The sequence below is a fragment of the Cryobacterium melibiosiphilum genome, assembly GCF_003602235.1.
Taxonomy (GTDB): domain Bacteria; phylum Actinomycetota; class Actinomycetes; order Actinomycetales; family Microbacteriaceae; genus Cryobacterium; species Cryobacterium melibiosiphilum.
The window spans coordinates 112,072-169,228 of sequence record NZ_QZVS01000097.1 but is presented as its reverse complement, the minus strand read 5'-3'; the positions used below and the strand labels follow the sequence as shown (position 1 = coordinate 169,228).

Genomic DNA, 57,157 nt, shown 5'->3' with positions numbered 1-57,157 from the left:
GGGTGGCCGGTGATCGCGGTCTTGAACTTGCGGGGCAGGTTGGCGAACTCGTCGGTGCCGAGAAACTTCTCGGCCAGTTCGGCGATGGCGGCGGTGGGGTCGATGAGCTCGTCGGCGGCGATGCCGGCGACGGGTGAGCCCAGGAACACGCGGGGCACATCGCCGCAGGCCTGGGTGGTTTCGAGCCCGACGGCCTCGAGGCGGCGCCAGATCTCGGGCATGTCCTCGATCTGGATCCAGTGCAGCTGCACGTTCTGGCGGTCGGTGATGTCGGCGGTGTCGCGGCCGAAGTCGCGGGAGACCTCACCGATCACGCGAGCCTGTTCGGTGCTGAGCTGGCCGCCGTCGATGCGCACGCGCAGCATGAAGTAGCGGTCTTCGAGCTCTTCGGGCTCAAGCGTCGCGGTCTTGCCGCCGTCGATGCCGGGCTTGCGCTGCGTGTAGAGGCCCCACCAGCGGAACCGGCCGTGCAGGTCGGTGCCGTCAATGGAGTCAAAACCCTGTTTGGAGTAGATCTCTTCGATGCGGCCGCGCACCGCGAGGCCGTTGTCGACCTGCTTCCAGACCTCGTTGCCGTTGAGCGGTTCGGGTCCGTCGATCTTCCACTGCCCGTTGGGGCGGGTCGAGGGCCGCGGTGGTCGGGCTGCCGGCAGCTTCGGTGCCGGCGCCTGTGCCGGTGTGGCCTCGGTCTGATTCGACGACACGATCTACTCCTCGGGTTGAGATGGGGATGGGGCGGGTGGGACAGGGGATGTGCGGGTCGAGGTCACCCGGGAGGGGTGACCGGTGGCCCTAAGTTATCGCGCGGGCCGGGCCGGCACGGCGGGCGCGGTCACGCGCGGTCATCTGCTGTCACACGGCGTCGCGCGCCGCGCAGCGGGTGGCTTTTGCGCCGGGGGAGCCGTAGCATGCGGCGCGCCGGATGCGGGTGCGCCGCCGCTCGGTAGCGGTCCAGCACCACGTCCACGAGTTCCTGCGGTGCGGGCGCGTCGGCCCGCAGCAGCGGAGCGGTCACGAGGTCAGCTCCGGCGGCCTCGGCGAGGCCCTGAAAGTAGCCGGGCGCCAGCAGATAGCTGGCAAGCACGACCCGATGTCGGGGATGCTCGGCGCGCGCTGTCGCGATGGCTGCGGTGAGGCGGGGCTCGGCCGCTGAGAGAAATCCGATGGCCACCGGGCGACCCAGCGCCCGCGACAGCCGGTCGGCGACCACCCGGCAGTCGGCGACGGCGCGGGCGTCGCTTGATCCGGCAGCCCCGAGCACGAGCGTGTCTTCGGCGAGCAGCCCGGCCTCGGCGAGGCGGCGCTGCAGCAGGCGCACGATGCGGTCGTCGGGTCCGAGCGCTGCGCCGAGCTGAACGGCTCGGTCGGTCGCGGCGAGCACGGCCTCGGTCAGGTCGACGTGCACGTGATAGCCGGCCGAGAGCAACAGGGGCACGATGATGGCGGGGGCCGCCGGGGGCAGCGTCGCGAGGGTGGCCGGGGTGTCGGGCTGCTGCACGTCGACGAATCCGAGGGTGACGTTCAGGTGCGGGGCGGCGGCCGCGACGGCTCGCATGAGTGTTGCCACGGCGGCCTGCCCGGCGGGCGCGTTGGTGCCGTGGGCGATGCCCACGAGAGAGGAGGGTGCGGCCGCCCCGTCGCGCGTCACGCCCTCAGTCTGCATTCCCCCAGTCTGCGGGGCGCCGCACCCGTTCCGCGCCGTATTGCGCCAGGTTTCAGATTTCAGATGTCGGGTTGAAGGCCCGACACGGTCGTCAGACCAGCGGCACGTTGCTGCGCATGAGCCCGTCGGGGTCGACGGTGCGCTTGATCTCGGCGAGGCGGGTGATGTCCTCGCGGGAGACGGCATCCGCCATCGTGTACGAACTCGAGAGCAGCGACAGCGGAGAGCGCGGAACGGTCTTCCCGGCGGTCGCTGCCCGCAGCGTGTCGAAGACGTGGTCGTCGATGTGCCGGCTCGGATCCATCAGGAACGCGGCCGCGAAGACGATGCACTCCGCGCTGAGGCTCCCGGCGACGCCGGCGGGGGAGTTGCCGCGGGCATCCGGCCGGAGGGCCCCGCCGAGCGGCCGCAGCTGCAGCATGGCGAGCCCGTCGGCGCTCGCCGCGCGGAACGCCGCCACGAGGTCGCCGATCGTGTCGGCGGTGAACTCGGTCAGGGTGGCACCCCAGTCGAGCGAGGGGACCGGTTCGTCGGGATCGGCCGAGACCTCGCCGAGGCGGCTGATGCCGAAGGCCCGGGTCTGGTCCATGATCGGCTCCGCGGCCGTCAGCAGCGGGGCGAGCAGGTCGGCACAGCGCTCCGCGCCCCCGACGAAGACCACGTCCACGGTCGCGAAACTGTGCCCGCGCATGGGTTCGGGCACCATTTCGATGTCGGGCATGTTGATCAGGCCGGCGAAGATGCTCAGCTCGTTGGGGGCATTCGCCATGATCACGGCGACCTGTTCGAGCACCGTGTCGGCTTCCTCGGCGGCGAACACGATGCGGCCGCCGAACAGTTCGGGCGCCTCGAACAGGTCGATCTCGACAGTCGTGACCACACCGAACAGTCCGCCGCCGCCGCGCAGCGCCCAGAGCAGTTCGGGGTTGCTCTCGGGGGTGACCCGGCAGATATCGCCGCGGCCGTCGACGAGCTCGACGGCGCGGAGGGAGTGCGCGGCGAGTCCCTGCCAGCGGCTGAACCAGGAGTGACCGCCCGAGAGCAGGTAGCCGGTCACGCTGACATCGGGGCTGCTGCCGGCCAGGGCGATCAGGCCGGTTCCTTCGAGTCGGGCCAGCAGGGTGCCCCAGCTGATGCCGCTGCCGACCCGCGCGACGCGGTCGGCGACGTTGATCGTGATCTCGTCGAAGGCGCTTGTGCGCACGAGAATGCAGTCCGCGCAGTCACCGGCGGCACCGTGGCCGCGTGGCTGCACGGTCACTCCGAACTTGCCGGCGCGGGCGGCAGCGACGATGCGGGTGACATCGTGCACGTCGCGGGGCGTGGCCACGGCGAGCGGCTGCTGGTCGACCGCGACGTTCCAGGGCTTGCGGGCGGTATCCCACCGGGGGTCGCCGGGGCGCACGAGGGAACCGTGCAGGTCGGCGGCCAGATAGTCCAGAACGGGGTGAAGCCGGGTTGAATTCGACATGGGTATTCCTTTCGTCATCGTTGACAACGAAGGTACCGAGCCTCGCCGCCCTAGGGTAGGGGTATGGCTGAACGCACCCCCTGGTCCCTGTCCGGCGCTCTGCGTGGAATGTTCGCGAAGAAGACGATCGATGACGCGACCTGGGACGACCTCGAAGACGCCCTCATTCAGGCCGACTTCGGACCGGGCGTCACCGAGGTCGTCGTCGCCGAGCTGCGGGCGAAGGTCGCCAAATACAACACCACCGACCCGGCCGATTTGCAGCGGATGCTGCGCGAGGGCATCGAAGAGCGCCTCGCCGCCTACAATCCCACCCTCACCCTCAGTGAGCGGCCGGCAATCGTGCTCGTCGTCGGCGTGAACGGGGTCGGCAAGACCACCACGATCGGCAAGTTCGCCAAGTTTTTGCACACCTATGGGCGCACGGTCGTGATCGGCGCGGCCGACACGTTCCGCGCGGGGGCCGTCGAGCAGCTCGCCACCTGGGCGGATCGCGCGGGGGCGCAGATCGTGCGGCCGCAGATGGAGGGCCAGGATCCGGCATCCGTCGCCTTTCAGACCGTGGACAAGGCCAAGCGGGAGGGCATCGAGATCGTGCTGATCGACACCGCCGGCCGGTTGCAGACCAAGGGCGGGCTGATGGACGAGCTCACCAAGATTCGTCGGGTCGTCGAGAAGCAAGCGCCGATCGCCGAAGTTCTGCTGGTTCTCGACGCGACGACCGGTCAGAATGGCCTGGCGCAGGCGGAAGCTTTCATCGAACACGCGGGGGTGACGGGTCTGGTGCTGACCAAGCTCGACGGTTCGGCGAAGGGCGGCTTCGTGCTCGCCGTGCAGGAGAAGACCGGCATTCCCATCAAGCTCGTGGGCCAGGGCGAGGGCATCAACGACCTCACCGGGTTCACGCCGCACGTGTTCGCACAGAAACTCATCGGATGACCGCGCATGTAAACGCTCACGAGCTCCCACACTTTTCCCGACGCTTCAAGACAATGAGGACCGCATGACCATCGAACACGATTTCTTCGGAATTCTCGGCAGCGACGATGACGGCGAGGTGTACTGGTCGGACACCGCCGAACTCGGCGACGAGAGCGTCGAGGTCGATCTCAGCTCACCCGACGAGGACTCGGTGTCGGTGGAGGCGCTCGACATTGCCGCCGCGATGATCCACGCGATCGAAGAGGTCGACTCCCAGGCCCGCGAGTCGCTCGTGGCCGACCTCTCCGCGGAGGGTTCGATCACTGCGAAGTTCATCGACCAGCAGGTTGACGAGCTCGGCCCCGAGGCCCTCGGCAACGCCCTGATCTGGGATTCCGGTGACCAGCAGATCGACTTCCTGCGCTCGCTGCGCTTGCAGCGGGTGGGCTTCCACCCGCACCACAACGGCAATGAGGAGCACTTCGCGCTGCTCGACTACTCGATCAGCCCCGGCGACACCGACGCGCTGCTCGTGGTGACCATCGACATCCACGGCGACACGATCGTCATCGCGCCCGACAGCTGACGCGACGCCGCCAACGAGAAAGTCCCCGTACCGACCTCGGTACGGGGACTTTTCGTGTGACCGTTAGCTCAGCAGATCCTTATGGCCGCGCACCATGAAGAAGGCCAGGGGCCCGGCCGCGAAGATGAGGATGGCGGCCCAGAGGAAGGTGGAGTGGTATCCGCTCACCAGGGCGCCGAGTTCGGCCGCCTGCGTGGGAGCCGTGCCGACGAGGTACGAGCTCACCGCGGCCGTGTACAGCGCGGTGAAGAGGGCGGTTCCGATCGATCCGCCGATCTGCTGCATCGCGGTCACCGCGGCGCTCGCCGCGCCGGCATCGTGGTCGGCGATCCCCGACAGGGCCACGTTCTGCAGCGGCACGAAGATCATCGAGAGCCCCGCGCCGAGCAGGATCAGCCCCGGTAGCACCTCGACGAGGTAGTTGCCCTCGACGGTGATGCCGGTCAGCCAGAGCAGGCCGGCGGCGCCGACGATCGGTCCGACCGTCATCGGGATGCGCACACCGATGCGGGCGAGGAACTTCGAGAGCACGCCGGCGCCGATGATGATCGTGACGGTCATCGGCAGCGAGGCGAGTCCGGACTGGATGGGCGTGTACTGCAGCACGATCTGGAAGTACAGCGTGAGAAAGAGCAGCGCGCCCAGCAGCGCCGCGCCGGAGAGCAGCGCGGTCAGGAACGCGCTGCCGCGCACCCGGTCGGCCATGATGCGCAGCGGAAGCAGCGGATGGTTCGAACGGCTTTCCACGAACACGAACAGGCCCAGCAGCACGAGTCCGAGCGGCAGGAAGACGAGCACCGGCCAGGTACCCCAGCCGTTCTCGGCCTGCGCGAAGCCGAAGACGAGCGAGCCGAGGCCGAGGGCCACGAGAATGGCGCCGGGCACGTCGTACTTGGTGTTGCCGTGCGCCTTGCTCTCCTTGATGATCGGAATGGCGCCCGCAATCGCGACGATGGCGATCGGCACGTTCACGTAGAGGCACCAGCGCCAGCTCGCGTACTCGGTGAGCACGCCGCCGAGGATGAGCCCGACGGCCGCGCCACCACCGGCGATCGCACCGTAGACGGCGAAGGCCTTGATGCGGTCCTTGCCGCCGGGAAAGTTCACGGTGAGCAGGGCGAGTGAGGCGGGGGCGAGCAAGGCGGCGAAGAGCCCCTGCAGGCCACGGGCCGCGATCAGTTCCCAGGTGCTCTGGGCGGCGCCACCGAGGGCGGAGGCGATGGCGAAACCGGCCATGCCCACGATGAAGGAGCGCTTGCGGCCCCAGAAGTCGGCGATCCGGCCGCCGAGCAGAAGCAGGGCGCCGAAGACGAGGGAGTAGAGGGTGACGACCCAGGTGCGGTCGCCGTCGCTCATGCCGAGGGCGATCTGGGCCTGGGGGAGCGCGATGTTCACGATGGTGCCGTCGAGCACGACCGTGAGCTGGGCGAGCGCGACGATGGCGAGAAGCCACCAGCGCTTCGCGTTGTGCGGGGTGGAGTCGGCCGCTGCGGAGGCGGTGTGGGCAGCGGGTGCTGCGGCCGCCGACGAGGGCGGGACGGTACTGGAAACGGGGTTAGGCATGAGGAGTACTCTACGCCAAAACCGAACGAACTAGTTCGTTTTGTGTGAACTTCTCGCTATAGTCGAGTCATGGCACGCGATGGAGCAGACACCCAGACCCGCATTCTCGAGGCGGCTCGCACCGAGTTCGCGGCCTACGGCCTCGCCGGGGCGCGCATCGACCGCATCGCGAAGGCTGCATCGGCGAGCAAGGAGCGCATGTACGCCTACTACTCCGACAAGCGGCAGCTGTTTCTCGCGGTGCTCGAGCTCAACCTGCGGGAGTTCGCGAGCGCTGTCGTGCTGGTCGACAACGACGTGCCGGCCTTCGCCGGGGCCCTCTTCGACCACGCCGTGGCTCACCCCGACCACCTGCGCATGATCGACTGGGCGCGTCTGGAGACCGACGGCACGCTGACTCCCTCGACGGATGTCGTGCTCGGCTACCGCGATGAGCAGGTGCGTCGCATCGAGCTCGCCCAGGCGGCCGGAACCGTCGATGCCGCGTGGGCGCCGAGCCAGCTCATGACGCTCATCTTCGGCCTCATCTCGGCCTGGCTGCACGAACCCGGGCTCTCCCTCGCCTACGGCCGTGAGCCCGATGCGGCGGCCCTCGCCGCGCGCCGCGCCAACGTCGTGCACGCCGTCGAGCGCCTCGTCGAGCCCCGCTCCCGGGCTGCCGACTAGGTACAAGGTCCCGACCTTGGTCAACCGGTCGACCCCAGAATGGGGCACGAAGCAAATGACCTGTTTTCGGCATGGGCCGTGCATCCCAATGCTGGCGCGGCACGGGGGATAGAACAGCTGTTTTAAGCGTGATTACGCGCTTTTCAAGCACGCTCGTACGGTGAGATCAGTCAAAGAAACTTTGACCTGCTGGACGACACGGGGGCATCGAGCCAAACGCCGAGCGGCATACATAGATCGCTGATTTGAAAGGTTTTATCATGCGTAAGTCAACATTCGCCGCTCTGGCACTCATGGGTTCCGTAGCCCTCGTCGGCGCTGCAGTCACGCCCGCCATGGCCGCCACAACAGACACAACGATCGCGACTGTCGCCGTCACCGGTGGAGTCCTGACGATGGTGGCACCCGAAACCGCTGCCCTCACGGCCATTGTGTCGAGCTCGGCCCCCCAGACAGCATCCGCAGAGCTGACTGGGGTGCAGGTCATCGATGATCGAGCCTCTATTGCAATTTGGACCGCCACTGCCACCCTCAGCGCGTTCGTCCCAACGAACGGAAGCACCACGGTCATCCCCCTGACCACTGCCACCTACGTCCCGGACGCCGCCGTAGTCACTGTGAGCCCGACTACCGTCGTCACGCCCAGCTCAGTCACTGATTTGACTGACCCGGAGACCGTCCAGGTTTCCGCCGGCGGCACCAGCAGTAACACGGCCACGTGGGGGGCCAAGGTCGAAGTCACCGTTCCGGCTCTTGCTCTGGCAGACATTTATACGGCGACGCTCACGCACTCCGTCAGCTAATTTCTAGCGATAGGCGATAGGTGGGGGTGCGTGAATCGTGGCCCCACTCTCTCGTAGCTGCCAACATCTTCCGCGAAACACATAACGGCCAGGAATTCGGCTTGGAAAGACGATTGCTCTTGATCAGGAAAAAATTCGTGGCCGTCATTGGCGTCATCTTCCTACTGTCGGTCGCTTCCTCGGCTGCACAAGCACAGGAGTCAGGGATTTCGGGCGGAGCCGTGGCCGAAGTTGAAGGGGGCCAGGGTGTCGGAATCAAACTTCTCGACATGCCCGAGTCGACTCAAAGCGATCCCCGAACGCGAACGTACATCGTCGATCAAGTTGGCCCCGGCACAGTATTAGAGCGGCGGGTCCAGATTCAGAACAATTCGACCTCCGACAAGGTGGTGTACGTCTACGTGAGCTCGGCAACTATCCAGGATGGGAACTTCGTTGGAGATTCCTCGTCCTCGCAAAATGAGCTCACAACATGGACGACTCTCGAACAATCTCAGCTGAAAATGCCCAGTGGGAGCGAAGTTGATGTACTTGCCACCATCTCCGTCCCCTCCGATGCATCGGAGGGAGAGCAATACGGCGCGATTTGGGCTGAGGTGAGAAGCGCTCCGTTAGCTGGGTCGAGCATTGTTCAAGCAAGCCGGGCGGGCGTGAGAATCTACTTGTCAGTGGATGAAGGCAACGGAACACCGGCAGACTTTGCTGTCGGATCGTTGACCCCATCACGCGACGCCGAGGGGCTTCCTACGCTTTCTGCCTTGGCGGAGAACACAGGCGGTCGAGCGATCGATATCTCGGGTGAACTAAATTTGGCCAATGGGCCCGCTGGGCTTTCTGCGGGACCGTTCACGGTTCAGCAAGCCACGACGCTGGCCCCGGGCGACTCCGGCGAAGTCGTCTTCACCCTCTCCGACGAACTCCCGAACGGCCCGTGGGATGCAACGCTCTCTCTCAAGAGCGGCCTGGTCGAGCGCGAAGTTACGGCCACGATCACTTTCCCCGACGCTGGAGTCGGCGAAACCGTGGCCCCGAACGAGGCTCCGGTGCTGCTGATCACGCTCGTCTCCTCGGGCGTGCTGCTCCTGCTGATAGCTGCCGGCACTCTCATCGTGCTGCGGCGCCGCAGGAAGACGGCCACGCCGGCCGTCGAGACGGCGCACGCCGACGCATCCGTCTAGGACACTTACTGAATCGTGCCCTTCTGCGGATCGCCGAAGGGCACGTTTTCGAGCACCGTGACATCCGTCGGCTCGGCCTGCAGGCCGCGCAACAGGGCGTTCAGCTGTGTCATCGGGGTGCCCGCGGCGTGGGCGGCGAGGTCGGTCGCCTCGCTCCAGCGTTCGATGATCACGACGTGGTTCGCGCTGCGGTGCGCGGCATAGAGTTCGCAGCCGGGCTCGTCGTGCACCTTGGGTGCGACGAGGGCGAAGGCGTCGAGAATCTGCTGCAGCTTGCCGGGCTGGGGAGTGAGCGTGGCAACGACGACGACTGACATGTGTTCTCCTCGTGAGCGACCCGGCGAGATGCGGGTGATTACACCGTACTGGTACAGCCAAAGCGGGCGGCGAATCAGGCCGGGTGACCGGGGGAGCCGTGAAGTTCCGTTAAACTAATCCAACTATGGCTACTTTTGGAAACCTCTCAGATCGCCTGGCCGAGACGTTCAAAAATCTCCGCACCAAGGGCAAGCTCACGGCAGCGGATGTCGACGGCACCGTTCGTGAGATCCGGCGCGCCCTTCTCGACGCCGACGTCGCCCTCGAGGTCGTCAAGGCCTTCACCGGCATCGTGCGCGAGCGCGCGCTCAGCGACGAGGTCAACAAGGCGCTGAACCCGGCCCAGCAGGTCGTGCAGATCGTCAACGAAGAACTCGTGCAGATTCTCGGTGGCACCCAGCGCCGCCTCGAGTTCGCGAAAAAGCCACCGACCATCATCATGCTCGCGGGCCTGCAGGGCGCCGGCAAGACCACGCTCGCCGGCAAGCTCGCGAAGTGGCTCGCCAAAGACGGCCACACCCCGCTGCTCGTCGCCGCCGACCTGCAGCGCCCGAACGCCGTCACCCAGCTCGAGGTCGTCGCCCGCCAGGCCGGCGTCGCCGTCTACGCGCCCGAGCCCGGCAACGGTGTGGGCGACCCGGTCAAGGTCGCCCGCGACGGCGTGAAGTGGGCCGTGCAGAAGGTGCACGACGTGGTCATCGTCGACACCGCCGGCCGCCTCGGAGTCGACGCCGAGCTCATGAAACAGGCCGCGAACATCCGCAAGGCCATCGACCCCGACGAGGTGCTCTTCGTCATCGACGCCATGATCGGCCAGGACGCCGTCGCCACGGCGAAGGCCTTCCAGGACGGCGTGGACTTCACCGGCGTCGTGCTCACCAAGCTCGACGGCGACGCCCGCGGTGGCGCCGCGCTGTCCGTTGCTTCGCTGACGGGGCGCCCGATCATGTTCGCCTCGACCGGTGAGGGCCTCGACGACTTCGAGCCCTTCCACCCCGACCGCATGGCCGGCCGCATCCTCGACCTCGGTGACATCCTCACCCTGATCGAGCAGGCGCAGGGTGCGTTCGACGAAGACGAGGCCCGCAAGGTCGCCGAGAAGTTCGCGACCGACACCTTCACCCTCGACGACTTCCTCGGCCAGATGCAGCAGCTGCGCAACATGGGCTCGATCAAGAAGATGATGAGCATGCTCCCCGGCGCCGGCGCCATGAAGCAGCAGCTCGACAACTTCGACGAGCGCGAGATCGTGCGCACCGAGGCCATCATCCAGTCGATGACCAAGCTCGAGCGCACCACCCCGAAGCTGCTCAACGGCTCGCGCCGCCTGCGCATCGCGAAGGGCTCAGGCTCGAGTGTCACCGAGGTCAACCAGCTCGTGCAGCGCTTCGAGCAGGCCGCGAAGATGATGAAGACCGTCGCCCGCGGCGGCATGCCCAACATCCCCGGCATGGGCCCGATCCCCGGCGCCCCGTTCGCCGGCGGCAAGGGCAAGCAGGTACAGAAGAAGAAGGGCTCCAAGTCGGGCAACCCGGCCAAGCGTGCCGCCGAGAACGCGGCCCTCGCCGCGGGTGTCAAGCCCGTCACGCCGTCGACGGATGCCGCGGGTTCCGGCTTCGGCATCGGCGGCGGCAGCACGGCCCAGCCCGGCAAGGGCAAGGCCGGCGGCCCGAGCGCCGAAGAGATGGAAGCCCTGCAGAAAATGCTCGGCCGGTAGCTCCGCCCCGCCCCCTGCCGCGCCAATTCCCGCTGGTCGAGATTTCGGCAGGCTCAATCCAGCGGGAGCGCGCACGCCGGTTGTTGAGCCTGTCGAAATCTCGACCAGCGGAAAAGGCGAGGTGTCAGGGGCGCAACCTAGGATGGCGGCATGACCTCAACGACGAACCGTCCGGTGCGCCTCGGCGTGCAGATCGCCCCGCAGCACGCCCCCTACGAGAAGATCCGCGACACCCTCACCGAGGTCGAAGCACTCGGCGCCGACATCGCGTTCAACTGGGACCACTTCTTTCCGCTGAGCGGTGACCCCGACGGCCTGCACTTCGAATCCTGGACCATGCTCGCCGCCTGGGCCGAGCAGACCACCACGATCCAGCTCGGCGCCCTCGTCAACTGCAACAGCTACCGCAACGCCGACCTGCAGGCCGACATGGCTCGCACGATCGACCACATCAGCGCTGGGCGCTTCATCTTCGGCACGGGAGCCGGCTGGTTCGAGCGGGACTACGACGAATACGGCTACGAGTTCGGCACGCCCGGAACCCGGCTCAACGCCCTCGACGAGAGCCTCACCCGCATCGAGGCGCGCTGGGGCACGATCAACCCGCCGCCCGTGCACGAGATCCCGGTGCTCATCGGCGGTGGCGGCGAGAAGAAGACCCTGCGCATCGTCGCCCAGCACGCCGACATCTGGCACTCCTTCGGCGACCCGCAGGTGCTCGCGCACAAGCTCGGCGTGCTGGGGGAGTGGTGCACTAAGGTCGGCCGCGATATCACCGAGATCGAGATCTCCACCGAACTGAAGAACCGCACGGTCGAGCAGGCCGACCAGCTCTACGACCTCGGCGCGCGCCTCTTCACGCTCGGCGTCTCCGGGCCTGACTACGACCTCGCGCCGGCGACCGACTGGCTGGCCTGGCGCGACTCCAAGAACGCCTAGCCGCCGCCGGAGAAGGGCAGCGCCTCAGGCGGGCAGGCCGAGCCGCAGTTCGCGGCGCAGCGACCGCACCACGGCGGGCAGGCTCCCGCCGGTCGACGCGGCGACGGCCAGCTGGCGCTGGTAACTCGCGCCCTTGTCGAGGATCAGGTTCAGCTGCAGCAACTCGGTCAGGCAGTCGAGCCGCTCGGCGACCGGCGTGAGGGTCTCGATGAGCCGGCGCACATCATCCGTCACCAGGCGCTCATTGCCGGCGGCGTCGAGGATGATCTCGGCGTCCATGCCGTATCGCGCGGCACGCCACTTGTTCTCCCGCACGAACCACTGCGGCATCCGCGGCACGGTTTCGCCGGCGTCCAGCCGAGTCGACATCCATTCCACGAGGCACTGGATGAGCGCCGCGATGGCGCCGAGCTCCTGGGTCGTCGACACGCCGTCGCAGACCCGCACCTCGATCGTGCCCCAGCGCGGCGAGGGGCGGATGTCCCAGCGCACCTCGGTCACATCCTCGATCACTCCGGTGCTGGTCATGTCGTCGACGTAGCCTTCCCAGGCCTCCCAGTCATCGAGGTCCCACGGCAGGCCCGCGGTCGGCAGCTGCTGGAACATCAGCGAACGGTTGCTGGCATAGCCCGTGTTCACCCCGGCCCAGAACGGGCTCGACGCGGAGAGCGCCTGCAGGTGTGGGATATAGCTGAGCATGCCGTTCAGGATCGGGATGACCTTGTTCTTGTCCTCGATGCCCACGTGCACGTGGATGCCCCAGATCATCATGTTGCGGCCCCACCACTGGGTGCGGTCGATGAGCTTGTGGTATCTCGGCTTGTCGGTGACCTCCTGGTCGAACCACTGCCCGAACGGATGCGAGCCGCTGCAGACGGGGTCGACGCCGAGCGGTTCGGTAATGGCCCGAACCTCCTCGACCTGACCGGCGACATCCGCCACCGCGCCGGCGACCGTGTCGTGCACGCCGCTGACCAGCTCGACCGTGTTGAGCAGCAGCTCCTCGGTGATGTGCGGGTGGTGCGAGCCGTCGGGGCCGCGCAGGGCCTCGAGCACGTCGCCGCCGATCGAGCGCAGGTCGCCGGTCTGCTGGTCGACGAGGGCCAGTTCCCATTCGATGCCGATGGTGGATCGGGCGGATTGCGCGAAGTCGAGTGTCACGGGTGCTCCTTGCGCGGGGGTCAGACAGGTGGATTATGCAGAATGCGGGGATGTCTGGCAGAATGATCAGTCGTGATCTCTTCTGTCCGACCCTCTATCTAGACAGAAGAAGATCCCCTAGAGCTTATTGCCGAGTGTGCCCCCACGCTCACGGCCAAGGTTCGCCAAACAAGAGAATCAACACAGGAGAATTGTGGCTGTCAAAATCCGTCTGAAGCGCATGGGCAAGATCCGTGCACCGTACTACCGCGTCGTCGTTGCCGACGGTCGCACCAAGCGCGATGGTCGAGTGATCGAAGAAATCGGCATCTACCACCCCACGCAGAACCCCTCGATCATCGAGATCAAGTCTGAGCGTGCGCAGTACTGGCTCTCCGTTGGCGCCCAGCCGACCGAGCAGGTTGCTGTCCTCCTCAAGCTGACCGGCGACTGGGGAATCTTCAAGGGCGACAAGAACGCCGTGTCGACCGTGAAGATCAAAGAGCCGAAGGTTGCTTTCGTCGCCGACGAGAAGAAGAAGCCGGTTCTGCGTCCCAAGGCTGAGAAGCCCGTTGTCAAGGCTGAAGAGCCCGCCGAGGCCGCTGCCGACGCGACCGACGAGGCGTAATTTTGCTCGCTCCCGCGCTTGAGCACCTCGTCAAGGGGATCGTTGATCACCCGGACGATGTGCACGTTGCCGAAAAAAAGTCCCCCCGCGGCGATGTCCTCGAGGTTCGTGTGAACCCCGAAGACCTCGGCCGGGTCATTGGCCGTGCCGGTCGCACCGCGAAAGCGCTGCGCACCCTGGTGGCGGCACTGGCCGACGGCAAGCGCGTACGGGTCGACGTCGTCGACACCGATTTCTGAGCCGGAGATGAGTCCGGTGAACGACACAGCAGTAGTCAGTGCGTCAGAACCCCAGCCGCAGTTGCGGGTGGGGCGTCTGACGAAGGCGCACGGCCTCAAGGGAGCGATCAAGCTCGAACTGTTCACGGATGACCCGGGGCGACGTTTCGTCCCGGGCGCCGTGTTCACGCTCCAGGTTCCGACCGGCAGCAGCTGGCACGGCAAGACCATCGAACTCGTCGAGCTGCGCTGGTACAACCAGCACGCCGTCGGGTTTTTCAAGGATGTCCCGGATCGCGAGACAGCGGAAACGCTGGCCAAAGCCATCCTGTGGATTGACCAGGATTCGGCTGAGCAGCCCGACGAGGAAGACGCCTGGTACGACCACCAGTTGGTCGGCCTCGCCGTGCACCGCGACGGCATCAAGATCGGCACCATCGCGCGGCTCGAGCACCTGCCCGCGCAGGACCTGCTGATCGTCAAGACCGCGTCCGGTGAGGTGATGGTGCCCTTCGTGAAGGCCATCGTGCCCGCCGTCGACGTGAAGGCCGGCATTGTGACGATCACGCCGCCGCCCGGACTGCTCGAAGATCTGCCCGAAGAGCCCGATCTGCCCGAAGAGCCCGAGCTGGCCGAAGAGCCCGAGCTGCCCGAAGCCGAGGCTTCCGAACTTTCGTAGGTTGTGCTGTCGATCGCTGACAGCTGTGTGCGCGCCACCCCGCTCTAGCGGCCTCGCTCGCTCACAGCTGTCACGTATCGACACGCGCGCCCGCACAGCGGCCAGGCCCGCCACGTCGCCCGTCCGGCCTCACAGCGGCCATGCGACACCCTGAGGCGTCGGAAACACGCAGTCCACCCGGCAGAAACCCGCTCGCATCGCGTGAGTCCTACCGTGGAAACAGGCCCCACCGGCCGGTTTCTTCGAAAGGCCGCACCATGTCCTACGTCACCCCCACCCGCTTGATCGACGCCGCCGTTCAGGCCGGCATCGCCAAGGCGAACCTCAGCATCGGCCAGCTCCTCGCCCGCGGCACCCTCGCCGGCGCGATCCTCGCCTGTGCGACAACGCTCGCCTATACCGGCACCGCGCAGACCGGCCTGCCCCTCGTCGGCGCCCTGATCTTTCCGATCGGCTTCGTCATGATCGTGCTGCTCGGCCTCGAACTCGTCACCGGCAGCTTCGCCCTCATCCCGCTGGCCGTGTTGGAAGGCCGCACCAGCGTGGGGCGGATGCTGCGCAACTTCGGTGTCGTGATCGTCGGGCACCTGCTGGGCTGCGGCCTCTACGCGGGGCTCTACCTGGCCACGATCACGCGCATGGGAACCGACCAGACGCATCCGCTCATCGCGACGCTGATCGCTGCCGCCGAGGCCAAGACCACCGGCTACGAGATCCTCGGCGCGAGCGGCATCGCCCTCGTGATCATCAAGGCCATCCTCTGCAACTGGATGGTCGCCTTCGGCGCCATCCTCGCCCTGTCCTCCACCTCGACCGGCGGCAAGATCGTGGCCATGTGGCTTCCGGTCTGCATGTTCTTCGCGCTCGGATTCGAGCACGCGGTCGTCAACATGTTCGTCATCCCCGCCGGCATGCTGCTCGGCGCCGACGTCAGCATCGGCCAGTGGTGGGGCTGGAACCAGCTGCCCGTGCTGGTCGGCAACTTCATCGGCGCGGTCACGCTGTGCGCCGGGCTGTTCTACTTCTCGCATCGCACCCACATTCAGCGAGCGGATGCCGTGGGTCTGCCCGCCGAGGCGGCCGCGCCCGAGCCGGTGCTCGCGCTCCGGTAGACCCGAATCCGCAGCTCGATGAGTGCGCAATTGTCGATACGTGACAGCTGACAGCGTGCGACGGCCCCATACGAGAGTCGTGCGCCCACAGCTGTCACGTATCGACAGGCACCCCGACCGATGCGGCTACACGTCGAGTCGGTATCCGCGCTTGACCACGGTCGCGATGAGCCCCGCTTCCGGCAGCGCCTGCCGCAGCCGCCCGAGCGACACCTCCATGGCGTGGTCGTCGGTCGTGCCCGGCAGCGCCTGGGCGAGCTCGTCGCGCGACACGACGGCCCCGCCGGCGGCCACGAGGGTGCGCAGGATCGCGAGCGCGGTCGGCGGCAGCGGAATGCGCTGCCCCCCGAACTCGACCATCGCGCCGCGCAGCGCGAGCGGTCCGTGCCGTGTCTCGATGCGTTCGATGCCGACCAGTTCGAGCTGCTCGCAGACCAGCCGAATCAGCGCGCCCATGCGAAAACGGGTCGGCTGGATCGGGTCGATTCCGGCCGCGATCAGCGGGATGGATGTGACCGGGCCGACGGATGCCGCCCGCACGTTGGTCTGCAGTGCGGCGATCAGCGCCGGATAGACGCCCATGCCCTCGGCCGCGCCGAACAGCGCGTGCACCGAGGGTGCGCTCGTGAAGGTGACGCAGTCCAGCTGCCGGGCACAGATCGCCTCGATGAGCTTGTAGACGCGCTCGTCGGAGTCGTCGACGGCGATCCAGCGGTACGGCGCCACCGTGAGCACGGTGTCGTGCACCGCGCGCAGGCGGTCCAGCTGCCGCTCGTCGGTGTGTCCGTGCACCTGGATCCCCACGGTCAGGCCGGGCGGGTATTCGGCGAGTACCTTGTCCACGAGCGATGCCGTCGTTTCGGTGTCGCTCATGCCGGAGTCGTTGAGGCCGGTCGCACGGATACCGCCGCGCGCCTTCGGGCCGCGCACCAAAATAGTGGTCTCGGCCAGGGCCTCGGTGAGGGCGTGCCCGAGGCCGTCCATCTCGGCGACCTCGAACCAGCGTCGCACCCCATAGCCCGTGGTGGCGAGCAGGATGTCGGGCTTGGCGGCGATCATGGTGCGGGTGTCATCGAGCAGCGGGCCGTCCTGCTGCGAGTTGGCGATGCGCAGGGTGGGGGCGTGCACGACCCGGGCCCCGCGGCGCTCGAAGGCGTCGATCAGGTCGCTCGACCGGCGGTCGCTCGTCACCCCGATGCGAAACCCCTCGAGCTGGTCGGGTTGGAACGCGGTCATCGGCACGTCGACAGGTTCGGGGACGACGGGAGGTTCGGTGGGTTCGTTCGGCATCAGTCGACCGCTGCGAACTCGCCGGCGCGGCGCAGCAGGTCTTCGGCGCTGAGGTCGCCGTCATAGGCGAGCCTCACGACCTCGCCGATCACGAGCACCGCGGGGGAGGTCACGCCCACCCGCGCCGACTCGAACAGCACGGTCGCGAGGGTGGCGATGGTCGTGCGCTGGGTCTCGCTGAAGCCACGCTCGATGATCGCGACGGGCATGTCCGCATCCATGCCGTGGCGCAGCAGGCCCTGGCTGAGGGTCGGCAGGGTGCCGACGCCCATCAGTACCACGATGGTGCTGCCGAGCAGGGTCAGGCCTTCGAGTTCACGGTCGGTGAGCGGCGCGTGGCCACTCATCACGGTGAAGCCGTGGCTGAGCCCGCGGTGCGTCAGCGGGATGCCGGCGGCGGCGGGCACGGCGATGGCGCTCGTGACGCCCGAGATCACCGTGACCGGGATGCCGTTGCGGTGGCAGGCGAGCACTTCTTCACTGCCGCGCCCGAAGACGTAGGGGTCGCCGCCCTTCAGCCGCACGACGCGTGCGCCGGTGAGGGCGTGTTCGACCAGGAGGGCTTCGATGTCGGTCTGCGAGATCGCATGGTTTCCCGGATGCTTACCCACGTTGATGAGCACGGCCTGCGGCGCAAGGGCGCGCAGCGTCTCGTGCGGGGCCAACCGGTCGTAGAGCACGACGGTGGCCGCGCTCAGCGCGGCGACCGCGGCGACGGTCAGCAGCTCACCGGCGCCGGGACCACCACCGACGAGTGCCACCGACCCCACGGGCCGCGATCCCGGTTCGGTCAACCCAGCTCCCGTTTCGGTCAACCCAGCTCCCGGTTCGGTCAACCCAGAATTTCGGGCTGTCATTGTCACTCTCCTCGAACGGGAATACGGCTTCCACTTAAGAGAACAGTACTCGAATCGGCCCGTTCGTCCGCGGTGGCCGGTCGTAATTGGTCACGTTCGACGACCCGGGCAATGCTGGGATCGGGCTCGATCGGCGCGTTGACGAAGGAGCGGAATCGGCGCAGGCGCTCGGGGTCGGCGAGCGTTGCGGCCCACTCGTCCTCGTAGGTGTCCACGTGCTTCTCCATGGCGGCTTCGAGTTCGTCGCCGAGGCCCAGGGTGTCGTTGATGACGACGTCGCGCACGTGGTCGACGCCACCGTCGAGGTCTTCCATCCAGCGCGCGGTGCGCTGCATCCGGTCGGCCGTGCGAATGTAGTACATCATGTAGCGGTCGATGTACTTGATCAGGGTTTCTTCGTCGAGGTCGCTCGCGAGCAGCTGGCCGTGGGCGGGCTGGAAGCCGCCGTTGCCGCCGACGTACATGTTCCAGCCGAGGTCGGAGGCGATGATGCCCACGTCTTTGCCGCGCGCTTCGGCGCACTCCCGGGCGCAGCCGGAGACGCCGAACTTGAACTTGTGCGGGGCTCGCAGGCCGCGATAGCGCAGCTCGAGTTTGATGGCGAGCGCGACCGAATCCTGCACGCCGAAGCGGCACCAGGTCGAGCCGACGCAGCTCTTCACGTTGCGCAACGCCTTGCCGTAGGCCTGGCCCGATTCGAAGCCGGCGTCGACGAGCACCCGCCAGATGTCCGGCAGCTGCTCGAGCCGAGCACCGAACATGTCGATGCGCAGCGCGCCGGTGATCTTGGTATAGAGGTTGAAGTCCTCGGCGACCTTCGCGATCACGGCGAGCTTCGCGGGGGTGATCTCACCGGCCGGGATGCGGGGGACCACCGAGTAGGTGCCGTCCTTCTGCATGTTGGCCATGGCCCGGTCGTTGGTGTCCTGCAGGGTGCCCCGGCCGGCGTCGAGGATATACGCCGAGTTCTGGCTGGCGAGGATGGAGCCGACGGCGGGCTTGCAGACGTCGCAGCCGCGGCCGGTGCCGAAGCGCTCGAAGACCTCCTCGGCGCTGACGAGTTCGAGCACCCGCACCGATTCGAAGAGTTCCTGGCGGCTGAGTTCGAAGTGCTCGCACAGGGCGTGGGAAACAGTCTGGCCCGACTTGGTCAGTTCGGCTTCGAGCAGCTTCTTGATCAGGGGCACACACGAGCCGCACTGGGTGCCGGCGCGGGTGCAGGTCTTCAGCGCGCCGAGTTCGGTGCAGGGCTCGGTGTGGTCGCCGCGCACCGCTTCGCGCACGGTGCCGGCGGTGACCATGTTGCAGGAGCAGACGAGGGCGTCGTCGGGCAGCTCGTCGCCGCCGGGAGCCTCGGCGCCCGCCGCGGACAGGTACGCGCCGGGTTCGCTGGAGAGCTGACGGCCGACGAGGGGGCGCAGGGCTGAGTAGGGCGTGGCGTCGCCGACGAAGATGCCGCCGAGCAGGGTCTTGGCATCGTCGGTGACGACGAGCTTCTGGTACAGGCCGCGGGCCGGGTCGGCGTAGACGATTTCCAGCGCCCCGGGCGTGACGGCGAGCGCATCGCCGAAGCTGGCCACGTCGACGCCGGACAGCTTGAGCTTGGTGGCGTCATCGACGGTGGTGAAGGTCGCCGTTCCGCCGAGCAGACGGTCGGCGACGACCTCGGCCATCGCGTTGGCGGGGGCGACGAGACCCACGCAGCGGCCGCCGAAGCTGGCGACCTCGCCGATGGCCCAGATGTTCGGATCGCTGGTCTGGCACTCCCCGCTGATCACGATGCCGCCGCGGGTACCGAGATCGAGGTGGGCGTCGCGGGCGAGTTCGTCGCGCGGGGTGATGCCGATCGCGTAGACGACGATGTCGGCGGCGATGGTGTCGCCCGAGCCGAGGGAGACGCCGGTGACGACCGGGGCATCCGTTTCGGTGCCCCTTTCCGTGCCGACGGGGTTACTGAGGATCGCGGTGGCACGGGTGCCGAGGTGCAGAGCGATGCCCTGGGCGGTGATCAGGCGGCCGAGGGCCTGCCCGCCGCCGGCGTCGAGCTGAGCGCTCATCAGCCACGGGCCCGAGTGCACGAGGGCGGCTTCGCCGCCGAGGCGGTGCAGGCCGCCGGCCGCTTCGAGGCCCAGCAGCCCACCGCCGGCGACGACGACCTTCGGGGCGCGGCCGAGCGACACGGTCAGCTCGCCGAGTTCGGCGACGAGGGCGTCGACGTCGTCGAGGGTGCGGTAGACCCGAATGTGCTCGGAGCCGGGCAGGGGCGGAACCGGGGCGCTCGAGCCGGTCGCGAAGACCAGGTCGTCGTAGGGCACGGTGTGGCCGAGGGCGGTCGTGACGGTTTTCGCGTCCCGGTCGATGGACTCGGCCCGCTCGCCGATGCGCAGGGTGATGTGCTCGGAATCCCACACACCGGTCGGCTCGAGGGTGAGATCGATCTGGCCCGCGAGGCGTTGGCTGAGGGCGACCCGGTCATAGGGCAGGTGCTGTTCTTCGGCGATCACCGTCACGGCCAGAATGTGCTCCGTGTCGCGGGAATGCAGGGCATCCGTCAAACGGTGGGCGGCCGGGCCGCCACCGATGATGACAACGCGGCGTGCCTCCGGGGGAGACCCGGCGGCGGAGGATTCGGGGGAAGAAGAGAGCATCAGCGTCCTTTCGGGGCGAGTGTTCCCGAGCGTACGGGCACGCGATTTCACCGTCGTGTCCCCCATGTGTCCTGTCATGTCAGAAGTCCCACAGTCGCGCAAGCACCCTGTGAGGCAGGTTTCACGTCGGCGAAACACGGGGCGTGATTCGCGGAAACCTGACCGCCGTAGCGTGAAACCAACGCCAAGCAGCCGGACGGATACATCCCCGGCAGCACCAGTACACCAAGAGTGGGAGCGCACCATGAGCCTGACCATCACGACACCGACCACCGTCTCCTCCGCCACCGGCGCTGCTCCCGCCGGCCTCAGCAGCACCGACCTCAGCAGCGCCGACCTGGTGTGGGAGCGGGCCTGCGCCGTCACCGACCTCGAGCCCTCCTGGGGTGAGGCCGCGCTGGTGCGCATGAAGCAGATCGCCCTGTTCCTGCTCTCCCCGACCGAGATCTACGCCGTCGCCCACTGCGACCCGCACACGGATGCCTACGTCATGGCCCGCGGCATCGTCGGCTCCAAGGGCGACCGGCCCACCATTGCCTCTCCGCTGCACAAGGAGGTCTACGACCTCGAGACCGGCGAGTGCTTCTCCAACCCCGCCCTCGCCCTGCCGACCTACCAGACCCGCGTCGTCGGCGGCTACATCGAGGTCGCGGTCGAGGCGTGAGCCGGACCCGCACCGATGTGGCGCGCCGCGCACTAACCGGACGGATGCCCCGAAACGTGCGGTCCGCCGCCCAGCCCGCGCTCGTCGCGGTCTCTCACGGCACCAACTCGCTCGCCGGGCAGGCCGCGATCGCGGCCCTAGTCGCGGCCGTCTCCATTGCCCGCCCCGACCTCACGGTCGCCGGCGGTTTCGTCGACGTGCAGCAGCCCGACGTGGCCACGACCCTCGGGGCGCTGCCCGACGCATCCGCCGCCATCGTCGTACCCCTCTTACTGTCGGCCGGCTACCACGTGCACGTCGACCTGCAGAAGGAGACCGCCGCCGTCGACCGCGACACGGTCGTCTCCGCCGCCCTTGGCCCCGACCGGCGGTTGGTTGAGGTACTCGTCTACCGTCTGGGCCAGGCCGGCTACCGGGCCGGCGATGAACTCGTGCTCGCCGCTGCCGGCTCGAGCGACGCCCGCGCCGTGGAAGACTGCCGCGAAGTCGGCCGGATGCTCGCCGCCCGCCTCGGCGTGCGTGTCACCGTTGGGTTTCTCTCCGCCGCCAGCCCGCGGCTGGCCTGCGCGGTGGCCGCCGCGCGCATCCGCCATCCACACGCCCGCCTCGCCATCAGCACCTACCTGATGGCCCCGGGCTTCTTCTTCGACCTCACCCGCAACGTCGGGGCCGACCTGGTCAGCGACCCGCTGCTGGTTGCCGCTGAGGCGCCCCCGGCCGGCATGGTCGACCTCGTGATCGACCGCTACCTCGACGCCCACCTCGCTGCGGGGCGCCTCGCCGCCCACGCGGCGTAGCGACACGGCCCGCGCACCCCAGACCGGCCCGCAACCTAGAATCGAGGGATGCGCATTGACATCGTCACCATCTTCCCCGAGTTCTTCGATGTGCTGGACCTCTCCCTGCTCGGCAAGGCCCGCCAGAGCGGCCTGATCGAGCTCGGCGTGCACAATCTGCGTGACCACACCCACGACCGGCACCGCACCGTCGACGACACCCCCTACGGCGGCGGCGCCGGCATGGTGATGAAGCCCGAGCCCTGGGGCGACGCCCTCGACGCCATCTTCGGCGAGCCCGCGCCGGTATCTTCCGAAGCGGATGCCGCACCCGGCCCGATCCTGATCTTTCCGTCTCCCGCGGGGGAGCAGTTCACCCAGGCCATGGCCCGTGAGCTCTCCGAGCAGCCGCACCTGGTGTTCGCCTGCGGCCGCTACGAGGGCATCGACCAGCGCGTCGTCGACCATTTCGCGACCCGCGGCGAGGTGCGCCTCGTCAGCCTCGGTGACTACGTGCTCAACGGGGGAGAGGTGGCCGTGATGGCGATGATCGAGGCCGTCGGGCGGCTGATTCCCGGCGTCGTCGGCAACCCCGAGAGCCTCGTCGAAGAGTCGCACGAGGGCGGGCTGCTCGAATACCCGAGTTACACGAAGCCGTCGAGCTGGCGCGGCCTCGACGTGCCGCCCGTGCTGCTGAGCGGCAATCACGGCGCCATCAGTGCTTGGCGGCGCGCTCAGCAGCTCGAGCGTACCCGCCGGGTGCGCCCCGACCTGCTGCCGCCGGCCGTCTGACCGCTCCCCAGCACAGGTTGCCGCGCCTGAATCTGCACTGCGCCTTCAGCGAACTGTGAGGCTTCGCGCAGCACGTGCGAATACTCTGGACTGGTGATCATTAGACGGATTTTCTACTCCTGGCAGTTCGCCGCCGTAGCCGTGTTGCCCCTCTGGTTGCTGATTGGCTCGGCCATCTTCGGCACCGGAGGCTGGGCCGTGCTCGGCGTCTTCTTCGGCGCCGTCGCACTCGGACTCAGCCTGCTGGTCGTCGCGCTTCTGGTGTACGCCCGCAAAGAGGTGCGCTCCACCCGCATGGTCTCCTGGGCCGATGTCGGGGTGCTCACCCTCTGGCACGCGCTCATCATCGGCATCGGATTCGCCGAAAGCGCCTCCGGCTGGCTCTCGGTGCTGGTCGTCTTCATCGGCATCGGAGCCTTCTGGTTCGCGCTCTGGGAACTCTACGATGCCGCGCGCAAGCGGATGCGGGCGATGATCGACCTCGTCGAGCAGCAGGCCCGGCCGCCGGCCGGCACGTCCCGCCAGGGTCCGCTGTCGTTCCCGAACATGCCGACCATGCCGAACATGCCCGGCAGCGCCTCGTCGCCGCAGAGTTCGGCCCCGCGGCCGGCACGCACCGACCCCGAGGTCATTGTGATCAAGGAAAAACCGACCCAGCCCTGAGTCTGGGCTGTGACGCATCCGCTTTGCGAGAGCGCGCGGTTTCTGACAGAATAGGCGTTTGTGCCGCGGCAAGCCTCTGCCACAGGGGAGCTGTCACTTTCGGCGCAACAAAATCAGTCACTTATTCGTATTCGACCTGTGGCGGGTACAGAGAGCGAAAACTCATGCATATTCTCGACCAGGTGGATGCGCCGTCCCTCAAGACGAACATCCCCGACTTCCGTGCCGGCGACACCGTCAAGGTGCACGTCAACATCATTGAAGGTACCCGCTCTCGTATTCAGGTCTACCAGGGCGTCGTCATCGGCCGCTCCGGTGAAGGCGTGCGCGAGACGTTCTGCGTGCGCAAGGTCAGCTTCCAGATCGGCGTCGAGCGTACCTTCCCGGTGCACTCGCCCGTCATCGACCACATCGAAGTTGTCACTCGTGGCGACGTGCGTCGCGCGAAGCTGTACTACCTGCGCGACCTGCGCGGCAAGAAGGCCAAGATCAAGGAAAAGCGCTAACCCGCAACTCCTGCACAAAGCTAGGCCCCGTATCAACCTGAGCTCCGGATCCCGTACAGTGGATCCGGAGCTCAGGCGGTTTAATTGACAGAAAATGTACTGACCTCGCGATCCGATCGCCGGGAATCAGATTCACCCAGGAGCAAGAAGACCAGCGTCTTGCTCTTTTTGCGCGACCTCCTGATCATTTTCGTGGTGGCCCTGCTCATCTCGTTCCTGATCAAGACCTTCCTCATTCGGTCGTTCTACATTCCGTCGAGTTCGATGGAGCAGACCCTGCAGGTTGACGACCGCATCATCGTCAACCAGCTCGAGCCCGGCCTGATGCCGATCGAGCACGGCGACGTCGTCGTCTTCACCGATCCGGGCGGCTGGTTGCCGCCGTCGGTCGAGGTGGAACAGAACCCGATCGTCGCCTCCCTCGACTGGGTCGCCTCCATCGTCGGCCTGTCCGCGCCCGACAGCAATGACCACCTCGTGAAGCGGGTCATCGGGCTGCCCGGCGACCACGTGGTCTGCTGCAACGCCCTCGGCCAGATGAGCGTGAACGACATCGCCCTCGATGAGTCCGCCTACCTGTCGCCGACCGGTGAGACCCGCGTCTCCAAGGACGACTTCGACGTCACCGTGCCGCCGGATTCGCTGTGGATGATGGGCGACAACCGCTACAACTCCAAGGATTCCCGCTACAACGGCACCACCCCCGGCGAGGGCTACGTGCCCATCGAGAACGTCGTCGGGCGCGCCCTGGTCGTGTCCTGGCCGCTCGGGCACCTCAGCTGGCTCGACAACTACTCCGACGTCTTCCGGGGCGTCGAGCAGACGGATGATGGCGCGACCGACACCGACAGCACCACCGGCACGCAGACAGCCGACGAGTAGGTGGCCGTTTCGGACCCCACGCTCGACGTGGAACGCGAGATGCTCGCGGCCTACCCGTCGCTCGCCTCCGGTGCGGGGTGCGTGATCGGCTGCGACGAGGTCGGCCGCGGGGCCCTCGCCGGACCGGTTGCCGTGGGGCTCGCCGCGATCGACGTGCATGTCACCCCCATTCCGGCCGGATTGCGCGATTCGAAAATGCTCAGCGAACCCCGACGTGAACTGCTCGCGCCGCTCGCCGTGTCCTGGGCGAGGCACTCCGCCGTGGGGCTCGCCACGGCTCAGGAGGTCGACGAGCTCGGCATCATCGCCTGCCTCGGCCTGGCCGGCAAGCGCGCCCTCGCGAAGCTGCACGACTCCGGCGTCGACGTGCGCGCGAGCGTGGTGTTGCTCGACGGCAGCGACGACTGGCTCACGCGTTCCCTCGGAACGCCGCTGCGCGTGGTGACCCGCATCAAAGCCGACCGGGATTGCGGGTCGGTGGCAGCAGCATCCGTCATCGCCAAGGTACACCGCGACCGCATGATGATCGCCTACGACTCGGCCACCCCCGGGTACGGCTGGTCCGGCAATAAGGGGTATGGCAGTGCGGCCCATATGAGTGCCATAGCCGAGCTCGGTCCGAGCGGGCTGCACCGCCGGTCCTGGCTCAAGACCCCGGTCTGATTCGTCGGCCCAAAATCAAGAACTAGGATTGGGTCACCATGGAAGAAGACGAGTTTGAGGACTACGACCGCGAGGTCGAGTTGGCCCTGTACCGCGAGTATCGCGACGTAGTCGGGCAGTTCCAGTTCGTCGTCGAGACCGAGCGACGGTTCTATCTGGCAAACGAGGTCGAACTCGTGCGCCGGGACACCGAGCACGACTTCTACTTCGAACTCACCATGAAAGACGTCTGGGTGTGGGACGTCTACCGGTCCGACCGCTTTGTGAAGTCGGTGCGCGTGCTGACGTTCAAAGACGTCAACGTGGAGGAACTCGCGTCGAAGGACTTCGAGCTGCCCAAGGAACTGGCGATCGACGAGTAGACCCCGGATAGGCCACGGATAGGCCACGGGTAGGCGCGCGGGTAGGCGTTGGACGGGTGGCGAGGCGATAGGCTTCAGGCGCTCACACAAACCAACGACGGTAGGAAGTAGCGCAGTGAATCATAATCAGGCAGCGGATCGTGCTCGGCAACTCTGGATCGACCGGGAGGCGCTGGCCGAAGCCATGATCCCCCTGATCGGCCGGCTCTACCGCACCAACAACGTGGTCACGAGCGTCTACGGTCGCGGACTGGTCAACAAATCGGTGGTCGGCCTGCTCAAAGCGCACCGTTTCGCCCGGCACATCGCCGACGTCGAACTGCCGCTCGAGGAGACCCTTCCGATTCTGCAGGCCCTCGGCAACCTGAACCTCGGCGCGGCGTCGCTCGACCTGGCCCGCCTGGCCGTCGGTTACCGGGCCAGCGCCGCAGACACGACCCTCGACGAGTACCTGCGCGAGGAACTTGCCCCGATCGTCGGCCAGCACGGCCTCGACGAGCGCACAAGCACCGACGTCGTGCTCTACGGCTTCGGCCGCATCGGCCGCCTGCTCGCCCGCATCCTGATCGAACACGCCGGCGGCGGCCAGGGCCTGCGCCTGCGCGCCATCGTCGTGCGCAAGGGCTCGGAGAACGACATCATCAAGCGGGCCAGTCTGCTGCGCCGGGACTCCGTGCACGGCCCCTTCGAGGGCACCATCACCGTCGACGAGATCAACAACACGATCCTCGCCAACGGCACCCTGATCCAGGTCATCTACTCGAGTGACCCGGCCACGGTCGACTACACGTCGTACGGCATCCACAACGCCGTCGTCGTCGACAACACGGGCCGCTGGCGCGACGCGGAAGGACTGTCCCAGCACCTGAAATGCCCGGGAGTCTCCCGCGTTCTGCTGACCGCGCCGGGTAAGGGCGCGCTCAAGAACATCGTGCACGGCATCAACCACGCCTCCATCACCGCCGACGACCTCATCGTCACCGCCGCCTCGTGCACCACGAACGCGATCACCCCGGTGCTCAAGGCCGTCAACGACCGCTTCGGCATCGTCGAAGGCCACGTCGAAACGGTGCACTCCTTCACCAACGACCAGAACCTCATCGACAACTTCCACTCGGGCGACCGGCGTGGACGCTCGGCGGCGCTCAACATGGTGATCACCGAGACCGGCGCGGCCAAAGCCGTCGCGAAGGCCCTGCCCGAACTGGCCGGCAAGCTCACCGGCAACGCGATCCGGGTGCCCACCCCCGACGTGTCGATGGCCATCCTCAACCTGACCCTCGAGTCGGGCACCGACAAGGAGGAGCTCAACACCTATCTCCGCACCATGTCGCTGCACTCCGACCTGCACAAGCAGATCGACTACATCGACTCGCCCGAGGTCGTCTCGAGCGACTTCCTCGGCTCCCGCCGGGCGGGCATCGTCGACGGGCTCGCAACGATCGCGACCGGCAACAAGGTCGTGCTCTATGTCTGGTACGACAACGAATTCGGCTACAGCTGCCAGGTGATTCGGGTGCTCGAAGAGATGGCCCAGGTTCAGGCCCCGACCTTCCCCGGCACCGCAGCCCTCACCGTCGTCGCCGGCTAGCCCCGCACGTCAGTCAGCCGCGCGGCGGTCAGCCGCGCGGCTCGCAGATGACGACAGGAATGTCGCGACTGGTTTTGGTCTGGTAGGCGGCGTATCCGCTGTACGCGGCCACGATGCGCGGCCACAGTTCGGACTTCTCCGCGGATGTCGCGGTGCGCGCCCGAAACGGCCGCGTGCGCCCGCGCACGGTCAGCTCGATCTCCGGGTTGGCGACGAGGTTCTGGTACCAGAACGGATGTCGATCGTCGCCGCCCTTGGACGCCACCAGCACGTAGGTGTCGCCGTCGTGCACCGGCGCCGTCAACATCGTCGATCGTCGTTGCCCGCTCGTGCGCCCGATGGTGTGCAGCTCGACCGCCGGGATCGTGCCGATGGTCCAGCCGATCCGGCCCCCGGAGACCCGGAGGAGGGCCCGGTGCACGCCGTTCATGGCTTTCATCGACAGGTCGGTGAGCTTCGTGCGCGCAGTCATGGCAGAACTCTACGCGCGCCAGCGCCCACGCGCCCCGCGTGTCGGCGGTCCCGGCTAGGTTGGGCCATGACGACAGCTGCGACGCCTTTCCCGACCGTTCCTGCCCCCATTCCTGCCACCATGCAGAGCGCCGTTCTCGCCGAAGCCGGGCGGCCGCGGCCCTATGCCGCGAGTGTTCCGCTGTCCCTTCGCACCCTCGCAGTGCCGTCCCCGCGGGCCGGCGAGGTGCTCGTGAGGATCCAACGGGCGAGCCTCTGCCACTCCGACCTGTCGGTGATCGATGGGTCCCGGGTGCGTCCGTTGCCGATGGCTATCGGCCACGAGGCATCCGGTACCGTCGCCGCCTGTGGTGACGGGGTCACCGATGTGCACCCCGGTGACCGCGTCGTGCTGGTCTTCGTTCCGGGCTGTGCAAACTGCCGGGCCTGCCGCTCGGGTCGCCCGGCGCTCTGCCATCGCGGGGCCGCCGCGAACACGACCGGCGACCTGCTGCACGGGCCGGCGCTGCTGCGGTCGGCGACGGGCGAACGCATCAACCACCACCTCGGAGTGTCGGCCTTCTCCGAGTACGCCGTCGTCGCCCGCGAATCGGTCGTCGTGATCGACGCCGACGTACCCCTCGACGTCGCCGCGATGTTCGGCTGCGCCGCCCTCACCGGTATCGGTGCCGTGCTGAACACCGGCCAGCTCACCGAGAACCAGTCGGTGATCGTCTTCGGGCTCGGCGCCGTCGGGCTGATGGCCGTGATGGCGGCCGCCCAGGTGCCCGGTGCGACGGTCATCGCCATCGACCCGCTGCCCGAGAAACGGGCACTCGCGCTCGCCTGCGGGGCACAGTTCACCGGCGCCCCCGGCGATGCCGCCGCCCTCGTCGTCGCGCACACCGGCGACGGCCGCGGCGGAGAATCGGGTGTCGACCTCGCCGTCGAGGCGGTCGGCAGCGCCCGGGTGCTCGAAGCCTGCCTGCCGCTGCTCACCCGCGGCGGCGCCCTCGTCTCGGTCGGGCTGCCGCACCCCGAGCAGACGATCACGGTGATGGCCCTGCAGTTCGCGGGCACCGGCATTCGTCTGCTGGGCTCGTATATGGGCGATTCGGTACCCGAACGGGACATTCCGCGGTACCTCGCGCTCTGGCGCGCCGGGCGGCTGCCCGTGGAACTGCTGCACACCGACACCCGGCCGCTGGCCGAGATTAACGAGGGCCTCGACGCCCTCGCCGAGGGGCGCGTGGTGCGCCGACTGTTCGTGACCGCATGACCGCGGCCGAGCCCGCGCAGCCGCCGACCCTCCCGGCTGCGTCGACACCGGATGCCCCGGGACCGGCAGCCGTCGCGGCGATCGTCGCGCAGGCACTCGACCTGGCCCCCTTGATCGACGGCCACAACGATTGGGCCTGGGAATGCCGCGAACACCGCGACTACTCCGTCGAAGACCTCAGCGCCGGCCTGGCCACCGATACCGACATCGCCCGGCTGCGTGCCGGGCGGGTCGGCGGCCAATTCTGGTCCGTCTACGTGGCGGACGACCTTCCGGGCGCCGAGGCCGTGCAGGGCACCCTCGAGCAGATCGACTGGGTGTACCGCCTCGCGGCGCGCTACCCGCAGGTGTTCAGCATCGCCCGCAGCGCGGCCGACATCGAAGCCGCCCGCGCCGGCGGCCGTATCGCCTCCCTGCTCGGCGCGGAGGGCGGCCACTGCCTCAACGACTCACCCGCCGTGCTGCGCATGCTCGCCCGGCTGGGCGTGCGCTACCTCACGCTGACCCACGTGCACAACACCGAGTGGGCCGATTCCGGCACGGATGCCCCCGCGCACGATGGCCTCAGCGCCCGCGGCGTCGAGTACGTGCGGGAACTGAACCGGCTCGGCATGCTCGTCGACCTGTCCCATGTGGCCCCGGCCACAATGCACGCGGCCCTCGACGTGACGGACTCGCCCGTCATTTTCAGTCACAGCTCCTGCCGTGCCCTCGCCGATCATCCCCGCAACGTGCCCGACGACGTGCTCGCCCGACTCGCCGAGAACGATGGCGTGCTCATGGTGACGTTTGTGCCGCAGTTCCTCTCCGAGCAGTACTCGGCCTGGTTCGACGGCCCGCACACCGGGCCGGCGCCCGCGGTGACCGTGCTCGACGTGGCCGATCGCGTCGAGCACGCCCGCAACCTGGCGGGGCTGCGCCACATCGGGCTCGGCGGCGATTTCGACGGCACCGACGAGTTTCCGCTCGGCATCGAGGGCGTCGACGGGTACCCCGCCCTGCTCACCGAGCTCGCCGAACGCGGCTGGTCTGCCGCCGACCTCGCCGCGCTCGCGGGCGGAAACGTGCTGCGGGTGCTGCGCGCGACGGATGCCCGCTTCGCGTTCACCTCGGCTGTCCCGACCCTGATTCGCTGACGACGCTGATTCGCTGACGACGCTGATTCGCTGACGACGCTGGTCGGTGGCCAGGACCGGTGTCGAGCACGGACCGAGCCAAACTTGGGGGAGCGCCGCTCCGAACCACGGTCATGAGATCTACACGCCACCGGGTCATCCTCGGCATCGCTGCACTCGGCGTCGTGGGCGCCGTCGCGCTCACGATCGCGAACCTGTCGCCGGCGCCGACGTCACCGACCGCCGCGCAGTTCCCCGATGGTCCGACCGTCGCTTTCTACGGCGACTCCTACACGCTCGGCACCGGGGCGAGTGACCCGGCCCTGCGCTGGTCGACCCTGATCAGCGTTCCGCGGGGCTGGAACGAGGTCAATCCCAGCGTCAACGGGCTCGGCTTCGTCAACAACCGCAGCAGCCTGCCCGGCCAGGACCTCGTGGAACAGGTCATCGACGCCGATCCCGACATCGTGATCGTCACGATGGGACTCAACGACAACTTCTCGATGCCGGCCGCAGCCGACGAGATCCAGGCGGCGATCCGTGACGACCTGGGCGCGCTCGCGCGGTCTCTGCCCGAGGCGCGCATCGTGGTCGTCGAGCCGTTCTGGTACACGGATGCCCGCCCAGAGTCCGTCGACCAGATCAGCGGGTGGGCCCAGGCGGGGGCACAGGCCATCGACGCCGACTTCATCGCGGGCGCCTCGCGCTGGATCGAGGGCCATCCCGAGTGGATCGGGTCAGACGGGTTGCACCCGAGTGACGCCGGCTACGCCGAAATCGCCCGGCGAATGGATGCGGAACTGGTGCTGTTGGGGCTGTAGCGGCGCGGCCTGTCTCGGCGCGGCACCATCCCTCCACAGGGCACGGTGCCGACGACTTGTTCACTGATCAGGCTTTTCCTCACCCTGGTCGCTCCGACGTGCGCCAGTCTGGGCGCGGAGGTCAACGTGGCGCACAAAGACGAAGTGGGCAGGCGCGGCGAAGAGTGTGCCGCGCAGTACCTGGCCGGTGACGGCTACCGCATCATCGCACGCAACTGGCGGTGTGCCGAGGGCGAGATCGACGTCATCGTCGAACGCGATGGGGAGGTCGCGTTCGTCGAGGTCAAGACCCGTTCGAGTACCCGGTTCGGGCATCCGTTTGAGGCAATCACGGTGGTGAAGCTCGCCCGAATGCGGCGGCTCGCGGCCGCCTGGTGTGAACAGGCCGAGGTCTGGCCGCCGCGCATCCGCATCGACGCGATTGCGGTGATCACCGGCACGGGCACCGGCTCCGAGCCGATCGTCGAGCATCTCAAAGGGGTGTTCTGATGGGGCCTGTTCTGTGGGGGCCGCGCTGATGGGCGTCGCACGCACGCACGCTGTGGCCCTGATCGGGTTGACCGGTGCCCTCGTCGAAGTCGAAGCCGACATCTCCTCGCAGCTTCCCAACTTCATCCTGATCGGGCTGCCCGATGCGGCCCTCGCGCAGGCCGCCCAGCGGGTGCGGGCTGCGGCACAGAACTCGGGCTGCCCGGTAACCCCGCACCGGCTCACCGTCAACCTGTCGCCGGCCGCGCTTCCGAAGCACGGCGCGGGGTTCGACCTCGCAATCGCGCTGGCCTGCCTCGCCGCCGACCGGGTCGTGTCGACGGCATCGGTGGGGCGGGTGGTGCACTTCGGGGAGCTCGCCCTCGACGGTCGGCTGCGGCCGACCCCCGGCATCCTGCCCGGGGTCATCGCGGCTGCCCGACTCGGTCACACGACGGTGATGGTGCCGGCGGGCAACGCCGAAGAAGCCGCCCTCGTGCCCGGCGTGCGGGTGATCGGCGTCGCGTCGCTGCGGGACGCGGTCATCTGGCACGGCGGTGAGCTCACGCCGCGCCCGGTTGAGCCGATCCGGTATGCCGCCGCAGAATCCGCGGATGCGGCGGAACTCGACCTGGTCGACGTGATCGGCAACGACGACGCCATCCTGGCCCTGCAGATCGCGGCCGCGGGCGGGCACCACGTTTTCATGCTCGGGCCGCCCGGGGCGGGCAAGACCATGCTCGCGGCACGCCTGCCGGGGTTGCTGCCCGACCTGGACCAGGCCGCGTCCCTCGAGGTCAGCGCGCTGCGCTCCCTCAGCGGCCGGGGCCTCGGCTCAGCGCTCATCACCCGGCCGCCGCTCGAGGCGCCGCACCACACGGCCACCGCGGCCGCCATCGTGGGCGGCGGCAGTTCGCAGATTCGGCCGGGGGCCGCCGCTCGGGCGTCGCAGGGCGTTCTGTTCCTCGATGAAGCACCGGAGTTCGCCCGTCCCGTTCTCGACGCGCTGCGCCAGCCCCTGGAATCGGGGGTGATCAGCATCCATCGGGCCAACGTGATCGCGCATTTTCCGGCCCGATTCCAGCTCGTGATGGCCGCCAACCCGTGCCCGTGCGGCCAGTACGGGGCTGGCGACCTCGAGTGCACCTGTCCGCCGAGCGCCCGGCGCCGGTACCTGGCCAGGCTCTCCGGCCCGCTCATGGACCGCATGGACATTCAGCTCGCGGTCAGCCGCATCACCGCGGCGCAGCTGCGGCTGGCCGGCGAGACCCCGCGCACGAGCAGCACGGATGCCCGGGCCCGCGTGATCACGGCCCGCGCGGCAGCCGCCGAGCGGCTGGCGCAGACCCCGTGGCGGGTGAACGCCCAGGTGCCGGGCCCGTGGCTGCGAGCCGCGCCGGCCCGTCTCGACCTCGCCGCCACGGCGTCGATCGACCGTGCCCTCGAGCGCGGCGGCCTCACCATGCGCGGGTACGACCGTGTCCTGCGCGTCGCGTGGTCCATCGCGGACCTCGACGGAACCGTACGGCCGGGCCCCAACGAGGTGGGTCTGGCTCTCTACCTGAGAAAAGGGATGGCGTGATGAGAATTTTCGGACTGGACGAGGCGCGCGTGATGGCGCTCGCCGCCGGCGTGGCACTCGGCGCAAGCGGAGCCGAACCGCCGGATCCCGCGGCGGCGGCGCACATCTTCGCCCGCGCGGCGTGGTCTGGGATCGCCGAGCCCGGCGACGGACTCGCGGGTCTGCTCGTCACCGAACTGGGTGCGGTCAGCTCCCTGCAAGTCCTGCACGATTCCTGGACCCCGCGGCGAATTTCGGCCCTGATCCGCGAGCGGCGCGGTGCGGGCGTGAACGAGCGGGGAGCGGGGCCGGCACGAGGAGGTGACGAGGAGTTCGAGACCACCCTCCAGCAGGGCCTGGAGCGGTGGCGCCCCCGGCTGGTGCTGGACGACGTGGTGCGCTCGCTCCTCGCCGCGCAGCGAGTGTCGGCGAAGCTGCTGCTGCCGAGCGATCCGCTCTGGCCCCTGGCCCTCGGAGACCTCGCGGCACATACGCCGATCGCGTTGTGGTGGCGGGGGACTCCGGCCGCGCTCCGGGCGATGCCCTGCTCGATCGCGCTGGTCGGGTCGCGTGCGGCCACCCAGTATGGCGAACACGTCGCCATGGAAGCGTCAGCGGGACTGTGTGATCGGGGCTTCGCCATCGTGTCGGGGGCGGCCTACGGCATCGACGGCATGGCGCACCGGGCGGCGCTCGCGAGCGACGGCATGACCGTCGCCTTCCTCGCCGGGGGAGTCGACCGTTTCTATCCGACCGGCCATGACGCCCTGCTGAACCGAATCACCGAGCTCGGGGCGGTCATCTCCGAGCTTCCCTGCGGTGCCAGCCCGACCAAGTGGCGGTTTCTGCAGCGCAACCGACTGATCGCCGCCGCGAGTGCGGCGACGGTGGTGCTCGAGGCCGGCTGGCGATCCGGATCGTTGAACACGGCCGGCCATGCAGCGGCGCTCGGGCGGCCGCTCGGGGCGGTCCCGGGCCCGGTCACCAGTCCGGCTTCAGCCGGTTGCCACCGCCTGATCCGCGAATACGATGCCGAATGCGTGACCAACGCGAGCGAAATGGCCGAGCTGGCCGGCATCAGTCCGCACCCGACCGGGCTCAACGTGCCGGCCGCGGACGGCGACGCGGGCGCGGGGTCGGGTCACGGCCGCACGAGTGACCAGGTGCGGGTCTTCGATGCTCTCAGCGCCCGGGCCGCTCGCTCCGTCGCCGACATCGCGCGGCGTTCGGGACTGTCGTTGTCGTCGGTGCGCGGGGCTCTGGGTGGCCTCGGGCTCGAGGGGGTGGTGCACGAACGAGAATCGGGGTGGTCGCGCACGACGTGAGTGAAGACACTCCTGACGGTCGCGGGCCCTAGGGTGGGACTTCACTGAAGGGTGGATCCATGCCGAACGACGCTTCTCCCCCGACCGAACGGGCCCCCCACGTGCAACTCGGCCAGCACCCGGCCGCCACCCACCTCCTGGTACACCTCAGCGACACGCACTTCCTCGCCGAGGCGGCGCCGCTCTATGGCAGCGTCGACACCGACAGCACCGTCGTGCGGGCGCTGGCCCAGATCGACCGGCTGGGCCTGCGCCCGGATGCCCTCGTCTTCACCGGCGACATCGCCGATCGCGGGCAACCGGACGCCTACCGTCGCATTCGAGCCTTGGTCGACACCGCCGCCACCCGATGGGGCTCCGCGGTGGTCTGGGTGATGGGAAACCATGACGATCGAGCCGCCTTCCGCGCCGACCTGCTCGGTCGACCGGCGGAGGGGAAGGCCGTATCCACCGGGCCGAACACGCCACCGGCACCGGTCGACAGCTCCGTCACCGTCAACGGTTTGCGCCTGATCGCGCTCGACACGTCGGTGCCCGGCTACCACCACGGCGAACTGACGGATGCCCAACTCGGCTGGCTCGCCCGGCAGCTGCAGGAACCGGCACCCCACGGCACCATCCTCGCCCTGCACCACCCTCCGATCGCCTCCCCGATTGGGCTCATGACGGTGCTCGAGCTGCGCGAGCAGCACCGATTGGCGCGGGTGGTAGCGGGCAGCGACATCCGCTCCATTCTCGGCGGGCACCTGCACTACGGAACCCACGGCCTGTTCGCCGGGATTCCCGTGTCGGTGGCCGCGGCGACCTGCTACACGATGGACCTCACCGCGCCACACCGGCAACTCACGGGCGTGAACGGCGGCCAGTCGCTGCACCTCGTGCACGTGTACGCGCCGAGCACCGGTGGCGGAATCGTGCACTCCCAGGTGCCCATCGGGGATTTCACCACGGTCACCCATCTCGACGCTGCCCTCCTCGCCCGAATCGAGGCGCTCAGCCCCGCCGGCCGCCTCGACGCATTCTCCCGGCAGCGCTAGCCCACCCGTGGCCGTCGCCCCGAATAGGCTGGCACCATGCAGCTGACCCGGGAGATCGCCGACTTCGTGCTCTACCTGCAGGTGGAGCGCGGCTTCTCCGAGCACACCGTGCGCGCCTACCGCAGCGACCTGGCCCGGCTGGCCGACTTCGCCCGGCAGCGGTCGCTGACCCAGACCCGCGACGTCGACCTCGAGTTGCTGCGCGAATGGCTGTGGGTCGAGACACAGGCGGGGCTCTCGCGAGCCACCCTGGCCCGCCGCTCGGCCTCGGCCCGCAGCTTCACGGCCTGGCTGGCGCGCACCGGGGAGACTCCCGCCGACGAGGGCGTGCGCCTGCGCGCGCCGAAACCGGCGCAGTCCCTGCCCCGCGTGCTCGGCACCGCCCAGATGACCGCGCTGTTGTCCGCGCTCACGGCGCGCACCGCCGACGGCGACCCGGGGGCGCGACGGGACCTCGCCATCATCGAAGTGCTCTACGCGTCGGCACTGCGGGTCTCGGAACTGGTCGGTCTCGACGTGGCCGACCTCGACCTGGACCGGTTGACCCTGCGGGTCACCGGGAAGGGGGCCAAGGAGCGCGTCGTGCCCTTCGGAGTGCCGGCGAAAACCGCCGTCCTGCAGTACCTGCAGCATGCGCGCCCCGTGCTCGCCGCCCAGCCCGGCACGGCGCCGGCCCGTCTGCAGACGGCCCTGTTCCTGGGCTCACGCGGACAGCGCCTGGGCGTGCGCGCGGTGTATCGTCTCGTGGCCGGGCTGCTGGCGGATGTCCCGGGTTCCGGTCCGTCCGGCCCGCACGCCCTGCGCCACACGGCCGCGACCCACCTGCTCGATGGGGGAGCCGACCTGAGGGCCGTGCAGGAGTTGCTCGGGCATGTGAGCCTCGGCACGACGCAGATCTACACGCACGTCTCGGCCGAACGCCTGCAGCAGAGCTACCGACTCGCCCATCCGCGGGCCTGACCGGGCCGCGTCGAACCTACGCCAGGGGAAGCAGCACCGCGCCCGGGATCCCGCCGAGCAGCAGCAGCGGCGATACGTACTCGCCGTGCAGCCGCAGGCCGAGGTGCAGGCAGCCCTGGCAGTGGCCGCCGGTCGCCACCGTTCCAATGCGCTGGCCCGCGAGCACCGGGTCGCCCACGGCCACCGAGGCCTCGACCGGTTCGAAGCTGGAGACCCGGTCACCGGGGTGGGCGATCGCCAACACCGGGCGATCAACGACCACGCCGACAAAGCTGACCACGCCATCCGCGGGCGCCAGCACCGGGTCGCCCGGCCGAGCGGCGAAGTCCAGCCCGCGATGTCCGGCCGCATAAGGCGTTGCCGGTGCGTCATAGGCAGCAGAGATGGTGTGTGGGGGGCCGATCGGCCAGACCCAGGCATCCGTCGGCGCGGCACCGGCACGAGGACCGGCACCAGCACCAGGACCGACACCAGGACCGACACCGCCACCGGCACCGGCGAGCAGCGAGACGACCAGGAGGGCGGTGAACGATGCAGGTGCACGCATGCGACCACACTGCACCCGTGCATCACTCGGCGGGGGACCGAAACGGAGATGGGGCAGACTCCGCCGACACTTCGCCCTGTGGAGGAACCGACCGCGCCGGGGTGGTACTCTACTCAGAGCAGCGCTTTGTGCGCTGACTACGCGTGCCCATTCGGCCTCCAGGTCCAATCGGTCCTCGTCTCGTCGGGATTCCTCGGATTCGTTCCTCGGAATTCCCGATAGAAACAGGGGCGGACGTGTGCCGGGCACCAGGAGTGATGATCGTCCGATCATCGCAGAAACCGATTGGCGTTTCGCTGCCCTGCAGCAACGCCGGACAAGGAGAACGGCTCATGGCCGTCGTAACCATTCGCCAGCTGCTCGACAGCGGCGTGCACTTCGGGCACCAGACCCGCCGTTGGAACCCGAAGATGAAGCGCTTCATCTTCACCGAGCGTTCCGGCATCTACATCATCGACCTGCAGCAGTCGCTCGGGTTCGTTGACAAGGCCTATGACTTCGTCAAGGAGACGGTTGCCCACGGCGGCACCATCCTCTTCGTCGGCACCAAGAAGCAGGCCCAGGAATCCATCTCGGAGCAGGCGACGCGCGTGGGCCAGCCCTACGTCAACCAGCGCTGGCTCGGTGGCCTCCTCACCAACTTCCAGACCGTTTCCAAGCGTCTGGCCCGCATGAAGGAACTCGAAGAGCTCGACTTCGACGACACCGCCAAGAGCGGTTTCACGAAGAAGGAAATGCTCATCAAGAAGCGCGAACTCGTCAAGCTGCACAAGAGCCTCGGCGGAATCCGCAACCTGACGAAGACCCCGTCTGCCCTGTGGGTCGTCGACACCAACAAGGAGCACCTCGCAATCGACGAGGCCAAGAAGCTTGGCATCCCCGTCATCGCGATCCTCGACACCAACTGCGACCCCGATGACGTCCAGTACCCGATCCCGGGCAACGACGACGCCATCCGCTCCGTGGGCCTCTTGACCCGTATCATCGCGGACGCCGCAGCCGAGGGCCTCATCCAGCGCCACGCCAAGCCGGAGGCCGAAGTCGAGCCCCTCGCCGCATGGGAAGCCGAACTCCTTCAGGGTTCGGAAAAGGCCGGTTCCGAAGAGGCCGTTGTCGACGCGCCCGTCGTCGAAGAGGCAGCCGCTGTTGTTGCCGAGCCCGTTGCTGACGTCACGATCGCCGACGCCGTTCCCAACACCGACGTTGCCGCCGCTTACGCTGCAGCCGTCGTTGCTGAGGCCGACGTTGCCGCTGAAGAAACCAAGTAGGGATTCAGGTATGGCAAACTTCACACTTGCAGACGTCAAAGCCCTGCGCGAAAACCTCGGCACCGGAATGGTGGACACCAAGAATGCTTTGGTCGAAGCCGACGGTGACATGGACAAGGCCATTGAGATTCTGCGTCTCAAGGGAGCAAAGGGCAACGCCAAGCGCGCTGACCGTTCCACCTCGGAGGGCCTCGTCGCCGCCAAGGAAATCGGCACCACCGCGTTCATGATCGAGCTCGCCTGCGAGACCGACTTCGTCGCCAAGGGCGACAAGTTCGTCGTCCTCGCCGACAAGGTCCTCGACGCTGTCGCGGCCGCTGGAGCGACCACGGTCGAAGAGGGACTGGCCGCCCTGGCCGGAACCCAGACCGTCGCCGACCTGATCGACGGCGAAGCCGCCATCATCGGCGAGAAGTTCGAACTGCGTCGCGTCGTTGCCGTGAACGGTGAGTCCTTCTCGATCTACCTGCACAAGACCAGCAAGGACCTGCCCCCGCAGGTCGGAGTTGTTCTGGGCTACGCCGGCGCTGACGCGGAGACCGCGCGCAGCATCGCGCAGCACATCTCCTTCGCCAACCCCGAGTACCTCGCGGCGGACGATGTTCCGGCCGAGGCCGTGGAGACCGAGCGTAAGATCGTGACCGAAATCTCCAAGAACGAAGGCAAGCCCGAAGCGGCCCTGCCCAAGATCGTGGAGGGTCGCGTCAAGGCCTACTTCAAGCAGGTCGCCCTGCTCGAGCAGGACTACGCCAAGGACAACAAGGTGTCCGTCAGCAAGGTTCTTGCCGACGCCAAACTGACCGTGTCGGGCTTCGCCCGATTCAAGGTCGGCGCGTAACACCACGCGCGTGATCGACACCACGATTAGATAATCACGGTGGGGAAGGCCGGGCCAGCGAAAGCGACCCGGCCTTCCTGCGCGCGCGGCCCGGATCGACCGGGTAGTTTTGAAACAAATCACAACGGAAGGCGTCCCACGCACATGAACAACTCGGGCAAGAAGCGCAGGGTCCTCCTCAAACTTTCCGGCGAAGCGTTCGGCGGCGGCAGCGTGGGCGTCAATCCCGACGTGGTCAGCTCCCTCGCGCGTGAAATCGCCGAGGGCGCCAAGCAGGTTGAGGTCGCCATTGTCGTCGGTGGAGGCAACTTCTTCCGCGGCGCCGAACTGTCCCAGCGCGGCATGGACCGCGGTCGGGCCGACTATATGGGCATGCTGGGCACCGTCATGAACGCCCTCGCCCTGCAGGACTTCCTCGAGCAGGCGGGCGCGGAAACCCGCGTGCAGTCCGCCATCGCGATGACCCAGGTCGCCGAACCGTACATCCCTCGCCGCGCCGAGCGTCACCTCGAAAAGGGCCGGGTGGTCATTTTCGGTGCCGGAGCCGGCCTGCCGTACTTCTCCACCGACACGGTCGCCGCCCAGCGTGCCCTGGAAATCGACGCCGATGTCGTGCTCGTGGCCAAGAACGGCGTTGACGGCGTCTATTCCGATGATCCGAACACCAACCCCGACGCCCAGAAGATCCACCACCTGACCTACCGTGACGCCCTGCAGCGCGGCTTGAAGGTCGTCGACTCGACCGCCTTCAGCCTGTGCATGGACAACAGCATGCCGATGCAGGTCTTCGGCATGGCACCCGAGGGCAACGTCACCGACGCGATCCTCGGCAAGGATCTGGGCACCCGGGTCTCCAACTAAGCTTGTTCCAGCCACCGAAGAAGGAGTCACCGTGATTGCGGATGTTCTGTCCGACGCCACCGCGCGCATGCACAAGGCCCTCGAGGCCGCCAAAGACGATTTCGGAACGGTCCGCACGGGTCGTGCGAACCCGCAGATGTTCGCCAAGATTCTCGTCAGCTACTACGGCACTCCGACGCCGCTCGAGCAGCTCGCCTCCCTGCAAAACCAGGAAGCGCGCACGCTGCTCATCACGCCCTACGACAAGAGCGCGATGCGCGACATCGAGCAGGCCATCCGCGATACCCCCAACCTCGGGGCCAACCTCGGCAACGACGGTGTCGTCATTCGCGCGTCGCTGCCCGAACTCACCACGGACCGTCGCAAGGAATTCGTCAAGATCGTCAAGACCAAGGGTGAAGACGGCAAGATCTCGGTGCGCAACATCCGCCGTAAGGCCAAGGACGAGCTCGACGCGTTGAAGAGCGACGTGGGCGATGACGAGGTCGCTCGCGCCGAGAAAGAGCTCGAATCGATCACCAAGACGCACGTCGACGCCATCGACGATGCCCTCAAACGCAAGGAAGCGGAGCTCCTCGAGATCTAGGGGAGTACCACAATGACGACGCCCGAACCCGGACCTTCACAGCCGGATGCCCCCACTCCGCCACCCAGACGTGGCAAGGGGGTCAGCCACGGTCATGGGGTCAACCGCGCCGAGTTCCGGGCCCAGGTCAACGCCACCCGCAGCGATTTCGAGCGCCAGGTCCAGGCCTCGAAGGCCGACTTCGATCGGCAGGTGCAGGCCACTCGGGCACACCTGGACGCGACGAACGAGCGTATCGAGGCGCGCACGGGCCGCAACCTGATCCTGGCGATCCTGATCGGGCTGGTCCTCGGACTCACGATGCTCTTCAGCCTGATCCTCATCAAGGAGATCTTTCTGATCTTCGCCCTGGTCGTGGTGGGCTTCACCGCCTTCGAGCTGGCCCAGGCCCTGCGTCACGCCGGCCTGAACGTGCCGCGCATTCCGGTGATCGTGTCGGCCTGTGCCGTCGTTCCGGCGGCCTTCCTGTGGGGTGCAGCGGGTCAGTGGCTCGCGACGCTGGGCGGCATTGCCCTGATCGGCCTGTGGCGCCTCGCGCTGCTGGCCTGGCCGGCGCACCGAGCGGATGCTCGCGCGGTCGGTCGAGATGTCAGCGCGGGCATCCTGATCCAGGTTTACGTCGTCTTCCTGGCGAGCTTCGCCGTTCTCCTCGTCGGGAAAGACGGTGGGGAGTGGTGGACACTCGCGTTCCTCTGCCTCGTGATCGCCGCCGACACCGGGGCCTATGCCAGCGGACTCTCGTTCGGCAAGCATCCGATGGCGCCCAGCATCAGTCCCAAGAAAACCTGGGAGGGCTTCATCGGTGCCGGGGTCGTCGTGATGATTGCCGGCGTGCTGCTCGCGGTGTACATGCTGCAGCAGCCGTGGTGGTTCGGCCTGATCTTCGGTGCCGTGATCCTCGTCAGCGCGACCTTCGGTGATCTGGCGGAATCCCTGATCAAGCGGGACCTGGGCATCAAAGACATGAGTTCGTGGCTGCCCGGACACGGCGGCTTCCTCGACCGCCTCGATTCCATTCTTCCGTCGGCCGGTGCGGCCTATACGCTCTACCTCATTTTCGCGTGACCCCGCCTCGTTTCGACAGGCGTCGCCCGGTGGGACACAATGAAGATGTGAGCACCACCTTTCCCCGCACCGACAAGAAGACCCTGGGCTACAGCAGCGAGCAGGTTGAGGCATTCCTTGCCCTCGCCCGCAGTGCCTACGATGCCCAGGATGACGCGCAGGACGATGCTCAGGACGACGCGCACAGCGACGCGCCGGTCGAGCCACACGCGGAGGACGACACCGCCGTCGTGCCAGCTCGCCGTCTGCACGGAGCGCCGTCCCGGGCACACCCGACACAGCTCACCGCCGACACGATCCGCCACACCGCCTTCGCCATGCAGAAGGGCGGATATTCCCCGGCCCAGGTCGATGCGGCCCTGGAACGCCTCGAAGACGCCTTTGCGGCCCGTGAACGCGAGTCTGCCGCCCGACTGATGGGGGAGGAGGCATGGATGGAGCAGGCGCAGGCCAGTGCCCAGATCATTCTCGCTCGCCTCGGCCGCGATCGTGGCCACCGGTTCACCCGCACCAGCGTGTTCAGCGTCGGCTACCGCCGCGCCGACGTCGACCGATTCGCGCACCGACTGCAGCGGTATTTTTCGGAGGGGCGTCCCCTGTCCGTCGACGAGGTACGCACCGCCGTATTTCGTGCGGAACGTGGCGGCTATCGTGAAGCGCAGGTCGACGCCCTGCTCGACAGTGTCATCGATGTGATGCTCGCTGTGCGCTGAACGAGTGACCGTTATCTGCTCGTTATCTAGGCGAATGTCGCAAAGTCGGCTAGGGTCGGGTAATCGTGGGTAGACATTTGAGCGTAATCGAGTCCAGCACGGCCCCCCGTGGGGGCCGAATCCGCAGAACCCGCTCGAAGGCCAAGGCATCGCACGTGCTTTTTGCGTTCACCGCCGCGTCCGCCTTCATGCTGGTGACGATCGTCGATCCATACTCCGGCGCGACGGCCTCCCCCTATTTTCAGATTGCGCCGACGGTTGTTGACCGGTTCGACGGTCAGAGCGCCCAGACCCTCGCCGTTGCCGGCGGCTTCACGAACACGGTGTCGCGCGACGGCTTCGTCGTGACGGAGGTCATCCCCGAGCCGGTGCCCGTCGCCGCCGCATCGGTCGCCGAGACCGAAACGGACACCGAAGCGGAGACCTCCGAGCCGAAGGTCTACACCGCGCCGCCCGCCGCTGTCCCCGATCCCGGATCGGCCAAGGCGTATGCCTATACCGCGATTGCTTCTCGTGGCTGGGGCGAAGAGCAGTACAACTGCCTGGTGTCGCTCTGGCAGAAGGAATCCGGTTGGAATGTCGCCGCGATGAACTCCTCCAGCGGTGCCTATGGCATTCCGCAGTCCCTGCCGGGCTCCAAGATGAGCTCCGCGGGATCAGACTGGGAGACCAACGCCGCCACGCAGATCGAGTGGGGCCTGGGCTACATCACCGACCGCTACGGCTCCCCGTGTGGTGCCTGGGCCAAGTCGCAGAACTCCGGCTGGTACTAGGCGATTCTGCCCCTCCGTGCCACGGGCGCCTGGGGGCTGTCAGGGCCCTGCGGCGTCGTCTGTCGTCCGACTCGCCGTAGACTGGTTTTATGGCGCGCAGCAACCGACCCAGGGGCCGCAAGCCGGAACCAGACGATGACGGCGACCTCGGCCACCTGCTCGAGGGCTGGCGGCGCAGCGAGGTTCGACGCGACGGACTCTGGCACGTCCAGCCCATTCCTGCGGCACAGGCCGCGAAAACCTACCTCTGCCCGGGCTGCCGCCTGCAGATCGCACCCGGCACGGCCCATATGGTGGCTTGGCGTGGCGACGGTGTTCTCGGCGACGCCGCCGACCTGTCGAACCGGCGACACTGGCACACGCACTGCTGGCGTATCAAGTGATCTTCATCAAGTGATCAAGGAGCCCGCATGAGTGATCCCCGCGCGACCAGCACGACCGCAACCGAGACCACCGCGACCGGCACCAGCCCGATCGAGATTCGCGGCGGCGTCGAACTGCCGGCGATCCGCGAACACATCGAGCTGCAGACTTCGGATGGGCTGACCCTGGTCGGCGAGTTGGCGACCCCGGCGCGCCGGGCTCCGGTGGCAACGCTCGTGACCCTGCATCCGCTGCCCACGGCCGGCGGCTTCATGGACTCCCACATCCTGCGCAAGGCGGCGGGGCGGTTGCCGGCCCTGGCCGATCTGGCCGTGCTGCGTTTCAACACGCGCGGCACCAGTTCCCCACGCGGCACGAGCGACGGTGACTTCGACGGGGGAGTCGGCGAGCGAGCTGACGTGGCGGCGGCGATGGCCTTTGTCGCGCAACGCGGTTTGCCCAATCCCTGGCTCGTCGGCTGGTCGTTCGGTACCGAACTCGCCATCAAGTACGGCCTCGAACACCCCATTCTCGGGGCGATTCTGCTGTCCCCGCCCCTGCACCGGGCGACGGATGCCGAACTCGCCGCCTGGGCGGGAAACTCCCGCCGGCTCGTGGCCATCATCCCCGAACACGACGACTATTTGAAGCCCGCGGAGGCGCGCGCCCGGTTCGCCGTCGTTCCGGAGACCCACTTCGTGGCCGTCGAGAACGGCAAGCACCTCTGGGTCGGTGAGGCGATGACCCGCCGGGTACTCGACGAGATTGTTGCCGTCGTCAACCCGGGGGCGCTGCCGCTGCCGAGCGAGTGGTCAGGGCCCGCCGCCTAGAGCTCGTTCTGGCGCGGGATCACGACCTGTTTGATGATCATGATGATCGACGCCGCCACCGGGATGGCGATGAGGGCGCCGAGGATGCCGAGCAGTGAGCCGCCGGCCAGCGCCGCGATCACGACCACGGCGCCGGGAACCGACACCGCCCGGTTCATGATGTTCGGGCTGAGCACGTAGGCCTCGACCTGCATGTAGATCAGGTAGTAGATCGCGGCGACCAGGGCCGTGAGGGGCGAGCTGCCGATGCCGGGGATCAGGCAGGTCAGCACGATGATGACCGACCCGGAGATCGTTCCGACCAGGGGAATCAACGACAGCAGGAAGGCGATGAACGCGAGCAGGGCGGGGAAGGGGGCGCCGATGATCGAGAGGAAGATGAAGCTCAGCACGCCGTTGCAGGCGGCCAGCCCGGCCTGCCCGACCACGTAGCGACCGACGGCCTTCGTGATCTGCTCGCTCAGGTCGGTGAACCGCTCGCGTTTGGAGGCGGGAACGAGCTGGTAGCTCGCGCGCTTCATGGTGTTCAGTGAGGCCGTGAAGTACAGCGTGAGAATCAGGATGATGAGCCCGCCGAACAGGCCGTTCACGACGGCCAGGCCTGACTGCACGACCGTTGCGGTGATGGTGTCGAGGTTTCCGCCGAGGTAGTCGGTGACCGCCGAGACGATCTCGTTGACCTGCAGGGTCGGGAACTGGTCCTGGATGTCGAGCAGCAGTGTCGATGAGTTGATCGAGCGCACCAATTGGGGAAACTGCGCCGAGAGTTTGGTGACCTGCTCGATGATGATCGGCACGACCGCGAAGATCACGCCGGTGAGCACCCCGAGCACGCCAACGAGCACGGTGAGGATGGCCGCCCAGCGCGGAAAACGCTTGCGCTCCAACCAGGACACGGCCGGATCGAGGCCGAGAGCGATGAACAGGGCCGCTCCGATGTAGATGATGATCGTCTGGAGGGTGATCACCGAGGTGATGATGAGCAGCCCCAGACCCACGCCGAGGGTGCCGACCAGACCGAAACGGAACGCATTCTGAATCTTCACGCGGATCTCCCCACTCGTGCGGCCGGTTCCGGCCCGATCAATACCGTAGTGCTCGGGCAGCCCAAGACCCCGGATTGGTCAGCGTGGCCCGATCAATCCGCGGGGGCTAGTCTTTTTCGCTGGAGACCCGTTCGGCCTGGGTGAGCACGCTGCGCAGGCTTTCGAAGTAGCCGGCGACGGCATCACGTTCGACCCTGATCTGCTTCATGCGGTCTTCCGCGTCGGTGACGAGCTCCCTGGTGCGCTCGGTGGCTTCGTGCAGGATCGCGGCGGCCTTCTCTTCGGCCTCGCGGATGGTGCGCTCCGCGGTCTCCTCGGAGGCGACCTTGAGGTCCTTGGCGATGACGCGTGCTCCGCCATCGAGTTCGGCGTTGAGCTCCCGCAGCTCCCGCAGCCGCATATTGGTCTCGGTGAGCTGCCGGGTGGCGTCGCCCTGGAACTTCTGGGCCAGTGCCACGGCCTCACGGTGGCGGGCCAGGTGTTCCTGCTCGGCCTCGTCGCGCCGGGCCTTGAGCTCGATGTCGAGGTCGGCACGGGCCTGGTCGGTTTCCCGGCCGAGCTGGGCGGCTTCGAACTCGACCGCACGACGGGTCGCCGTCAGCTCCGTGTCCAGGTCGATGCGGGCCTGTTCCCGGGCTGCGTCGAACTCGGCCCTGGCGCGGGCGATCTCGCGGGCCAGCTCGGCGCGGGCGTCCTCCGCTTCGATCGTGATCTCGGTGCGAATGGTCGCGGCCTCTCGTTCGGCGGTCGCGCGCTGCCGTTCGAGGTCGCGCGCCAGTTCGGTCTCGGCCTGTGCGCGCTCGGTGATGATGGTGTTGCGTCCGTCACGCAGATCCCGGTCCAGGTCGCTGCGAGCCAGCTGAATCTCGGCGGCAGCCTCACTGCGCGCGAGCGCCAGCTCCTCGGCGAGGTCCCTTCGGGCCTGTTCGGTCTCACGAGCGAGGTCGGTTTCGGTGCGTTCCGTGCGTTCGGCCAGATCGATGCGTGCCTGCTCGGTTTCCTGGGCCAATACGGCACGCTTCTGGTCAAGCTCGTGCGCGACCGCCGAACGGGTCAGCTCGGTCTCGCGGCCGAGGCCCGCGGCGGTCTCGCGTGCGTCGGTGGCCTCGCGCTGGGCGACCACGCGCACCTCGGCGGCCTCGCGTTCGGCTTCGGAGCGGATGGCGGCCACCTCACGCTTGACCGTCGCGCGCGCTTCGGCGGCTTCCGTGGCCACCGTGCCGCGAATGAGCGCGGCCTCGCGCAGGGCCTCCTGGGTCAGGGTGGCGTGCTCATCCTGCGCCCGGGAGAGCAGGTCATCCGCTTCTCCCCGCACGTCGTCGAGGATGCGGCGAGCCTTGACCTCGGCATCGGCCAGCGTGCGGTCTGACTGCTCCGTGGCGGTGCGGTGCAGGTCGTCGACTTCGTGGGCCACGGTCGCACGCAGCTTCTCGGCGTCGATGTCGGCCTGGGCGATGACCCGGGTGGACTGCTCCTCGGCGACGCGAAGAGTGCTTTCCAGCTTCGTGCCGAGGCCCGAGAAGGTAGGGCTGCCGACCTCATCGATCTCCTGGATGAGGTCGTGAACCTGGGCGGACAATCGCTTCACTTCGGCGCTGGCCGAGGCGCTCTGGGTGTTGGCCTTGATCAGGTCGCGGCGCAGTCCCTGGATCGCTTTATCGACCTCTTCCTTGTCGTAGCCACGGAAGACCTGGGCAAATTCAGCCTCGTCGTTGGACACGGTGGTGACTCCTCAAGGTGGGGGCGAATCCTGCTCTCGTGAAGCGGAGCAGGCAAATTAACTGTAGTCGTCCCGCCGTGGAATCCGGTCAGGGCACAGCGTGGCGCGACGTGCGACCTATTAGGTCGCTCTCAGGAGAGTCCACTATCGTAGAACGTCCGTGTCTGTTGCCTTTCGGACCCGTACTGGTGTTGACCGCGAGCTCACGCCGACTGATGGGCAACACAGGAAGGAAGACGTGCGTTTTGTTTTCGCCATTGTGGCGTTCGTTCTTGCTGCGGCGATGATCGTGCTGGGCCTTGCCCAGCGCACCGTGTTCCTCGAACCGAACTCGATCTCCCTCAGCACAACCGTGACGGGGGATGCCGCTTACACGGTCATCGACCCCTCTGCGCTGGCCGCGTACTCCGGCCGTCAAACCGTGTCGCTGAGCGGCCCCGGTGAGGTCTTCATGGCCTTCGGCCGTTCGGCGGATGTCGACGCGTGGATTGGAAACGACGCCCACGTCGACATCAGTCTCGTCGACGGGGAACTCGTCGCGACCGACACCGCCGCGACGACGGATGGCTCCGAGAGCGACACCGATACCTCCGAAACGACCGAGGTCGTTGATGAGCCCCAGACCAGTCCGGTCGGCTCCGACCTCTGGCTGGACGAATTCTCGGCCCAGCAGGAGCTCGTCTCCGCCATCAACGTGCCGGACGACATCTCCCTGATCGTCGCCTCCGACGGTGTTGAGCCGGCGCCGAGCGAGATCTCGCTGTCCTGGCGGGTGGACAACGGCACCCCGTGGGCCGGTCCGCTCATCGTCGGGGGCGCCGTGATGCTCCTGCTCGGGCTTGTGCTCTATCTCCTCGCGCTGCTGCACCTGCGCCGATCCCGCGGCCCGCGCCGCAACGTGCCGCGCCCCCGGCTGCCGCGCCTGCCCCGTCCGCCGCGTCCGCGCGCTCTGAAAGCCAGTGAGATCACCGGCCCGCGCAAGTCCCTCAACCGGTTCGTCGTGATCGTTCCGGTCCTGACCATCTCGGGTCTGGTATTGAGTGGATGCTCCGCCGAATTCTGGCCGGGCGGCGGGGATCCGGTCTCCGGATCGAGCTCGACGGCCTCGCCGACACCGAACTCGACCGATGAGGCCGAAGACGCGACGGCGCCGGCGCCCGCGGCGGTGACCGTACCCCAGCTGGAGCGCATCGTGGCCAAGATCTCCACGATCGCCACCGAGGCGGATGCCGCCCTCGACTCCGACTCACTGACCACACGCTTCACCGGGCCCGCCCTGGAGCAGCGCCTGGCCAACTACAAGATTCGCGCTGTCGCACCCGAGGTCACGGCGTCGGCGGCCATCCCCGCATCGCCGCTGGTGCTCACCCTGCCCCAGCAGACCGAATCCTGGCCTCGCACGGTGATGACCGTGATCCAGGATACGGACACCACGAGCGTCGCACCGACGGCACTGGTGCTGAGCCAGGAGACACCGCGGGACAACTACCTCGTCGAGTACGCGGTGCAACTCGAGCCCGAATCCCGCGTCGACGTCGCGCCGGCCATCGTCGGAGCGCCGCTCATCGCGCCCGACTCGCGGCTGTTGCTGATGCCCCCGGACGAGGTCGGCGCCGCCTACGCCGATATTCTGGCCCAGGGTGAAGCCAGCCAGTGGTTCGACAAATTCGAGGCAACCGGTGACAGCTTCCGTTCCCAGGTCGCCGAGCGCCGGGCAACCGCCATCGCGGAGCTGGAAATCACGGCGGCCCTCGAATACACGAGCACGGGCGGCTCGGGGCGCACGTTGGCCCTGGCGACGAACGATTCCGGCAGCGTCATCGCGGTCAGCCTGAACGAGGTCGAGACCGTCAGCCCGGTCGCCGAACAGGCCGTCGTCGGCCCGGAGGAAGGTTCCGTCTCGAGCAGGGCGCTGTCGGGTATCGACGAGTCGACCAAGGGCCTGCAGAGTACCTACGCCGACCAGCTGCTCTTCTACGTGCCGGCCGCGGGGTCAGACGACAAAATTTCCCTCCTGGGCTTCTCCCAGGGCCTCATCTCATCGGCGGAGCTTCCATGACCAACGTGCCCCCTTCCGGATCCAACCTGCGCGGAGCGGTTGATCTCTCCTCGCTCGTGAACCGGCCCTCAGCGCCGAGCCCGGCGGCATCCGCCGCCCCGCAGACGCCGGGCGCCGCCCCCTCCGGACCGGTCGCCGTTCCCAGCCTGGTGCTCGACGGCACCGACGCGAACTTCGGTGAACTGCTGGAACTCTCCACGACAATCCCGATCATCGTCGAGCTGTCCACCGACTGGTCTGAGCCGGGCAAACAGCTCACACCGGTGCTGCACACGGTCATCACCGACTATGCGGGGCGTTTCCTGCTGGCCAGGGTCGACATGGAGGCCAACCCCCAGCTCGCCCAGGCATTCCAGGCCACCTCCGTTCCCACGGTGGCCGCCGTCATCGGCGGCCAGCCCGTGCAGCTGTTCACCGGGGCGCTGGCCGAGGCCGAAGTGCGGGACGTCTTCGAACGCCTCCTGCAGCTGGCCGCGGAGCAGGGCGTGACCGGCAGCGCCACGGTCGCGGATACGGCTGTGGCCTCGCCCGAGCCCGCGCCGCTGCCGCCGCACCACGCCGAGGCCTACGAAGCCATCGAGCGCGGCGACTTCGACACCGCCCAGGCGGAATACCGCACCGCGATCGCGCAGGACCCGGGCGACACGATGGCCGTCGCCGGGCTCGCCCAGGTGAGCCTGTTGGCCCGGCTGAAGGGCAAGACGCTCGATCAGATCCGCTCGGGGGCGGCCTCCGCTCCCGACGATCTGCAGGCCCAGCTGCTGGTCGCCGACCTCGACCTGTCCGGCGGTCACATCGAGGATGCCTTCGACCGGCTTCTCGGCCTGTTCCCGGCCCAGGACCCCGCCGGGCGCAACGCCATTCGCGAGCGCATCCTCGAGATGTTCGAGGTCGTCGGCGCGGAAGACCCGCGGGTCGCTCCCACCCGCAGCCGCCTCACGGCACTGCTGTACTAGACGCCAGCACGTCAACGCCCCCGGCACGACCCACGCGAGTGGGTCGTGCCGGGGGCGTTCGTGTGCGGCGTCCGGCTACGGCCGGTACTTGAAGTACACGCCGGCGAGCGGCGGCAGGGTGATCGTCGCCGCGGCTGGGCGCCCGCCCCACGGCTCGGACTCGGCCCAGACACCGCCGAAGTTGCCGACCCCGGAACCGCCGAAGTCCGCGGCATCCGTGTTGAGGATTTCGTCCCAGCGGCCCGCGAACGGCAGGCCCACACGGTAGTTCTCGTGCGGGTGCCCGGCGAAGTTGAAGAAGCAGGCGATCGGTTGGCCGTCGTTGTCCCAGCGCAGGAACGAGACCACGTTCTGGGCGGCCGCGCCGCCGTCGATGAGCTCGAATCCGCTCGGGTCGTTGTCCCGTGCCCACAGGCTCGCGTTGGCCTGGTAGACCCGGTTGAGCTGGCCGACGAAGGTGAACAGGCCGCGGTGAGCGGGCTGGTCGAGCATCCACCAGTCCAGGCCGCGCTCTTCGCTCCATTCGGAGCGCTGGCCGAATTCCTGGCCCATGAAGAGGAGCTGCTTGCCCGGGTGCGCCCACATGAACGACAGGTAGACGCGCACGTTGGCGAGTTGCTGCCAGGAGTCACCGGGCATCCGGTTGATGAGCGAACCCTTGCCGTGCACGACCTCGTCGTGGCTGATCGGCAGCAGGAAGTTCTCGCTGAACGCGTACATGAAGCTGAAGGTGATGTCGTTGTGGTGGTACGAACGGTACATCGGGTCGACGCTGATGTACTCGAGCGAGTCGTGCATCCAGCCCATGTTCCACTTGAACCCGAAGCCGAGCCCGCCGCCGCTCGTCGCGGCCGTCACCCCACCCCAGTTCGTGGATTCCTCGGCGATCATCATCGTGCCGGGGTTGCGGCGGTACGCCGTCGCGGTCACTTCCTGGAGCAGGCTGATGGCCTCGAGGTTCTCGCGGCCGCCGTACTGGTTGGGCTCCCACTCACCGTCCTTGCGGGAGTAGTCGAGGTAGAGCATCGAGGCGACCGCGTCAACGCGCAGGGCGTCGATGTGGAACTCTTCGAGCCAGTAGAGCGCGTTCGCGACCAGGAAGTTGCGCACCGGCGGGCGGCCGAAGTCGAACACCAGGGTGCCCCACTCCTTCTGCTCGCCGCGGCGCCAGTCGGGGTGCTCGTAGAGGGGCTGGCCGTCGAAGCGGGCCAGGGCGAAGGCGTCCTTCGGAAAGTGGCCGGGGACCCAGTCCATGATCACGCCGAAGCCGGCCTGGTGCAGCCGGTCGATCAGATAGCGCAGGTCGTCGGGGCCGCCGAAGCGGCTCGTCGGCGCGTAGTAACCGCTGACCTGGTAGCCCCACGAGCCTCCGAACGGATGCTCCGAGAGCGGCATGAACTCGACGTGCGTGAACGCGAGCTCGCCCAGGTATCCGATGAGCTCGTCGGCGAGGTCGCGGTAGCTGAGGCCCGGCCGCCAGGATCCGACGTGCATCTCGTAGATGCTCATCGGCTGGTCGTGCGGGTCGGTGGCCGTTCGGGCCGCGATCCACGCCGCATCCGCCCACTCGTAGTGGGATTCGGCGATGACCGATGCTGTCTGCGGCGGCACCTCGGCGGCCCGCGCCATCGGGTCTGCCTTGGCGATCCACTCGCCGTGCTGGGTGAGCAACTCGAACTTGTAGGTGGACCCGGTGACGAGGCCCGGGATGAACAGCTCCCAGACCCCGGAGCCGCCCATGTTGCGCATCGCGTGGGTCACGCCGTTCCAGCCGTTGAAGTCACCGATCACGCGCACGGCCTGGGCGTTCGGGGCCCAGACGGCGAACGACGTGCCGTCGAAGGCGGTGTTCACGCCCCACTGCTCGCGGTGGTGCGCGCCGAGCACGTCCCACAGGCGTTCGTGGCGGCCCTCACCGATCAGGTGCAGGTCGAGCTCGCCGAGGGTCGGCAGAAAACGGTAGGGGTCGTCGGCGATCCAGGCGGGGGCGCCCTCGTAGCGGGATTCGACGGTGTAGTCCTGCAGGCCGAGCGTGCTCGTGCCCTCCCAGATGCCGAACGCGAGGTGGTTCAGTTCGACGTGCGCGCCCGAGGCGAGAATCGCGGTGACCTCGGTGGCGAGCGGCCGCAAGGAGCGGATGGTGACGAGCGGGTCGGTGACGCCGGCCGCGTTCGCGAGGTGCTGGCCGAGGACCTGGTGCGGGCTGTAGTAGCTGCCGGCGGCCACGGCCTGCAGCACGTGCACGGGAAAACCACCGATCGTGTCGGGTTCAGGGGTCGGTGTGGTGGCCGGTGTGGTGGCCGGAACGGCGGCTGCCGGGGGCGCCGCGGCGGGGGTGGGCGTCGCCTTGGCCTTGTCGGCCGGGGTGGTGTCTCCTGTTGCGGGCGTCATGCGCTCCGTCCCTTCACGTGCAGAATGTGCAGCGGTTCTGTGAATGCGTCGAGCCGCACGAAGTTGTCGGCCGTCCAGGTCCAGGTCGTTCCGGTGAGCAGGTCGGTCACGTCGAAGGGCTCTCCGACGGGAATGCCGAAGCGCGTCACATCGAGGTGCACGACGGTCTCCCGCACCGAGTGCGGGTCGACGTTGATGACGATGAGCAGGGCATCCGCTTCGCCCGTTCCGGTGTATGCGGCGTCGAGGTACTTGCTGAAGACGAGGATCGAGTCGTCATCACTCGAGTGGATGTCGAGGTTGCGCAGCTGGCCGAGCGCCGGATGGTCCCGGCGGATCTGGTTGAGCTGGGTGATGAACGGAGCGAGGGACTGGCCGAGCTCTTCGGCCTTGGCGAAGGAGCGCGGCCGGTACTCGTACTTCTCGTTATCGATGCTCTCCTCGGCACCCGGCCGGGCGACGCTCTCGTAGAGTTCGAAGCCCGCGTAGACCCCCCAGCTCGGGGAAGCCAGGGCGGCCAGCGCCGCGCGGATCTTGAAGGCCGCCGGCCCGCCGAACTGCAAGAACTCGGTGAGGATATCGGGGGTGTTGACGAACAGGTTGGGCCGCAGAAAATTGGGCGTCTCGCGGGCGAGCCCGTCGAAGAAATCCTCGAGCTCTTCCTTCGTATTGCGCCAGGTGAAGTAGGTGTACGACTGCTGGAAGCCGACCTTGCCGAGCGCCTGCATGAGCGCGGGCCGGGTGAATGCCTCCGCGAGGAAGATCACATCGGGGTGCTGGCTGTTGACCTCGGTGATGAGCCATTCCCAGAAGTCGAGGGGCTTGGTGTGCGGGTTGTCGACCCGGAAGATCGTCACGCCGAGGTCGATCCAGTGCGTGAGCACCCGCAGGGCCTCGGCACGGATGCCCGCGGGATCGTTGTCGAAGTTGATCGGGTAGATGTCCTGGTATTTTTTCGGCGGATTCTCGGCGTAGGCGATCGACCCGTCGGGCAGGGTCGTGAACCACTCCGGGTGGGCGGTGACCCACGGGTGGTCGGGGGACGCCTGCAGGGCGAAGTCGAGGGCGACCTCGATGCCGAGCTTTTTGGCGCGGTTGAGGAAATACGTGAAATCGGCGGCGGTGCCGAGGTCGGGGTGGATCGCATCGTGGCCGCCGTCGGCCGAGCCGATCGCCCAGGGCGAGCCCGGGTCGAACGGCCCCACGGTCAGGGAATTGTTCGGGCCTTTGCGAAACGACGTGCCGATCGGGTGGATCGGCGGCAGGTAGAGCACGTCGAAGCCCATGGCGGCGACGGCGGGCAGGCGTTTGGCGGCGGTACGAAAGGTTCCGCTCTTCCACGAGCCGTCGGCGAGTTTTTTGGCGCCCTCTGACCGCGGGAAGAACTCGTACCAGGAGCCGACCGCGGCACGCTTTCGCTCCACGATGATGGTGCGCGGCTCGGAGACGGAATCCAGCCCGGCCAGCGGATGCAGCGCGATCGCCTTCGCCAGTTTGGCCTCATCGAGCGCGGCGAGGCGCTCGGCGACGGGAAGGTCTCCATTCACGAGAACCTTCGCCGCGGCGCGGAACAGCCGGCGTTCGGCGGCCACGCGGCCACTGTCGGCCGCCGCGACGGACAGCAGCTCCGAGCCGATCAGAAACATCAGGTCGACGTCGACGCCGGCCGGGATCTTGATGAGCGCGTTGTGACGCCAGGTGTTCCAGTCGTCGGCGTAGGCGCCGATCCGGTATTCCCAGCTGCCCGGCTGGTCGAGCTGCGCTTCGGCGGCCCACCGGTCGGTGCCGGGAACGGTCAGCGTCATCGGGCGGCTCGTGAGGGCACCGTCGGGAGCGCGCAGCAGCAGCGTCACGCCGATGAGATCGTGACCTTCCCGGAACGCGGTCGCCGCAAAGGGAACGACCTCGCCGACGAAGGAGCGGGTCGGCCACAGGTTGTCGGGGAGCTGGGGCGATAGATCGAGTACGGGGATACGGCCGACGCGCGCAACGAATTCGGTTGCGCGCGGTGCCTGGTTAACGAGGTCTCGGTTTCCTGCTGTCTTAGCCACAACACGACCGTAGCGCGAATAAATCGCAAAACCTGCTTCTCGTGGTTACCCATTCGACACAAGCCGCCCCTAGTGTTGGGTTCGTGAAGGCGATCCGCAAATTTACAGTCCGTGCAGTACTCCCCGAACCCCTCGTGGCTCTTGAAGAATTAGCGGGTAACCTCCGCTGGTCCTGGCATGAGCCGACGAGGCAACTGTTTGAACAGATCGCTCCAGAGTTGTGGCGTTCGATCGGAACCGACCCGGTGGCGCTCCTCGGCGCCGTCGATCCGGCACGGCTCGACGAGCTGGCGCGCGACCAGGACTTCGTGAACGCGGCCAACGCGATGCGCGACGACCTGCGCGACTACCTCGAACAGCCGCGCTGGTATCAGGGCCTCGAAGGCGAGAAGCCGGCGGCCATCGCCTACTTCTCCCCGGAGTTCGGGATCGCGGCGGCGTTGCCGCAGTATTCCGGCGGCCTCGGTATCCTCGCCGGTGACCACCTGAAGAGCGCGTCGGACCTCGGCGTGCCGCTCGTCGGCGTCGGCCTCTTCTACCGTGCGGGGTACTTCGCCCAGTCGATTTCGCCCGACGGCTGGCAGATGGAGAGCTACCCGCTGCTGGATCCCGACGGGCTCCCGCTGTCCGTCCTGCGCCGCGCCGACGGCTCGGCCGTGCAGGTCTCGCTGGCCCTTCCCGACGGTCGCACCCTGCACGCGCGGGTCTGGCAGGCGCTCGTGGGACGCATCCGCTTGCTCATGCTCGACGCGGACATCCCCGAGAACCCCGACGACCTGCGCCTGGTCACCGACCGCCTCTACGGCGGCGGCGGCGAGCACCGGCTGCTGCAGGAGCTGCTGCTCGGCATCGGCGGCGCCCGCGCCGTCAAACTATGGAGCGAGCTCAAGGGCTACCCCGAACCCGAGGTGTTCCACACCAATGAGGGACACGCCGGGTTCCTCGGCCTCGAGCGCATCTCGAGCCTCATCGGCGAAGGCCTGAGCTTTCAGGAAGCCCTGCAGGTCGCCCGCGCCGGAACCGTGTTCACCACGCACACCCCGGTCGGCGCCGGCATCGACCGGTTCGACCGCGGCCTCGTGCGCCGCTACTTCGGCACCGACCTGCTGCCCGGGGTCAACGTCGACGACCTGCTCGCCCTCGGCGCGGAGACCTACGCCGGCGGCTCGCCCGACGTGTTCAACATGGCGATCATGGGCCTGCGCCTCGGCCAGCACGCCAACGGCGTGTCGACCCTGCACGGTGAGGTCAGCCGCAAGATGTTCAGCGGACTGTGGCCGGGCTTCGACCCGAGCGACGTGCCGATCGGGTCGATCACCAACGGCGTGCACGCGCCGACCTGGACCGACCCGGCACTGCTCGCCCTCGCCCAGGATCGCCTGGGCGCCTCGGACACGTCCACGGCCGACTGGAATTCGCCCGCCGTGACCGATGAAGACCTCTGGAACGTGCGCGGCCAGATGCGGCTGCAGTTCGTCGAAGACGCCCGCCGTCGCCTGCTCGCGGCCTGGCAGGAACAGAACCCCGGCGGCATCGCGCCGGCCTGGATCAACGGCGTCTTCGACCCGAACGTGCTGACCATCGGTTTCGCCCGCCGGGTGCCGACCTACAAGCGGCTCACGCTCATGCTGCACGACCCCGAACGCCTGCGGGCCCTGCTGCTGCACCCAACGCGCCCGATCCAGATCGTCATCGCCGGCAAGTCGCACCCCGCCGACGAGGAGGGCAAACGCCTGATCCAGAAGATCGTGCAGTTCGCGGCGACTCCGGAACTGCGCCAGCGCATCGCCTTCCTGCCCGACTACAACATCGCGATGGCGCAGCTGATGTACCCGGGAACGGATGTCTGGCTCAACAACCCGCTGCGTCCCCTCGAGGCCTGCGGCACGAGCGGCATGAAGGCGGCGCTCAACGGCGTGCTGAACCTGTCGATCCTCGATGGCTGGTGGCCGGAATATTACGACGGTAAGAACGGCTGGGCGATTCCGTCAGCGGATGCCGCGGGCGATTCCGCCGAGCGCGACCGGATGGAGTCCGAGGCACTCTACGACCTGATCGAGCACCACGTTGCGACGCGCTTCTACGAGCGTGAGGGCGACGAGGTGCCGAAGCGGTGGGTGGCCAGCATCCGTCACACCCTCGCAACCCTGTCGCCCGAGCTCAGCGCCGACCGCATGGTGCGCGAGTACGTGCAGAAGCTCTACCGGCCCGCCGGGCACTACGAGCACCTGCTGTCGACGAACAACTTTCGAGCGGCCCGCGAACTGGCCGCCTGGAAGGGCCGCATCCTGCAGGCCTGGCACGGCGTCGCGGTCACGCACGTCGAATCCGGCGGTGTCAGTGCGGTGCCGGAGGTCGGCGACGACCTGCACCTGCGGGCACACGTGCAGCTCAACGGGTTGCTCCCCGATGACGTCACCGTCGAGGTGGTCTACGGACGCAGCACGAGCGGCGACGACCTCAGCGAGACGAGCACCCAGGCGCTCGAAATCGAAGCCGAGAACCCGGCCGACGACGCGACCGGGTCAGCCGGCGGCGGCGTTCCGACGCTGTTCACCGGAACGGTCGAACTCGACCGAGCCGGGGCGTTCGGTTACACGGTACGCGTGGTTCCGCGCAACGACCTGCTGATCAGCCCGGCTGAGATGGGCCTGGTCGCGGTCGCCTCGTAGCCTCAGAGCCCGAACAGGAATGCCCCCGACCAGTGGTCGGGGGCATTCCTGTTCGTCGGGCGTCAGTCGTTGGCGCGGAACAGCTGCATCGACGCCCCGGGCACGA

The 57,157-nt window shown here is 67.8% G+C and carries 55 protein-coding genes and 1 pseudogene (2 of these 56 running past the window's edge); 40 read left to right on the top strand and 16 right to left on the bottom strand.

Features of this window, described 5'->3' with window-relative positions:
* From D6T64_RS21315 to D6T64_RS21305, 3 genes are all read right to left on the bottom strand, one after another.
* Positions 1–704, bottom strand: partial view of a nitrite/sulfite reductase gene (locus tag D6T64_RS21315; RefSeq protein WP_119976686.1) — the beginning only. The gene continues 1,033 nt to the left of window position 1, outside the view; only the first 704 of its 1,737 coding nucleotides appear in the window; it begins with the start codon at positions 702–704; the stop codon falls past the left edge of the window.
* Between the two features lie 128 nt (positions 705–832).
* Positions 833–1,663, bottom strand: coding sequence for a sirohydrochlorin chelatase (locus D6T64_RS21310; protein ID WP_119976685.1), 831 nt, complete (start codon positions 1,661–1,663; stop codon positions 833–835).
* 91 nt (positions 1,664–1,754) lie between these two features.
* Positions 1,755–3,134, bottom strand: a complete 1,380-nt coding sequence (locus tag D6T64_RS21305; RefSeq protein WP_158594932.1) for an FAD-binding oxidoreductase — start codon at positions 3,132–3,134, stop codon at positions 1,755–1,757.
* A gap of 63 nt (positions 3,135–3,197) precedes the next feature.
* Between D6T64_RS21305 and ftsY the strand changes: the two genes are divergently transcribed.
* Positions 3,198–4,073 carry a signal recognition particle-docking protein FtsY gene (gene ftsY / locus D6T64_RS21300; protein WP_119976683.1) on the top strand — a complete coding sequence of 292 codons (876 nt, stop codon included), beginning with the start codon at positions 3,198–3,200 and terminating at the stop codon, positions 4,071–4,073.
* A 64-nt stretch (positions 4,074–4,137) separates the two neighbouring features.
* Positions 4,138–4,641 (top strand): DUF2004 domain-containing protein, encoded by a 504-nt coding sequence (locus tag D6T64_RS21295; RefSeq protein WP_119976682.1) that lies wholly within the window; start codon positions 4,138–4,140, stop codon positions 4,639–4,641.
* A 63-nt stretch (positions 4,642–4,704) separates the two neighbouring features.
* On the opposite strand, the gene D6T64_RS21290 is transcribed toward D6T64_RS21295, so the two are convergent.
* On the bottom strand, positions 4,705–6,204 hold the full coding sequence (locus D6T64_RS21290) for an MFS transporter (protein ID WP_119976681.1): 1,500 nt from the start codon (positions 6,202–6,204) through the stop codon (positions 4,705–4,707).
* A 69-nt stretch (positions 6,205–6,273) separates the two neighbouring features.
* Between D6T64_RS21290 and D6T64_RS21285 the strand changes: the two genes are divergently transcribed.
* The 3 genes from D6T64_RS21285 (at position 6,274) to D6T64_RS22340 (ending at position 8,851) form a co-directional block, all read left to right on the top strand.
* On the top strand, positions 6,274–6,870 hold the full coding sequence (locus tag D6T64_RS21285) for a TetR family transcriptional regulator (protein ID WP_119976680.1): 597 nt from the start codon (positions 6,274–6,276) through the stop codon (positions 6,868–6,870).
* 260 nt (positions 6,871–7,130) lie between these two features.
* Positions 7,131–7,673, top strand: a complete 543-nt coding sequence (locus tag D6T64_RS21280; protein ID WP_119976679.1) for a hypothetical protein — start codon at positions 7,131–7,133, stop codon at positions 7,671–7,673.
* 20 nt (positions 7,674–7,693) lie between these two features.
* Complete coding sequence (locus D6T64_RS22340; RefSeq protein WP_147364635.1) at positions 7,694–8,851, top strand: hypothetical protein; 1,158 nt, start codon at positions 7,694–7,696, stop codon at positions 8,849–8,851.
* Between the two features lie 5 nt (positions 8,852–8,856).
* On the opposite strand, the gene D6T64_RS21270 is transcribed toward D6T64_RS22340, so the two are convergent.
* The gene (locus D6T64_RS21270) at positions 8,857–9,168 is read right to left on the bottom strand and encodes a putative quinol monooxygenase (protein WP_119976677.1); all 312 of its coding nucleotides are present in this window, start codon (positions 9,166–9,168) and stop codon (positions 8,857–8,859) included.
* Positions 9,169–9,293: 125 nt separating this feature from the next.
* On the opposite strand from D6T64_RS21270, the gene ffh reads away from it, so the two are divergent.
* Together ffh and D6T64_RS21260 are read left to right on the top strand one after the other, a co-directional pair.
* Entirely contained in the window at positions 9,294–10,886 is a 1,593-nt protein-coding gene (gene ffh, locus D6T64_RS21265) for a signal recognition particle protein (protein ID WP_119976676.1), read from the top strand.
* Positions 10,887–11,036: 150 nt separating this feature from the next.
* Complete coding sequence (locus tag D6T64_RS21260) at positions 11,037–11,825, top strand: LLM class F420-dependent oxidoreductase (RefSeq protein WP_119976675.1); 789 nt, start codon at positions 11,037–11,039, stop codon at positions 11,823–11,825.
* Between the two features lie 24 nt (positions 11,826–11,849).
* Here D6T64_RS21260 and D6T64_RS21255 read toward each other — a convergent pair whose 3' ends face one another.
* Positions 11,850–12,986: a glutamate--cysteine ligase gene (locus D6T64_RS21255; protein WP_119976674.1), complete on the bottom strand. Its 1,137-nt coding sequence runs from the start codon at positions 12,984–12,986 to the stop codon at positions 11,850–11,852.
* 193 nt (positions 12,987–13,179) lie between these two features.
* On the opposite strand from D6T64_RS21255, the gene rpsP reads away from it, so the two are divergent.
* The 4 genes from rpsP (at position 13,180) to D6T64_RS21235 (ending at position 15,602) form a co-directional block, all read left to right on the top strand.
* Complete coding sequence (rpsP, locus tag D6T64_RS21250; RefSeq protein ID WP_119976673.1) at positions 13,180–13,593, top strand: 30S ribosomal protein S16; 414 nt, start codon at positions 13,180–13,182, stop codon at positions 13,591–13,593.
* 2 nt (positions 13,594–13,595) lie between these two features.
* Positions 13,596–13,832, top strand: coding sequence for an RNA-binding protein (locus D6T64_RS21245; protein ID WP_119976672.1), 237 nt, complete (start codon positions 13,596–13,598; stop codon positions 13,830–13,832).
* A 7-nt stretch (positions 13,833–13,839) separates the two neighbouring features.
* On the top strand, positions 13,840–14,490 hold the full coding sequence (gene rimM, locus D6T64_RS21240; RefSeq protein WP_119976671.1) for a ribosome maturation factor RimM: 651 nt from the start codon (positions 13,840–13,842) through the stop codon (positions 14,488–14,490).
* Positions 14,491–14,747: 257 nt separating this feature from the next.
* Positions 14,748–15,602: a formate/nitrite transporter family protein gene (locus D6T64_RS21235; protein ID WP_119976670.1), complete on the top strand. Its 855-nt coding sequence runs from the start codon at positions 14,748–14,750 to the stop codon at positions 15,600–15,602.
* A 126-nt stretch (positions 15,603–15,728) separates the two neighbouring features.
* Here D6T64_RS21235 and D6T64_RS21230 read toward each other — a convergent pair whose 3' ends face one another.
* The 3 genes and pseudogenes from D6T64_RS21230 to nirB form a co-directional block, all read right to left on the bottom strand.
* Positions 15,729–16,892 (bottom strand): uroporphyrinogen-III synthase, encoded by a 1,164-nt coding sequence (locus D6T64_RS21230; RefSeq protein WP_233551485.1) that lies wholly within the window; start codon positions 16,890–16,892, stop codon positions 15,729–15,731.
* Positions 16,892–17,680, bottom strand: a pseudogene (gene cobA / locus D6T64_RS21225) (uroporphyrinogen-III C-methyltransferase); the annotation flags it as partial. The gene D6T64_RS21230 and the pseudogene cobA, both read right to left, overlap by 1 nt.
* A 71-nt stretch (positions 17,681–17,751) precedes the next feature.
* Positions 17,752–20,397, bottom strand: coding sequence for a nitrite reductase large subunit NirB (nirB, locus tag D6T64_RS21220; protein ID WP_119976668.1), 2,646 nt, complete (start codon positions 20,395–20,397; stop codon positions 17,752–17,754).
* A 244-nt stretch (positions 20,398–20,641) separates the two neighbouring features.
* Here nirB and nirD point away from each other — a divergent pair, with 244 nt between their 5' ends.
* The 9 genes from nirD (at position 20,642) to D6T64_RS21175 (ending at position 27,296) form a co-directional block, all read left to right on the top strand.
* Positions 20,642–21,061 carry a nitrite reductase small subunit NirD gene (nirD, locus tag D6T64_RS21215; protein WP_119976667.1) on the top strand — a complete coding sequence of 140 codons (420 nt, stop codon included), beginning with the start codon at positions 20,642–20,644 and terminating at the stop codon, positions 21,059–21,061.
* Complete coding sequence (locus tag D6T64_RS21210) at positions 21,058–21,858, top strand: sirohydrochlorin chelatase (RefSeq protein WP_233551483.1); 801 nt, start codon at positions 21,058–21,060, stop codon at positions 21,856–21,858. Before nirD ends, D6T64_RS21210 begins: the two co-directional genes overlap by 4 nt.
* A 48-nt stretch (positions 21,859–21,906) precedes the next feature.
* A complete protein-coding gene (gene trmD, locus D6T64_RS21205; protein ID WP_119976665.1) occupies positions 21,907–22,629 on the top strand; it encodes a tRNA (guanosine(37)-N1)-methyltransferase TrmD in 723 nt (240 codons plus the stop codon).
* Between the two features lie 93 nt (positions 22,630–22,722).
* Positions 22,723–23,292: an MFS transporter gene (locus D6T64_RS21200; RefSeq protein WP_119976664.1), complete on the top strand. Its 570-nt coding sequence runs from the start codon at positions 22,723–22,725 to the stop codon at positions 23,290–23,292.
* Positions 23,293–23,456: 164 nt separating this feature from the next.
* Positions 23,457–23,798: a 50S ribosomal protein L19 gene (rplS, locus tag D6T64_RS21195; protein ID WP_119976663.1), complete on the top strand. Its 342-nt coding sequence runs from the start codon at positions 23,457–23,459 to the stop codon at positions 23,796–23,798.
* An 84-nt stretch (positions 23,799–23,882) separates the two neighbouring features.
* Positions 23,883–24,680 carry a signal peptidase I gene (lepB, locus tag D6T64_RS21190; RefSeq protein ID WP_377010291.1) on the top strand — a complete coding sequence of 266 codons (798 nt, stop codon included), beginning with the start codon at positions 23,883–23,885 and terminating at the stop codon, positions 24,678–24,680.
* A complete protein-coding gene (locus tag D6T64_RS21185; RefSeq protein ID WP_119976662.1) occupies positions 24,681–25,343 on the top strand; it encodes a ribonuclease HII in 663 nt (220 codons plus the stop codon).
* 38 nt (positions 25,344–25,381) lie between these two features.
* Positions 25,382–25,705, top strand: a complete 324-nt coding sequence (locus D6T64_RS21180; RefSeq protein ID WP_119976661.1) for a DUF2469 family protein — start codon at positions 25,382–25,384, stop codon at positions 25,703–25,705.
* Positions 25,706–25,820: 115 nt separating this feature from the next.
* The gene (locus D6T64_RS21175) at positions 25,821–27,296 is read left to right on the top strand and encodes a glyceraldehyde-3-phosphate dehydrogenase (RefSeq protein WP_119976660.1); all 1,476 of its coding nucleotides are present in this window, start codon (positions 25,821–25,823) and stop codon (positions 27,294–27,296) included.
* 28 nt (positions 27,297–27,324) lie between these two features.
* Here the strand turns inward: D6T64_RS21175 and D6T64_RS21170 are convergent, their stop codons facing one another.
* Positions 27,325–27,768: a nitroreductase family deazaflavin-dependent oxidoreductase gene (locus tag D6T64_RS21170; protein ID WP_119976659.1), complete on the bottom strand. Its 444-nt coding sequence runs from the start codon at positions 27,766–27,768 to the stop codon at positions 27,325–27,327.
* Positions 27,769–27,888: 120 nt separating this feature from the next.
* Between D6T64_RS21170 and D6T64_RS21165 the strand changes: the two genes are divergently transcribed.
* The 8 genes from D6T64_RS21165 to D6T64_RS21130 all read left to right on the top strand — a co-directional run bounded on the left by D6T64_RS21165 (position 27,889) and on the right by D6T64_RS21130 (position 36,312).
* On the top strand, positions 27,889–29,025 hold the full coding sequence (locus D6T64_RS21165; RefSeq protein WP_119976658.1) for an alcohol dehydrogenase catalytic domain-containing protein: 1,137 nt from the start codon (positions 27,889–27,891) through the stop codon (positions 29,023–29,025).
* Positions 29,022–30,161, top strand: a complete 1,140-nt coding sequence (locus tag D6T64_RS21160) for a dipeptidase (RefSeq protein ID WP_119976657.1) — start codon at positions 29,022–29,024, stop codon at positions 30,159–30,161. The genes D6T64_RS21165 and D6T64_RS21160 overlap by 4 nt, the downstream gene beginning before the upstream one ends.
* Before the next feature lie 113 nt (positions 30,162–30,274).
* Positions 30,275–30,961, top strand: a complete 687-nt coding sequence (locus tag D6T64_RS21155) for an SGNH/GDSL hydrolase family protein (protein ID WP_119976656.1) — start codon at positions 30,275–30,277, stop codon at positions 30,959–30,961.
* 126 nt (positions 30,962–31,087) lie between these two features.
* Positions 31,088–31,450 (top strand): YraN family protein, encoded by a 363-nt coding sequence (locus D6T64_RS21150; protein ID WP_119976655.1) that lies wholly within the window; start codon positions 31,088–31,090, stop codon positions 31,448–31,450.
* 28 nt (positions 31,451–31,478) lie between these two features.
* Positions 31,479–33,011, top strand: a complete 1,533-nt coding sequence (locus D6T64_RS21145) for a YifB family Mg chelatase-like AAA ATPase (RefSeq protein WP_119976824.1) — start codon at positions 31,479–31,481, stop codon at positions 33,009–33,011.
* On the top strand, positions 33,011–34,315 hold the full coding sequence (dprA, locus tag D6T64_RS21140) for a DNA-processing protein DprA (RefSeq protein WP_119976654.1): 1,305 nt from the start codon (positions 33,011–33,013) through the stop codon (positions 34,313–34,315). Before D6T64_RS21145 ends, dprA begins: the two co-directional genes overlap by 1 nt.
* A 59-nt stretch (positions 34,316–34,374) precedes the next feature.
* Complete coding sequence (locus tag D6T64_RS21135) at positions 34,375–35,352, top strand: metallophosphoesterase (RefSeq protein WP_119976653.1); 978 nt, start codon at positions 34,375–34,377, stop codon at positions 35,350–35,352.
* Positions 35,353–35,388: 36 nt separating this feature from the next.
* Positions 35,389–36,312: a tyrosine-type recombinase/integrase gene (locus tag D6T64_RS21130; RefSeq protein ID WP_119976652.1), complete on the top strand. Its 924-nt coding sequence runs from the start codon at positions 35,389–35,391 to the stop codon at positions 36,310–36,312.
* Positions 36,313–36,328: 16 nt separating this feature from the next.
* Here the strand turns inward: D6T64_RS21130 and D6T64_RS21125 are convergent, their stop codons facing one another.
* Positions 36,329–36,859, bottom strand: a complete 531-nt coding sequence (locus D6T64_RS21125; protein ID WP_119976651.1) for a M23 family metallopeptidase — start codon at positions 36,857–36,859, stop codon at positions 36,329–36,331.
* 332 nt (positions 36,860–37,191) lie between these two features.
* Here D6T64_RS21125 and rpsB point away from each other — a divergent pair, with 332 nt between their 5' ends.
* The 9 genes from rpsB (at position 37,192) to D6T64_RS21080 (ending at position 44,156) form a co-directional block, all read left to right on the top strand.
* Entirely contained in the window at positions 37,192–38,127 is a 936-nt protein-coding gene (gene rpsB, locus D6T64_RS21120) for a 30S ribosomal protein S2 (protein ID WP_119976823.1), read from the top strand.
* Positions 38,128–38,137: 10 nt separating this feature from the next.
* Positions 38,138–38,965, top strand: coding sequence for a translation elongation factor Ts (gene tsf, locus D6T64_RS21115; protein WP_119976650.1), 828 nt, complete (start codon positions 38,138–38,140; stop codon positions 38,963–38,965).
* Positions 38,966–39,109: 144 nt separating this feature from the next.
* Entirely contained in the window at positions 39,110–39,826 is a 717-nt protein-coding gene (pyrH, locus tag D6T64_RS21110) for a UMP kinase (RefSeq protein ID WP_119976649.1), read from the top strand.
* A 31-nt stretch (positions 39,827–39,857) separates the two neighbouring features.
* Positions 39,858–40,412 (top strand): ribosome recycling factor, encoded by a 555-nt coding sequence (gene frr, locus D6T64_RS21105; RefSeq protein ID WP_119976648.1) that lies wholly within the window; start codon positions 39,858–39,860, stop codon positions 40,410–40,412.
* Positions 40,413–40,424: 12 nt separating this feature from the next.
* Positions 40,425–41,477 (top strand): phosphatidate cytidylyltransferase, encoded by a 1,053-nt coding sequence (locus tag D6T64_RS21100; protein WP_119976647.1) that lies wholly within the window; start codon positions 40,425–40,427, stop codon positions 41,475–41,477.
* A 47-nt stretch (positions 41,478–41,524) separates the two neighbouring features.
* On the top strand, positions 41,525–42,190 hold the full coding sequence (locus D6T64_RS23325; RefSeq protein ID WP_233551479.1) for a DivIVA domain-containing protein: 666 nt from the start codon (positions 41,525–41,527) through the stop codon (positions 42,188–42,190).
* A 155-nt stretch (positions 42,191–42,345) separates the two neighbouring features.
* A complete protein-coding gene (locus D6T64_RS22950; RefSeq protein WP_199719255.1) occupies positions 42,346–42,963 on the top strand; it encodes an aggregation-promoting factor C-terminal-like domain-containing protein in 618 nt (205 codons plus the stop codon).
* Positions 42,964–43,052: 89 nt separating this feature from the next.
* The gene (locus tag D6T64_RS21085) at positions 43,053–43,346 is read left to right on the top strand and encodes a hypothetical protein (protein WP_119976646.1); all 294 of its coding nucleotides are present in this window, start codon (positions 43,053–43,055) and stop codon (positions 43,344–43,346) included.
* Between the two features lie 90 nt (positions 43,347–43,436).
* A complete protein-coding gene (locus D6T64_RS21080; protein ID WP_119976821.1) occupies positions 43,437–44,156 on the top strand; it encodes an alpha/beta hydrolase in 720 nt (239 codons plus the stop codon).
* On the opposite strand, the gene D6T64_RS21075 is transcribed toward D6T64_RS21080, so the two are convergent.
* Both D6T64_RS21075 and D6T64_RS21070 read right to left on the bottom strand, forming a co-directional pair.
* Positions 44,153–45,202, bottom strand: a complete 1,050-nt coding sequence (locus D6T64_RS21075; RefSeq protein WP_119976645.1) for an AI-2E family transporter — start codon at positions 45,200–45,202, stop codon at positions 44,153–44,155. The two genes, D6T64_RS21080 and D6T64_RS21075, sit on opposite strands and share 4 nt — an antisense overlap.
* 106 nt (positions 45,203–45,308) lie before the next feature.
* Positions 45,309–46,922: a coiled-coil domain-containing protein gene (locus tag D6T64_RS21070; protein WP_119976644.1), complete on the bottom strand. Its 1,614-nt coding sequence runs from the start codon at positions 46,920–46,922 to the stop codon at positions 45,309–45,311.
* A 238-nt stretch (positions 46,923–47,160) separates the two neighbouring features.
* Here D6T64_RS21070 and D6T64_RS21065 point away from each other — a divergent pair, with 238 nt between their 5' ends.
* Positions 47,161–48,981 carry a hypothetical protein gene (locus tag D6T64_RS21065; RefSeq protein ID WP_119976643.1) on the top strand — a complete coding sequence of 607 codons (1,821 nt, stop codon included), beginning with the start codon at positions 47,161–47,163 and terminating at the stop codon, positions 48,979–48,981.
* The gene (locus tag D6T64_RS21060; RefSeq protein WP_119976642.1) at positions 48,978–49,937 is read left to right on the top strand and encodes a tetratricopeptide repeat protein; all 960 of its coding nucleotides are present in this window, start codon (positions 48,978–48,980) and stop codon (positions 49,935–49,937) included. The genes D6T64_RS21065 and D6T64_RS21060 overlap by 4 nt, the downstream gene beginning before the upstream one ends.
* Positions 49,938–50,012: 75 nt before the next feature.
* On the opposite strand, the gene glgB is transcribed toward D6T64_RS21060, so the two are convergent.
* Both glgB and D6T64_RS21050 read right to left on the bottom strand, forming a co-directional pair.
* The gene (glgB, locus tag D6T64_RS21055; RefSeq protein ID WP_119976641.1) at positions 50,013–52,328 is read right to left on the bottom strand and encodes a 1,4-alpha-glucan branching protein GlgB; all 2,316 of its coding nucleotides are present in this window, start codon (positions 52,326–52,328) and stop codon (positions 50,013–50,015) included.
* Positions 52,325–54,301, bottom strand: coding sequence for an alpha-1,4-glucan--maltose-1-phosphate maltosyltransferase (locus D6T64_RS21050; protein WP_119976820.1), 1,977 nt, complete (start codon positions 54,299–54,301; stop codon positions 52,325–52,327). Before D6T64_RS21050 ends, glgB begins: the two co-directional genes overlap by 4 nt.
* Before the next feature lie 161 nt (positions 54,302–54,462).
* On the opposite strand from D6T64_RS21050, the gene glgP reads away from it, so the two are divergent.
* Positions 54,463–57,051, top strand: a complete 2,589-nt coding sequence (gene glgP / locus D6T64_RS21045) for an alpha-glucan family phosphorylase (protein ID WP_119976640.1) — start codon at positions 54,463–54,465, stop codon at positions 57,049–57,051.
* Positions 57,052–57,113: 62 nt separating this feature from the next.
* On the opposite strand, the gene glgX is transcribed toward glgP, so the two are convergent.
* Positions 57,114–57,157, bottom strand: the 3' end of a protein-coding gene (gene glgX, locus D6T64_RS21040) for a glycogen debranching protein GlgX (protein WP_119976639.1). It continues 2,005 nt past the right edge of the window; only the last 44 of its 2,049 coding nucleotides appear in the window; its start codon lies off the right edge, out of view; the stop codon is at positions 57,114–57,116.

Bases quoted from the DNA above. Each gene is read 5' to 3' on its own strand.
- D6T64_RS21310 (WP_119976685.1), bottom strand. From the start codon at position 1,663: ATGCAGACTGAGGGCGTGACGCGCGACGGGGCGGCCGCACCCTCCTCT.
- D6T64_RS21305 (WP_158594932.1), bottom strand. From the start codon at position 3,134: ATGTCGAATTCAACCCGGCTTCACCCCGTTCTGGACTATCTGGCCGCC.
- ftsY (WP_119976683.1), top strand. From the start codon at position 3,198: ATGGCTGAACGCACCCCCTGGTCCCTGTCCGGCGCTCTGCGTGGAATG.
- D6T64_RS21295 (WP_119976682.1), top strand. From the start codon at position 4,138: ATGACCATCGAACACGATTTCTTCGGAATTCTCGGCAGCGACGATGAC.
- D6T64_RS21290 (WP_119976681.1), bottom strand. From the start codon at position 6,204: ATGCCTAACCCCGTTTCCAGTACCGTCCCGCCCTCGTCGGCGGCCGCA.
- D6T64_RS21285 (WP_119976680.1), top strand. From the start codon at position 6,274: ATGGCACGCGATGGAGCAGACACCCAGACCCGCATTCTCGAGGCGGCT.
- D6T64_RS21280 (WP_119976679.1), top strand. From the start codon at position 7,131: ATGCGTAAGTCAACATTCGCCGCTCTGGCACTCATGGGTTCCGTAGCC.
- D6T64_RS21270 (WP_119976677.1), bottom strand. From the start codon at position 9,168: ATGTCAGTCGTCGTCGTTGCCACGCTCACTCCCCAGCCCGGCAAGCTG.
- ffh (WP_119976676.1), top strand. From the start codon at position 9,294: ATGGCTACTTTTGGAAACCTCTCAGATCGCCTGGCCGAGACGTTCAAA.
- D6T64_RS21260 (WP_119976675.1), top strand. From the start codon at position 11,037: ATGACCTCAACGACGAACCGTCCGGTGCGCCTCGGCGTGCAGATCGCC.
- rimM (WP_119976671.1), top strand. From the start codon at position 13,840: ATGAGTCCGGTGAACGACACAGCAGTAGTCAGTGCGTCAGAACCCCAG.
- D6T64_RS21235 (WP_119976670.1), top strand. From the start codon at position 14,748: ATGTCCTACGTCACCCCCACCCGCTTGATCGACGCCGCCGTTCAGGCC.
- D6T64_RS21230 (WP_233551485.1), bottom strand. From the start codon at position 16,892: ATGCCGAACGAACCCACCGAACCTCCCGTCGTCCCCGAACCTGTCGAC.
- nirB (WP_119976668.1), bottom strand. From the start codon at position 20,397: ATGCTCTCTTCTTCCCCCGAATCCTCCGCCGCCGGGTCTCCCCCGGAG.
- nirD (WP_119976667.1), top strand. From the start codon at position 20,642: ATGAGCCTGACCATCACGACACCGACCACCGTCTCCTCCGCCACCGGC.
- trmD (WP_119976665.1), top strand. From the start codon at position 21,907: ATGCGCATTGACATCGTCACCATCTTCCCCGAGTTCTTCGATGTGCTG.
- rplS (WP_119976663.1), top strand. From the start codon at position 23,457: ATGCATATTCTCGACCAGGTGGATGCGCCGTCCCTCAAGACGAACATC.
- D6T64_RS21180 (WP_119976661.1), top strand. From the start codon at position 25,382: ATGGAAGAAGACGAGTTTGAGGACTACGACCGCGAGGTCGAGTTGGCC.
- D6T64_RS21170 (WP_119976659.1), bottom strand. From the start codon at position 27,768: ATGACTGCGCGCACGAAGCTCACCGACCTGTCGATGAAAGCCATGAAC.
- D6T64_RS21165 (WP_119976658.1), top strand. From the start codon at position 27,889: ATGCAGAGCGCCGTTCTCGCCGAAGCCGGGCGGCCGCGGCCCTATGCC.
- D6T64_RS21160 (WP_119976657.1), top strand. From the start codon at position 29,022: ATGACCGCGGCCGAGCCCGCGCAGCCGCCGACCCTCCCGGCTGCGTCG.
- D6T64_RS21155 (WP_119976656.1), top strand. From the start codon at position 30,275: ATGAGATCTACACGCCACCGGGTCATCCTCGGCATCGCTGCACTCGGC.
- D6T64_RS21145 (WP_119976824.1), top strand. From the start codon at position 31,479: ATGGGCGTCGCACGCACGCACGCTGTGGCCCTGATCGGGTTGACCGGT.
- dprA (WP_119976654.1), top strand. From the start codon at position 33,011: ATGAGAATTTTCGGACTGGACGAGGCGCGCGTGATGGCGCTCGCCGCC.
- D6T64_RS21135 (WP_119976653.1), top strand. From the start codon at position 34,375: ATGCCGAACGACGCTTCTCCCCCGACCGAACGGGCCCCCCACGTGCAA.
- D6T64_RS21130 (WP_119976652.1), top strand. From the start codon at position 35,389: ATGCAGCTGACCCGGGAGATCGCCGACTTCGTGCTCTACCTGCAGGTG.
- D6T64_RS21125 (WP_119976651.1), bottom strand. From the start codon at position 36,859: ATGCGTGCACCTGCATCGTTCACCGCCCTCCTGGTCGTCTCGCTGCTC.
- rpsB (WP_119976823.1), top strand. From the start codon at position 37,192: ATGGCCGTCGTAACCATTCGCCAGCTGCTCGACAGCGGCGTGCACTTC.
- tsf (WP_119976650.1), top strand. From the start codon at position 38,138: ATGGCAAACTTCACACTTGCAGACGTCAAAGCCCTGCGCGAAAACCTC.
- pyrH (WP_119976649.1), top strand. From the start codon at position 39,110: ATGAACAACTCGGGCAAGAAGCGCAGGGTCCTCCTCAAACTTTCCGGC.
- D6T64_RS21100 (WP_119976647.1), top strand. From the start codon at position 40,425: ATGACGACGCCCGAACCCGGACCTTCACAGCCGGATGCCCCCACTCCG.
- D6T64_RS21085 (WP_119976646.1), top strand. From the start codon at position 43,053: ATGGCGCGCAGCAACCGACCCAGGGGCCGCAAGCCGGAACCAGACGAT.
- D6T64_RS21060 (WP_119976642.1), top strand. From the start codon at position 48,978: ATGACCAACGTGCCCCCTTCCGGATCCAACCTGCGCGGAGCGGTTGAT.
- glgB (WP_119976641.1), bottom strand. From the start codon at position 52,328: ATGACGCCCGCAACAGGAGACACCACCCCGGCCGACAAGGCCAAGGCG.